The sequence below is a fragment of the Pseudomonas sp. PDM27 genome (genome assembly GCF_019219205.1).
Taxonomy (GTDB): Bacteria; Pseudomonadota; Gammaproteobacteria; order Pseudomonadales; family Pseudomonadaceae; genus Aquipseudomonas; species Aquipseudomonas laurylsulfatiphila.
In genome coordinates this window covers 454,662-507,429 of record NZ_JAHUWF010000003.1, presented here as the reverse complement: position 1 = coordinate 507,429, position 52,768 = coordinate 454,662, and the positions used below count along the sequence as shown (strand labels likewise).

Below are 52,768 nucleotides of genomic sequence, written 5' to 3'. Positions count from 1 at the left end.
TCTGGGAAGTGTATTTGTGCAGTTACCTTTTAGGGCGTTTGAAAAGCGGTGAAAACCGCCTTTCAAACCCACAAAAACGTAAAGGATGTCCCCGGTTTCGTTTGTAAAGGATGTATCCGTTTCTACATCGCGAAGAACGATAACGCGGTATTACCTGGAAACACTGAATACTGGCCTTTCATCCAATTGTCATATTTCAGCCATAGAGTGTTCACACGGCCTGCTGATACTTGGCCCCGACTTAACACACCCTATCTGCTAGGAGTAAGGCATGAAACTGAAGCGTTTGATGGCGGCAATGACTTTTGTCGCTGCTGGCGTTGCGACTGCCAACGCGGTTGCCGCTGTTGACCCTGCTATCCCGAGCTACACCAAGACCACTGGTGTGTCGGGCAACCTGTCCAGCGTCGGCTCCGATACCCTGGCCAACCTCATGACCCTCTGGGCTGAGAACTACAAAAAAGAATACCCGAACGTAAACATCCAGATTCAGGCCGCTGGCTCCGCCACTGCGCCACCTGCGCTGACTGAAGGCACCTCCAACCTGGGCCCGATGAGCCGCAAGATGAAGGACACCGAACTGGCTGCCTTCGAACAGAAGTACGGCTACAAGCCAACCGCAATCCCGGTTGCCGTGGACGCCTTGGCGGTATTCGTACACAAGGACAACCCGATCCAGCACCTGACCATGGAACAGGTCGACGCGATCTTCTCGTCCACTCGTCTGTGCGGCGCTAAAACCGACGTGAAAACCTGGGGCGACCTGGGCGTGACCGGCGACCTGGCCAACAAGCCGGTTCAGCTGTTCGGTCGTAACTCGGTATCCGGCACCTACGGCTACTTCAAGGAAGAAGCCCTGTGCAAAGGCGACTTCAAGCCAAACGTGAACGAACAGCCAGGTTCGGCTTCGGTCGTGCAGTCGATCAGCTCCTCGCTGAACGGCATCGGTTACTCGGGCATCGGCTACAAGACCGCTAGCGTGAAGACTGTGGCCCTGGCCAAGAAAGGCAGCCAGGACTTCATCGAAGACACCGAAGAAAACGCCCTGAACGGCAAGTACCCGCTGTCCCGCTTCCTGTACGTATACGTCAACAAAGCCCCGAACAAGCCTCTGGCCCCGCTGGAAGCCGAGTTCGTGAAACTGGTTCTGTCGAAACAGGGCCAGGAAGTTGTAGTGAAAGACGGTTACATCCCACTGCCGGCCAAAGTAGCTGCCAAAGCTCTGGCTGACCTGGGTCTGCAGGAAGGCGGCGCTGAAGTCGCAAAAAAGTAAAACCCTGAATCCGGGGTAATCCCGGATTCCTGTGCAGGAGCTGTCGAGCGGAGCGAGGCTGCGATCTTTTGATCTGGCTTTTCTCAACTGCAAGATCAAAAGATCGCAGCCTCGGTTCCCTCGACAGCTCCTACACAACCCCCAAATTCCCGATCCACTGCTGGCTACCACCAGCGGCGGATTTGTTGCGTCACTGCACTGTCATCTTTCTGTCATACAGGATCGCTAGGGTGTGCGAATGAATGATCTGGCCAATTCCACAATGACTACTAATCCCCCCAAGCGAATTGACTTCAATACGCCTGAGCTACAACGCAAGCGTCGCATCCGCGCGCTCAAGGATCGCTTCACTCGCTGGTACGTCCTCATCGGCGGCCTGGCGGTGCTGGCAGCCATCACGCTGATCTTCTTCTTCCTCGCCTACGTGGTTGCGCCGTTGTTCCAGGGTGCCAGCCTGACTGCGAAAGATGCGATCGTTCCAGCCTGGATGCAGGATTCCGGCAAGCCGCTGATGATCTCCCTGGAAGAGCAGAATCAGGTGGCGATGCGGGTTTCCGACAAGGGCCAGGCATTGTTCTTCGACATCGACAGTGGCGCCGAACTCAAGCGCGTCGATTTGCCTGTTCCGGCCGGCACCACCGTGACCTCCATCGGTGAAGACCAGCCAGGCCACCCGCTGGTGGCTGTTGGTCTGTCCAACGGTCAGGCCCTGGTGTTCCGCCACACCTATAAGGTCGGCTACCCGGAAGGCAAGAAAACCATCACCCCGGCCGTCGAGTACCCGTATGGCGAAGCGCCAATCGCGGTGAACGAGGCGGGTGGTGCGCTGGAGCACGTCAGCCTCAACGCCAACGATTCGACCCTGATGCTGGTTGGCTCCACCGGTTCGCAACTCAATGTTCTGTCGCTGACCAGCGAAGAGAACATGATGACCGGCGAAGTCACCAACGAGCAGAAGCGCATCGACCTGCCGCAGATGACCGAGCCGGTGAAGAACATCTTCGTCGACCCGCGCCAGCAGTGGCTGTACGTGATCAACGGGCGTGCCCAGGCCGACGTGTTCAGCCTGCGCGACAAGAGCCTCAACGGTCGCTACAAACTGCTTGAAGACGGTGAAGCGCAAGTCACCGCCAGCACCCAGCTGGTGGGCGGCATCTCGCTGATCATCGGCGACTCCAAGGGTGGCCTGGCCCAGTGGTTCATGGCCCGCGACCCGGATGGCGAGCAACGCCTGAAGCAGATCCGCACCTTCCAGATGGGCACCACGCCTATCGTTGAAATCACTGCCGAAGAACGCCGCAAGGGCTTCATTGCCCTTGACGCTTCCGGCAAGCTCGGCGTGTTCCACAGCACTGCCCACCGCACTTTGCTGGTTGAGTCGGTTGCCGAAGGCCAGGGCATTTTCGGTCTGTCGCCGCGTGCCAACCGCGTGATCGTGGAAGCGGGCGGCAAGTTGCACCCGCTGCTGCTCGACAACCCGCACCCGGAAGTCTCGTGGAGCGCGCTGTGGAGCAAGGTCTGGTACGAGAACTACGACGAGCCTAAATACGTCTGGCAATCGACCGCCGCCAACACCGACTTCGAACCCAAGCTGAGCCTGTCGCCGCTGACTTTCGGTACCCTGAAAGCCGCGTTCTACGCCATGCTGCTGGCCGCTCCACTGGCCGTTGCCGCTGCGATCTACACCGCGTACTTCATGGCACCGGGCATGCGCCGCAAGGTCAAGCCGGTGATCGAATTGATGGAAGCGATGCCGACGGTGATCCTCGGCTTCTTCGCCGGTCTGTTCCTCGCACCTTATGTTGAAGGACACTTGCCGGGCATCTTCAGCCTGCTGATGCTGTTGCCGATCGGCATCCTGGTCGCCGGTTTCACCTTCAGCCGCCTGCCTGAGTCGATCCGCCTGAAAGTCCCGGATGGCTGGGAAAGTGCGCTGCTGATTCCGGTGATCCTGTTTGTGGGCTGGCTGTCGCTGTACATGAGCCCGTTCATGGAGAACTGGTTCTTCGGCGGCGATATGCGCATGTGGATCTCCCACGACCTGGGCATCACCTACGACCAGCGCAACGCATTGGTAGTGGGTCTGGCCATGGGCTTCGCGGTCATCCCGAACATCTACTCCATCGCCGAAGACGCCGTGTTCAGCGTGCCGCGTGGCCTGACCCTGGGCTCCCTGGCCCTCGGTGCCACGCCGTGGCAGACCATGACCCGCGTGGTGATCCTCACCGCGAGCCCGGGCATCTTCTCGGCGCTGATGATCGGCATGGGCCGTGCGGTCGGTGAAACCATGATCGTGCTGATGGCCACCGGTAACACCCCGGTCATGGAAATGAACCTGTTCGAAGGTCTGCGCACCCTGGCGGCCAACGTTGCGGTGGAAATGCCCGAGTCGGAAGTCGGCGGCAGCCACTACCGCGTGCTGTTCCTCTCGGCGCTGGTGCTGCTGTTGTTCACCTTCGTCATGAACACCCTCGCAGAACTGATTCGTCAGCGTCTGCGCAAGAAATACTCGTCGCTTTAAGAAAGGTAGAAGTCTGTGAAACAGAACTCCCTGAAAGGATGGTTCAAGAGCGGCGCCCCCGGCGTCTGGATCAGCGGTGGCGCGGTGTCCATCGCGGTCATCATGACCATTGGCCTGCTGGCAGTGATTGCCGTGCGCGGCCTGGGTCACTTCTGGCCGGCTGACCTGGTACATGCCAGTTACGACGTACCGGGCCAGGCCAATCACCTGGTGATCGGCGAAATCGTACAGAAGGAAGAAGTGCCACGTGCCCGTCTGAAGAGCGCCGGCCTGCCGGTGCCTGACGACGGCCCGGAGTTCATGACCCGCGAGCTGATCAAGGTCGGCAACCGTGACCTGAACGGCAACGACTTCACCTGGGTCGTCGGCGAGTGGCTGACCAACCAGACGACGCCGCCTGAGCTGATGGCGATCGAGCGGCGTGAGTGGGGCAACTTCTACGGTTACCTGGTCAACGTTAAACAGGACGGCAAGGTTGTCGCTGAAGGCGAGGCCGCTTGGCCTGAGTTGCAAGCCCGTGTCGACCGCGTCAACAAGCTGGCCGCACAGCTCAAGAACCTGGAAAAAACCGACATCGGCGCGATCAACGCCGGTCTCGAGCGCGTGCGCTTGCACGGTCGCAAGCTGGAACTGGATGGCAAGCTCGACGCCACCGCACAAGCGGACATGGAATCGGAGCGCGCCGAACTCAATGCCCGCTATCAGGATGTTGAAGCGCGCCTGAACGATCTGCATGCGCAGTTCAACCGCGACAGCCTGACCGCCCGCGACGCGAACGGTAAGGAAATCGAAATCGGCATCGGCAAAGTGGTTCACGCCTACCAGCCGAACGCCATGAGCACGACCACCAAGATCGGTTTCTACTTCAGCAAGGTCTGGGAGTTCCTGAGCGACGACCCGCGTGAAGCGAACACCGAGGGCGGTATCTTCCCGGCCATTTTCGGCACCGTGATGATGACCCTGATCATGGCGATGATCGTGACCCCGTTCGGCGTGCTGGCGGCGGTGTACCTGCGTGAATACGCCAAGCAGAACGCGCTGACCCGGGTGATCCGCATCGCGGTGAACAACCTGGCAGGTGTTCCGGCCATCGTTTACGGGGTGTTCGGCCTGGGCTTCTTCGTCTATGTGCTGGGCGGCTCGCTCGACCGTCTGTTCTTCCCGGAAGCCTTGCCGGCGCCGACCTTCGGCACGCCGGGTCTGCTCTGGGCTTCGCTGACCCTGGCGCTGCTGGCAGTGCCGGTGGTGATCGTGGCCACCGAAGAAGGCCTGGCACGGATTCCTCGCACCGTGCGTGAAGGCTCGTTGGCCCTCGGCGCGACCAAGGCTGAAACCTTGTGGAAGATCGTTTTGCCGATGGCCAGCCCGGCGATGATGACCGGCATGATCCTCGCCGTGGCTCGTGCCGCGGGTGAAGTGGCGCCGTTGATGCTGGTGGGTGTGGTGAAACTGGCGCCGTCGTTGCCTGTGGACGGTAACTACCCGTACCTGCACCTGGACCAGAAGATCATGCACCTGGGCTTCCACATCTATGACGTCGGCTTCCAGAGCCCGAACGTCGAAGCCGCACGACCGCTGGTGTACGCCACGGCGCTGCTGCTGGTGCTGGTGATCGCGACGCTGAACCTGTCGGCGGTGTACATCCGTAACCACCTGCGCGAGAAGTACAAAGCCTTGGACAGCTGATTTCCAATGTGGGAGCGGGCTTGCTCGCGAAAGCGGTGGGTCAGGCAACATTGATGTTGAATGTGCCGGCCTCTTCGCGAGCAAGCCCGCTCCCACACTGGACCGCGTCCACCAGAATATTGATGGGAACTGCAACAAGCAGCGTTCCGAACCGAATTTGTTAGCACAGGGAGCCTCCCATGCAGCACGAAGCACATACCCACGGCATCAACATGTCGGCACTGGGTCGCGACAAACAGAGCCTGAACCTCGAGCAGGAAACCGTAGCCATCGAAGTGCCGGGCCTGAGCCTGTTCTACGGCGAAAAACAAGCGCTATACGACGTCAGCATGAACATCCCGAAGCAGCGCGTGACCGCCTTCATCGGCCCGTCTGGCTGTGGCAAGTCGACGCTGCTGCGCACCTTCAACCGCATGAACGACCTGGTGGATGGCTGCCGCGTCGAAGGCGAGATCAACCTGTACGGCAACAACATCTACCGCAAGGGCGAAGACGTGGCCGAGCTGCGTCGTCGCGTCGGCATGGTGTTCCAGAAGCCCAACCCGTTCCCGAAAACCATCTACGAAAACGTGGTTTACGGCCTGCGCATCCAAGGCATCAACAAGAAGCGCGTGCTCGACGAAGCCGTTGAGTGGGCGTTGAAAGGTGCGGCACTGTGGGATGAGGTCAAGGACCGTCTGCACGAGTCGGCACTGGGCCTGTCCGGTGGTCAGCAGCAGCGTCTGGTGATCGCCCGCACCATCGCCGTTGAGCCGGAAGTATTGCTGCTCGACGAACCCTGCTCGGCACTCGACCCGATTTCCACGCTGAAAGTCGAAGAGTTGATCTACGAACTGAAATCCAAGTTCACCATCGTCATCGTGACCCACAACATGCAGCAGGCGGCGCGGGTTTCGGACTACACCGCGTTCATGTACATGGGCAAACTGGTGGAATTTGGCGATACCGACACCCTGTTCACCAATCCGGCGAAGAAGCAGACCGAAGACTACATCACGGGCCGGTATGGCTAGGAACAGCTGCAAGCCGCAAGCTTCAAGCGGCAAGTAAGAGCGGTCCGAGTACGACACAACACAGCTTGCAGCTTGTAGCTTGCAGCTCACAGCTATCGCGGAGCAAAAGATGATTTCGAAGGAAGGCTTAACCCACCACATCTCTGCCCAGTTCAACGCCGAACTGGAGGAAGTGCGCAGCCACCTCCTGGCCATGGGCGGGCTGGTCGAGAAGCAGGTCAACGACGCGGTCACCGCGCTGATCGAGGCCGACTCCGGCCTGGCCCAGCAGGTGCGCGAGATCGACGACCAGATCAACCAGATGGAACGCAACATCGACGAAGAATGCCTGCGCATTCTGGCCCGTCGTCAGCCGGCAGCGTCCGACCTGCGACTGATCATCAGTATTTCCAAATCGGTGATCGATCTGGAGCGCATCGGTGACGAAGCGACCAAGATCGCCCGTCGCGCCATTCAGCTGTGCGAAGAAGGCGAGGCGCCGCGCGGTTACGTCGAAGTGCGCCACATCGGTGACCAGGTGCGCAACATGGTCCGTGATGCACTGGACGCCTTTGCCCGTTTCGATGCCGAACTGGCCTTGTCGGTGGCGCAGTACGACAAGATCATCGACCGCGAATACAAGACCGCCCTGCGTGAGTTGGCGACCTACATGATGGAAGATCCGCGTTCGATCTCGCGGGTTCTGAGCATTATCTGGGTACTGCGTTCGCTGGAGCGTATCGGCGACCACGCGCGCAATATCTCGGAACTGGTGATTTACCTGGTACGTGGCACCGACGTGCGACACCTGGGTCTCAAGCGCATGAAGGAAGAAGTCGAAGGAACAACCGGCGAAACCGCTAATGTTCCGGGCAAAACTGACGATAAGTAAGGTTGCCCAAGTAAAGCGCCCGGCCTGTTGGCCGGGCGTTTTTGTTTGTGGCCTACGCATTCGAAAAGCAGCACCCGTGAACGAAAAGTCCGGCGTGACTGAAGGTTTTTTGGCAATGTGCCATCAGCAAGGCGGTATGCTGGCCGGGATTTTTTAAAGGGGTGGTGGATGAGTAAGGTCAGTGTGTTGGTCGTGGACGACGCGTCGTTCATTCGTGACTTGGTGAAAAAGTGCCTGCGCAATTATTTTCCGGGCATGCGGATCGAAGACGCGATCAACGGCAGAAAGGCCCAGGCCATGCTGGCCAAGGAAGCATTCGATCTGGTCCTGTGCGACTGGGAAATGCCGGAAATGTCCGGCCTGGAACTGCTGACCTGGTGTCGTGAGCAAGACAGCCTCAAAGCCATGCCCTTCGTGATGGTGACCAGCCGTGGCGACAAGGAAAACGTCGTCCAGGCGATCCAGGCTGGAGTATCCGGTTATGTCAGCAAGCCGTTCACCAACGAACAGCTGATCACCAAGGTCAAGCAGGCGCTGCACAAGGTCGGCAAACTCGATGCCTTGATCAGCGTAGCCGCGACCAAAACCAGCCCTGCATTCGCCAACGACTCCCTCTCAGCCCTGACCGCTGGCAAGGCGTCTGTCACCACGCCAACAGCCGCGCCCGCACCGTCCAAAGGCTTGCTCAACAGCCCGCCGGTCAAGGCGCCTGCGGCCTCTTCGGCACCTGCCAGCGGCCGTGGCCAGGGTCAGCTGCGTTTGCCGAACGGCATCCAGCAGTGCGTGATCAAGGCCCTGAGCCTCAAGGAGGCCCTGTTGGTGGTCAAGCGCACCGAGACCCTGCCGCAGATCCTCGACAGCGCCGTGCTGGACCTGGAGCAGGGCGACAATGCCGAAATCGCCCGCCTCAACGGCTATCTGCATGCCGTCGTGGCCCACGAACCGAAGCCTGACAGCGACTGGCTGCAACTGACCTTCCGCTTTGTCGATCAGGATGCGCAGAAGCTCGATTACATCTCGCGCCTGATTGCGCGGGGGACGGCGCAGAAGCACTTCATTCCTGGCGCTTGATCTTCGTCGCCTGTCAGTCCGCTTTCGCGAGCAAGCCCGCTCCCACATTTGGAATGCATTTCAAATGTGGGAGCGGGCTTGCTCGCGAAGGGGCCTTTGGCTTTGTCAAAAATCTTCTGAAAGGCCCATTTTGAAACATCTGCCGACTAGCCGGGTCCATAGCAGCTGCTAGGCTCCATCTCAGTTCCCACTCGACAGAATTCTTGCCCATGCTCATGCGCCTGCTGTTTTTCTGTGGCCTGTTCATGGTCGCCACCTCGGCTGTGGCCATGACCATCTACAAGTCCAAAGACGCCAATGGCGTGGTTTCCTACAGCGACCGCCCGAGCAAAGGCGCCCATGTGCTCGTTTTCCGCGATGGCATGGTCGAGCACCTTGAGCGTCAGGTGCGCCTCATCATCACCAAGAAGAACGGCGTGCACAGCGTGTATGTACGCAATGACCTGTATGCGCCGGTAGAGGTCGAATTGAGTTTTGCCGGGGTGAAGAACGCCAGCGGTGTGCCGGGCAGGACGATTCGGCGCGTGATACCGATGCGCAGCAGCGTTCGCCTGGCGCAGCTCACGGCGGCCAAAGGTGGAAGGCCGCTGGCGTACGTCCCGAAGTTCAAGTATTCCCTGGGCGACCCCTCAGGACCCACGGTGGGCTATCGGTACCCGTTGCCCTGGCGTGGTGGCCCGTTCCGGATCAGTCAGGGTGCCAATGGGCCCTACAGCCACTTCGGCCCCAAGAGCCGTTACGCCATGGACATTGCGATGCCCGAGGGCACGCCGATCATTGCCGCGCGAGGCGGGGTGGTGGTGAAGACCGAGAACAGACAAAGCGGGCGCGGCACCGATGCCTCCGGCAATTTCGTGCGGGTGCTGCACGATGACGGGACCATGGGTGTCTATCTGCACCTGAAGAAGGGCTCGGTCCGCGTTCGGGAAGGTCAGCGGGTAACGGTAGGCAGTCCTTTGGCGCTGTCCGGCAACACCGGCAACAGCACCGGGCCGCATTTGCACTTCGTGGTGCAGCGCAATACCGGGCTGGGGCTGGTGTCGATTCCGTATCAGTTCAACCAGCCGGTGGGTGCTTTGCCCAACTTTGCGTTGGGCAAGCAATAAAAGATCGCGGTGTTCACATAGCCCTGTAGGAGCTGCCGAAGGCTGCGATCTTTCAGGTCAATACGTTTAATCGAGCATCAACACCTTGGCCAGGACAATCTTCGGCCCCTTCATCTTCTTGATGATGATCCGCAGGCCTTCGACTTCCAGCACTTCTTCCTCTTCCGGAACGCGCTTGAGGCTCTCATAGACCAGCCCTGCAAGGGTTTCGGCTTCGACGTGGTCGAGATCGATGCCCAGCAGTCGTTCAACCTTGAACAGCGGCGTATCGCCCCGCACCAGCAACTTGCCCGGCTGATACGCGAGGATCCCGCGTTCGGCTTTGCGGTGTTCGTCCTGGATGTCGCCCACCAGCACTTCCAGCACGTCTTCCATGGTCAGGTAGCCGATGATGTTGCCGTCGGCCTCTTCGACCACGGCGAAGTGCGAACCGCCCTTGCGGAACTGCTCCAGCAACTGCGACAGCGGCATGTGCCGCGACACGCGCTCCAGCGGACGGGTCAGTTCGGCGAGGTTGAACGACTCGGGAATGTGGTCCAGCGCCGCGAGTTCCAGCAGCAGATCCTTGATGTGCAGCAGGCCGACGAACTCCTGGCGTTCGCTGTCGTACACCGGATAGCGGCTGAACTTGTGGCGACGGAACATCGCCAGGATCTGCTTGAGCGGTGCGTTGAACTCCAGGGTCACCAGGTCTTCGCGGGAGTTGGCCCAGTCGACCACCTCCAGTTCGCCCATTTCCACCGCCGAGGCCAGCACGCGCATGCCTTGGTCGCTCGGGTCCTGGCCACGGCTGGAGTGCAGGATCAGTTTCAGCTCTTCACGGCTGTAGTGATGCTCGTGATGCGGGCCGGGTTCACCTTGCCCTGCAATGCGCAGGATGGTGTTGGCGCTGGCGTTGAGCAGGTAGATGGCTGGGTACATGGCCCAATAGAACAGGTACAGCGGCACGGCGGTCCACAGCGACAGCAATTCGGGTTTGCGGATCGCCCAGGATTTCGGGGCGAGCTCACCGACCACGATGTGCAGGTACGAAATGATGAAGAACGCGGTGAAGAACGAGATGCCTTTGACCACTTCGGCCGATTCAACGCCGACCGCGCTCAACACCGGCTCAAGAATGTGGGCAAACGCGGGCTCACCGACCCAACCCAGGCCCAGGGAGGCGAGGGTGATACCCAATTGGCAGGCTGACAGGTACGCATCGAGCTGACTGTGCACGGTGCGCAGGATGTGCCCGCGCCAGCCGTTTTTATCAGCGATGGCCTCGACCCGGGTCGAGCGCAGCTTGACCATGGCAAATTCCGCCGCAACGAAAAAACCGTTGAGCAAAACCAGGATCAGAGCAAAAAGAATCATGCCGAAGTCGGCGAAAATTGTAGCGAGGGTCAAGCCAGGGGAAGGGTCCATGATGGAGTTTTGCGGGTTCCGTGTATTCGAGAGGGAAGAAAAATCCGCGCCTGAAGGGCAGGCGCAAGTCAGCCAATGTAGCGGCTGACCGGCCAGTTGCCTAGTGGCGCGTGCTGGCCGGTATCAGTCGGCGGTGCTGATAACCCGTGATTGGGTGACCTGAGCCGGCGCAAAGTGGCAGGTAAAGGTACTGCCGTGGCCTGGTACGCTGCTGATTTCCATCCGTGCCCGATGACGTAACAAAACGTGTTTGACGATCGCCAGCCCCAGGCCGGTGCCACCGGTATTGGAGTTGCGGCTGGAGTCGACGCGATAGAACCGTTCGGTCAGGCGTGGCAGGTGTTTGGCATCGATGCCGATCCCGGAATCCTGCACGCTCAGGTGCGCCCCCTGGTCATCGCCCCACCAGCGAATGCGGATGTTGCCTTCGGCCGGGGTGTATTTCACCGCGTTGAACACCAGGTTGGAAAACGCGCTGCGCAACTCCGCCTCGCTGCCCTTGAGCAGAATCGTCGGGTCGGCTTCCAGGGTGATTTTCTGGTTTTTCTGGCCGGACAACTGCTGCGCGTCGCTCTTGATCGATTGCAGCAAGCCGTCGATCGGCACTGGCTGGTTGTCCGATGGATAATCGGTGGCTTCCAGCTTGGCCAGCAACAACAGGTCGTTGAGCAGGGTTTGCATGCGTCCGCCTTGTTGCTGCATCTGCTGCAAGGCACGGCCCCAGCGCGGGTTCACCTCGTCGACGTTATCGAGCAGGGTTTCCAGGTAGCCGCAGATCACCGTCAACGGCGTGCGCAGTTCATGGGACACGTTGGCGATGAAGTCTTTGCGCATTTGCTCGAGCTGATGGATGCGCGTCACATCACGCACCAGCATCAAGTGCTCGTTGTTGCCGTAACGGGTGATGTACAGCTGAATGCGCACGCGGTCGTTGGTCGGCGAAGGAATTTCCAGCGGCTCGGCGTAGCTGTCTTGCTCGAAGTATTCCTTGAAGCGCGGATGGCGCACCAGGTTGGTCACCGGTTGGCCGCTGTCCTGCGGGGTCTTGAGGCCCAGCAGGGTTTCGGCGGCACGGTTCCACCATTCCAGGTTACCGTCGGTGTCGAGCATGATCACCGCGTCTTTCAGCGCGGCGGTGGATTCCTGAACCCGGTCGATCACCGCTTGCAGGCGTCCGCGTACCCGTTGGTCGCGGCGTTGCAGGTGGTAGATGCTGTCGAACACCTCGCCCCACAGGCCGTAGCCGTCGGGCGGCGCTTCATCGGGTTTGTGCAGGCGCAGCCACTCGTGCAGACGCAGCAATTGCTTGAGGGTCCAGGCCAGGTAAAGACCCAGGCCTGCGGCGAGGCTCCAGCCGTAATAGCCGGTGATCAGGCCGATCACCAAGCAGGCGGTGACCAGTAGCAGCATGTGGCGAATCAGGGTGCCATGCCAGTTTTGGTTCACGTGACGCGCGTCCTTGTCAGCTTGTCGGGCGGTAAGGGTCCGGGTCAGGCTTTGGTGGAAAAGCGGTAACCGGTGCCGCGCACGGTTTGTACCAGATTTTCGTAAGCATCGCCGAGGGCTTTGCGCAGGCGTCGAATGTGCACGTCGACGGTACGCTCTTCGACATAGACGTTGCCGCCCCAGACCTGATCCAGCAACTGGCCACGGGTGTAGGCGCGCTCCTGGTGAGTCATGAAGAATTGCAGCAGGCGGTATTCGGTCGGGCCCATCTCGGCGGGACGACCGTCGATGGTCACGCGGTGGCTGATCGGGTCCAGCAGCAGGCCGCCGACTTCGATGGGCGCCTCGCCATCGGTCGGGCCGGCACGGCGCAGCACGGCTTTCAGGCGCGCCACCAGCTCACGGGGGGAAAACGGTTTGGTGATGTAGTCGTCGGCGCCGACTTCCAGGCCCTGGATCTTGTTGTCCTCTTCACCCTTGGCGGTGAGCATGATGATCGGGATGTCCCCGGTCAGCTCATCACGCTTGAGGCGACGGGCCAGCTCGATGCCGGACGTGCCGGGCAGCATCCAGTCGAGCAGGATCAGGTCCGGTTTGCGGTCGACGATAATGGCGTGGGCCTGCTGGGAGTTTTCAGCCTCCAGGCAGTCATAGCCGGCCATTTCCAATGCAACGGCGATCATTTCGCGAATAGGCGCTTCGTCGTCGACGATCAGAATGCTCCTGCCAACCATGCCCTTAATCCTCTTGTCATTTAACTGTCTTGCGCCGCATTAGATAACGGAATTATTGCAGTCGTGTGACAGTATTTTAGTCGGCCGGCGATTGGCTGGATCCTGGGCTAAGCTCTAAGTCCGGATCCTGACAACCACAAGAGGAAGGTTTTCATGAACTACATTGCTCAATCCTGGAAGGCGTTGCTGGTCACTGCGGCGTTAACGCTGCCGACACTGGCCTTTGCCGCCGACCCGGCGATGATGAAAGACGGCATGATGGTCGACCATAAGGGCATGACCTTGTACACGTTCGACAAGGACACTGGCGGCAAGTCGGTGTGCACTGGCGACTGCGCCAAATACTGGCCACCGTTCAAGGCAGAGGCGGGTGCCAAGGCTGAAGGTAAATGGACCGTTATCAAGCGTGACGACGGGACCATGCAATGGGCCTTTGACGGCAAGCCGCTGTACTACTACGAGGACGACAAAAAGCCCGGAGACATGACGGGTGACAAGAAAAAAGAAGTCTGGCACGTCGTTCGCGAGCATATGTAACACCGCAAAAGGATTGCAGCCTTCGGGTAGGAGCTGCCGAAGGCTGCGATCTTTTCAACGGTCAACGCAACGCGTAATCCAGCACAATCCCGACGAAAATCGCCAAGCCCGCCCAGTGATTGTGCAAAAACGCCTTGAAGCAACGCATCCGGTCCTTGTCGCGGGTGTACCAGAATTCCCACGCAAAGCAGCCCGCCGCCACCAGCAGTCCGAGGTGGAACCAGCCACCCAGGTCGAACTTCGAACCCGCCAGCAACAGGCAACCCAGCGCCAGTCCCTGCAGGGTCAGGATGATCGCCCGGTCCGCATCGCCGAACAGGATTGCCGTGGATTTCACGCCGATCTTCAGGTCGTCATCGCGGTCGGTCATCGCGTAATACGTGTCGTAACCCACGGTCCACATCAGGTTGGCGATCCACAGCAGCCATGCGGCGGCCGGCAATTCACCGGTTTCTGCGGTGAACGCCATCGGCATCCCCCACGAAAATGCGGCGCCCAGCACCACTTGCGGGTAATAGGTGTAGCGCTTCATGAAGGGGTAACTGAACGCCAGCGCCAGGCCGCCCAGCGACAGCCACACGGTCGCGGCGTTGGTGCACAGCACCAGCAGGAAACTGACGCCCATCAGCAAGGCGAAGAACACCAGCGCCTCTTTCGAGCTGATCTTGCCGCTCACCAGCGGGCGCTGCTCGGTGCGTTTCACATGACCATCGACCTTGCGGTCCGCCCAGTCGTTGATCACGCAGCCACCGGCGCGGGTCAGCACTACGCCCAGGACAAAAATCACAATGTTGGCCAGGGACGGCGAGCCCTTGCCGGCAATCCACAGCGCCCACAGTGTCGGCCAAAGCAGCAGGTAAATGCCGATCGGCTTGTCCATCCGCGTCAGCTGAATGAAGTCCCAGGCCCGAGGGTTCAAGCGGTTCAAGGACTTGAGCAGGCTTTGGTACATCAGAGGTTCTCCGATCGGGCGCGTGCGGCGTCCCACAGGGAAGGCAGGAAGATTTCGGCCACCAGTACACTCAACGCGCCGCGGTCAAAACGTGAGCGGCGGCCCCATAGATCCGGCGCCCGCACCTCGCCCGGCAGCCATTCTTGAGGATAATGACAAACCTCGATGGCCCGACGCTGAAAGGCCTGGTCGCAGAACAGCAATTCACCCAGGGAGCGGCTGCCCAATTCGTCCATGTGCAAGCCGTCGCCTTGCAATGCACTGCGTGCCGCGACGCTGCGGGCGAACACCCAGGCTTCACCATGACCGCGCAGATACACCTCGCGCACCCAACCTTCACTGCCGTCGGCCAGGTCCAGCGCTGCGCATTCGTCGGCGCGCAGGGTTTGCCAGCCTTCGAACATCGGCGAGACGCTGAAGGCATCATTCGACAGATGAATCAGGCGCCGGGTGAGCGAGCCTTCGTCGAACAGCCAGTCCAGGATGGAAGCATCGGGGAGGGGCGCCAGTTCGCTGCGCGAGAGCCAGAGGGGAGCTGGAGAGGGGGATTCTGTGTGTTGCACAATGAGTCATTATTGGCAGCAAATGAGGCGGCGAGCTTAACATGTCAGCCGCCGATATCGATTGAATTGGCCTGCCGTTGCGCCAAACAGGCTTGCATCCGGCAGCACCGATCAGTACAAAACGCGCTGAGTTGGACGGCAGTGCTACAACCATCGACCGTCCGGCCGGCAAAACGCCTGAACCCTGAGGAAGTACCTGATGAAAAAGTGGCAATGTATCGTCTGCGGCCTGATCTACAACGAAGCCGACGGTTGGCCGGATGACGGCATTGCGCCGGGCACCCGTTGGGAAGACGTGCCGGAAGACTGGCTGTGCCCGGACTGCGGTGTGGGCAAAATGGATTTTGAAATGATCGAAATCGCTGCCTGAATAATTGAGGAGTAAGGAATGAACGCACCTGTCGTCATCATTGGCACCGGTCTGGCTGGCTACAACGTCGCCCGCGAGTTTCGCAAGCTCGACAGCGAAACCCCGCTGCTTTTGATTACCGCCGATGACGGGCGCTCCTACTCCAAGCCGATGCTCTCCACCGGTTTCGGCAAAAACAAGGATGCCGACGGCCTGAGCATGGCCGAACCCGGCGCCATGGCCGAACAACTCAAGGCCGAAATACGTACCCACACGCGCATCAGCGGCATTGACCCGGGCCACAAGCGCCTGTGGATCGGTGAAGAAGCGGTGATGTACCGCGACCTGATCCTGGCCTGGGGCGCCGAAACCGTGCGTGTGCCCATTGAAGGTGACGCGGCGGACTGCGTATTCCCGATCAACGACCTGGAAGACTACGCACGCTTCCGTGCGGCAGCCGCTGGCAAGCGCCGCGTGCTGCTGCTCGGCGCCGGCCTGATCGGCTGCGAGTTCGCCAACGACCTGACCCTGGGTGGCTACGAAGTGCAACTGGTTGCGCCGTGCGAGCAAGTCATGCCGACCCTGTTGCACCCGGCGGCCGCGGCAGCGGTGCAGGCTGGCCTGGAAAGCCTCGGTGCACGTTTCCACCTCGGGCCGGTGCTCAACCGTCTGCAACGCGTGGCGGATGGCCTGGAAGCGCACCTGTCCGATGGCCAGGTGATCCCGTGCGACGTGGTGGTCTCGGCCATTGGCCTGCGCCCGCGTGTCGACCTGGCGGCAGCGGCCGGTTTGCAGGTCAACCGCGGCATCATGGTCGACCGGCACCTGAAGACCTCCCACGCGAACATCTACGCCCTGGGCGATTGTGCCGAGGTCGATGGGCTGAATCTGCTGTACGTGATGCCCTTGATGAGCTGTGCGCGAGCGCTGGCGCAAACCCTGGCCGGCAACCCGACCGCCGTCACCTATGGCCCGATGCCGATCACCGTCAAAACGCCGGTGTGCCCGCTGGTGGTGTCCCCGCCGCCACGGGGCGCAGAAGGCATCTGGACCGTCGAAGGGCAGGGCGCCGACATCAAGGTTTTATGCCGCGATGCCGCAGGCAAACTGCTCGGTTATGCCCTCACAGGCGCCGCCGTGATGGAAAAACTGGCCCTGAACAAAGAGCTTCCAGCCCTGTTGGCATAAATACCGGTCGTTCTGTCGGAATCACCCCCCTTTTGCCCTAACAATGGCCGCGCCGATACTGGCGCGGGGCCTCACTGCGTGCCATCCTCACTCCCGTCTGCCGCAGAGTAGAGCACCTGCGGCGCTTTTGGCGCTGCTCCGCAGAGAGCAGCACGGACATAACAACAACAAACCGTCAAAGGGGCTTCACTCACATGCGTAAACCAGACCTCGCTGCAGCCATTGCTGAAAAAGCAGACCTCACCAAAGAACAAGCCAACCGCGTTCTAAACGCCGTTCTTGAAGAAATCACCGGTGCCCTGCACCGCAAAGACAGCGTGACGCTGGTGGGCTTCGGCACCTTCCTGCAACGCCATCGCGGTGCCCGCACCGGCAAAAACCCGCAAACCGGTGAGCCCGTCAAAATCAAGGCCAGCAACACCGTTGCGTTCAAGCCAGGCAAGTCGTTGAAAGACAGCGTCAATCCGTAAGCCGTTTTCGCCTCTCGCGTAGCGGGGGGTGGAATAAAAAATGGGCACGCCAACCAGGGTTGGGTGCCCATTTTTTGTGGGGTTAACAGAGCTTGTTGAAATCCGTCCCCTGAAATCTGGTTTATAGGTCTGAAAAACTGTAGGGCTGAAGCTCGGTGATCTGAGACAGCAGGATCAGATGCTCCACTGCCTTCACCTTCTCTAGATGATCGAGGGTGTCGGGGCCGCCGAACATCAGCGCTGGAACAAAGCCGTACATTTCGTCGTGACGCAGTGTGCCGAGCTTTTTCTTTGCGGGTTGGAACAGGTCGCCGAAATCGTTGTATTCCACTTCTGTAGATAAAAGAAAATTTTGAAGTTCTCTATCCAAATCATCGTTTGTGATTTCGAAGTCATCGACATCACATCGAGAAAGCACACTAGTTATTTTAAGAGAGACTCCCGTTTTTTCACCCCATAGGTACAAGTCACCGAAGGCGCTACGAGCAATAAGGTGGTAAGCATCTCGCTCTTCAAATTTCGTCCCTCCAATCCAGGATGCCACTACCCCCTCGTACTCTTGTGGATTAACGATCCAAAAAATCCCCTCACCGTAACCGCACCAACCGTGCTCAGCCCAGTATTCCAGTAGCTGATTGGGTAGCTTGCCTCTATAGCGTTCGATACTAGACGCTGGTACTTCCTGTCGATCAATGGGGCCGCCAAACGTATCCAGAAAAATTGAAAATACTTCATCCATTACGTTTCTCCTTAACATTTATGAAGTTTGACATTGAGATATGTGTCACTGCGTAAAGTCGCTGGTACTGTCTCAGCGGCCTTTTTCAAATTAGTTATTTTTGGTCCCCATTGAGGGCCAATGCTGGAGTTGACTTGTCGATCCCCGAAATCCGCGATGATATCTTTACCGCCTGCACTCAAATCCGGATTATGCAGTCCTGCAAGGTTGGACATCGTTTCCTTGGCTTTTTTCAGGCTCTCTGCTTTCGCAATTCCGGGGCTCATCGTTTTCGAATACTCCCTTTGAAATCGCGTTTGTAATTTGGCTTGTAGTTTCTTTCGGGCCTGCCTAGCCGCCGTCCGACTACGCTTCACCGGATTGGCAACATTCTCCAGAAACTCATCAACCGTCAGCCGATTCAGCCCGTCCTCTTGCCCCTTCAACTGCCGCTCGAACTCTCCGATTTTAGACGCCGGCATCTTGTCCGCTTTGAAGCATTCGACTTTATGAAGCGGCATGGCGTTCGGTTTGTCACGGGGCGAGTCCTTGTCTTTTCCGGGTGGGCGATTTGCTGGCGGCGCAGGCTCCTGCGGGCTGAGTGCACCTCTGCGCGGCCCTGCGGGTTGCAGGTCTGGTCGTTTTTTCAGTGCATCTTCATGCTTGAGCATCCATTCGCCAAGCCGTGCCCCTTTGGGGCTTGCTCGCATTTCCTGGGCGAGGACATTTGCATTGCCTCGACCACGCGTAATGTAAGCGACGATGGCTCCCAGCAGCAGGACGACAACTTCCACATGACCCAGTGCAATGTGATGGGCAGCCCTGTTTTCGGCAAAAGGATCGTCCTGGCTGAACGGGCTCAACCCCCTCTCGCCGCGTGGGCCGTCCCACGCGATGGCGATGCCTTGCAGGTAATACTCGCCAATGCGCGGCAAACCCTCGGCGAAAAACTCAGTGATGGACGACAGGCCGAGCACCCCCAGTATCCAGGTGCTGACTTGCATCCCCATCGCAGCGCCCGCAGCACCCAAGGGAATGGCACCGGCGCCTCCAACAAAAGCGCCGATACCTGCTCCGATCGCCCCGCCGGTCAAGGTACTGCCCGCGACGATCATTGTCATTTGAGTAACGACACCGATCAGCTCGTTGAGGATGCTGGCGATATCGAGGTCAGTGAAGCGTTGCCTCAGTAAGCAACCTGCTTCCCATTCGGCGCGGTTGAATGCAGACCTGACACTGTTGATACGACGGATATTGAGAGAGAGGGAGGGGGCACGCTCATTGAACTGCGTGTGATAACTGGTTCCTCCCTGGTAACCCATTTCATGGGTTATACGGCTTTCGATTTCTTGCCACGTGGGCACCATGTGCCATACAAACATTCGAGTGTGTCTCCCTGACAGTTCGCCCGTTCGTGGACTAGTAACTCCGGTGTCCATGACCGAAATACGCTAACAAGAAGTTGGAGGAGGTGATGTAGGAAGACTCTCCTTCAGCGATCAGAAACTTCCTATATTTCAGAATGTTGCGTATCTCAAAGCGGAACGACCCAAGCTGGCACCTGGATTTTTGCCTGGAGCCGTGGCGTGGGTGATTTGATGTCGAACAACGTGATGCGCAGTCAGAGAAGCCCCCGAATGTGCGTTGCGAAGGAAATGTCCGAGAAGTCTGCTGGGTGCAAGATCAAAAGATCGCAGCCTGCGGCAGCTCCTACAGGAATGTGTTTCTGCAGGTGTTGTTGCTTGGCGATCATTGCCGGCATTTCCGGTTCGCTGAAATGGTCGCGGCGTTCTTTCTCACGATGGCTTTTCGAAAAATGATCGTTTTCGAGAGCGTTAGTCCGTGCCAATGGTTTAGCGTGATTTAATTCCGCTTTCTAAGGCGACTTCAGGTTTTGCTAGTGCATTTTACGGTGCGCCGCATACCGCTCCCTCCGTCAACCGGCTCAGGATTATTCTAAATGGGTCTTACCAACTGTCAGTTATGACAGTTAAACGGGGGCGGACGATGTTTTATAAAAGAGTCTCCTTAAACACTGGCAAGGTGACCGACATGACCTCGAACACGGCAACTGCAAAGGCTTTTACCCCTGTGAAAATCCCGGCGCCGATCAAGACTCTCTTTGACGACATTTCATTTGCGCGCGTGGCGGCCGCGCATATTTCAAAAGCCACGGGCATGCCGGTGACGATCGAAGACACGGTGACGCAGGACATGCTGGATAAAGTGACGGCGTTGAGAGTGTTGAGCGGGGAGCCGTTAAAAATCACCAGCTTGCGAGGCATTGGGCATCTGCGCAACTTGGAGGATGTGATGATAGAGCGCCAATTTATCACCCGTCTGCCTGAAGACTTCGGGACGTTGGCAAAGTTGAAGTCGGCGTACTTCATCAACTGCTCACTCAAGTCAATTCCAGACTGGATCGGCAAACTCGAAAGCCTGATCAGCCTGAACCTGAGTACTCAATTGCCGCTGGGCATTATGAGAGGCGGTATTCCGGAATCGATTGGCAACCTGATAAAACTGGAACGCTTCGACGTGGGTAATAACAATAACCTGTGCGGAAAACTCCCGGATTCCTTTGCCAGGCTGACCGCCCTCAAAGACCTGTTAGTTCAGAGCAACGGGTTTGAAGACCTGACCGTCCTGAATAAGCTGCCTTCGACCACCTCCATTAATGCCCGCAATCAAGCCTTGGGCATTCTTGAGTTGGGCAATGTGGCGCAAAACAGTTTGTTGCCCATCAGAATGCCTGAAATATTTGTGCAGGCCCGGACGAAGGGTGACGTCCTGTATGAGCCGGGCGGTGTCCAAATCGTGGGCAGTCCAGGTGCGTATCTGGATGGTAAAGACCTGCGCTATTTGCATTTGCCGACACTCACACCTGGCACGTTCGAGGTGATGCTGGCTATTCATGGGCGGCTGACCAATGTGAGTTATCGCTATACGGTGACCGCGCAACGGCCAACCATCAGATGAAGTGACCTGACATGAGCCGTGCGCAGGAGCGAAAGCGTTCTCCGCGCACGGCTCATTGACCAAGAAGAGGTGACGGCGGGCAGGTGTGTGGGCACGCCCAATTCGATTTTTGTCATTGCGACTGACATCCACAACGAAACGCTATTTTGGGTCAGAGTGACTCGGGTTCTGGATAATATCGGGTTCCTGATAATGCGTAATCGAGTGGAAAAACACCGCCTGCCGAAGTCACTTGTGCGGAAGATTCGTCAATGACTTGGTAGTCATCTGCGTCAAAAATGGCAGCATCTTCTCCAAAATCAAGCGGATGGTGGCGTTCTATGTTTTAGCCGTTACACTGCCCTCGCCGTTCATTTTCCTTCTGAGGCTGTGCGCATGAAATTTCGTTTTCTGCTGTGGATGCTGGGTTTGTTGATGGGTAAGGCCAGCCGGACCAATCCGGCGTTTCAGCAGCAGTTGGGTGACAAGGACCTGGTGTTCCAGCTGCAGACCCTGGACGGGAAAGTGGCGCGGCAATTCCGTGTGAAGGATCAGCGCATCACCAGCCAATCGGGTGTGCATGCCGAGCCGGCGTTTGCGATTGCCTTTAAAGATGCCGCGTATGGCTTTGCCACGATGCAGGCGAAGAACAAGCAATTGGCGTTCATGACCGGGATTCAGGACAAGTCGATCCAGATCAAGGGCAACCCGGCGCTGGTGATCTGGTTTCAGGGGCTGACCAAGTATTTGAAGCCGAAGAAGGCGAAGCCCAAGGCTTGAGGTCTTTCAGTTCGACCGAGTGATATTCATCGCGGGCAAGCCCGCTCCCACAGGATTTAAGCGATCCCTGTGGGAGCGGGCTTGCCCGCGATGCTGTTCAGCCTTGAGTGAATTGCGACGCCAGTTCGCGCAACAGCACTTCAGCTTCCAGCACTTTGCTGACCACGTCGTCGGCCTTGGCGCGGCTCAGGCCGAGGCGTTCGAGCAGGGCGTCGGGGATGTCTTCGTCGGGACCGGAGCCGATGCCTCGGCTGCGCAGCAGGCGCACCGACAGGCAGACCAGGTTCGGGTATTCGGCGTAGGTGCCGTCGTAGGCCGGGTCGTGCTGGAAGCGCAGGGCGGTGGACAGCTCTTCGGGCATGTCCCAGTAGCGCATCAACCAGGAGCCGATCTGTTCACGGCTGATGCCCAGCAGGTGTTGTTCCACGAAGCTGTGGCACAGATGCGGGTTGACCTCCAGGTGGCGGCAGATCAGCGAGAAGTGTGGCGGGAACACGTGGGCCAGCAACAGGTAGCCGAAGTTGTGCAGCAGGCCGGCGAGGTAGGTCAGGCCGGCTTCCGGGCGCTGGGTGCGCGGCATGGCGCGGGTCAGGCCTTCGATAACGGCGGCGGTGTAGATGGATTGCTGCCAGTACGGCGTGGTTTGTTGCGGGTGGTCCTTGGGCAGGCTCAGGGTTTTACCCAGGGCCAGGCCCAGCGCCAGGTTGATCACCAGGTCGAAGCCCAGCACGCGCACGATGGCGTCTTCCACGGAGCGGATCTTGCCCGGTGAGGCGTAGTACGGCGACGCTGCCCAGCTCACGACTTGCGCGGCCAGCGCCGGGTCGGTTTCGACCACGCCGGTGATGTCGTCGATGGTGGCGTTGGGGTCGACACGCAGCTTGATGATCTTTTGCGCGGTTTCGGCCAGCGGCGGAATCTCGATGGTCTCTTCCAGACGCTGCTGGATGCGCCGCGCGGTAAACGCCTGGACGGCCTGGGTGATTTCCTCACGGTCGTCATCGGGGCGGTCGAGGTTCGGACGGATGCTGGTCAGGTTTTCGCCGAAGTTGGCGGCGCTGGCCTTGGTCAGCATGGTCTTGAAGTCTTCGCTGGAGACTTCCAGCAGCACGCCTGGCTCGCCAGAGTTGATCAGCAACTTCGGCTCACGCAGCAAGCTTTCGTCGTACAGGCAGGGTGAACTGGTCAGCGCCGGCAGGCCCGGCAGCAAGCTGAGGTTGTGCTTGCCGAGCATTTTTGTCAGGCGCTCGGTGGATACGGCAGTGAGGCGGCGACCGGTGAGTTCGGTCAGGCGATTGAGGTCCAGCAACTGGCTCTGCGGGAACAACACCATCAGCGCGCCGACGCTGTCATCGAGCAGAACGGCCTGTACTTTGCGTGCGGCATTGAGGCCGTGATGGTCCAGCACTTCTTCGTAGGCAATGCCCAACTTGCCCAGCATCAGCCGAATAACCGACGGAGCGTGCGGGGTCTCGGGTGCGAAGGCAACGTCGGTCATGGTCTGTATCCGTGATTAAACAATTGCAGGAGTATAACCAGCTTGCCTAAGGCCACGCCTCAGAAACTGTGACGGTTGTCACACTTGGCCGTATTGTTGGCCATGACGCAGCCAACGGTCGAGTAGCGGGCTGACGTGGGTCGGCCAGCGCTCGAGCAATGCCTGGGCGGCATCACGCACGGCGGGCAGCAAATCGGCATCGCGCATCAGGTCGGCGACCTTGAATTGAAGCAGGCCGGTTTGGCGGGTGCCGAGCATTTCGCCGGGGCCGCGCAATTCCAGGTCCTTTTCGGCGATGACAAAACCATCGTTGGTTTCGCGCATGATGCCCAGGCGCTGGCGGCCGATCTGCGACAGCGGCGGATGGTAGAGCAGCACGCAATGGCTGACGGCGCTGCCCCGACCGACGCGGCCGCGCAACTGGTGCAATTGCGCCAGGCCCAGGCGCTCGGGGTTTTCGATGATCATCAGGCTGGCGTTGGGTACGTCCACGCCGACTTCGATCACCGTGGTCGCGACCAGCAGTTGCAGGTTGCCGGCCTTGAATTCGGCCATCACCGCCGCTTTTTCCGCAGGTTTCATGCGGCCGTGGATCAGCCCGACCTTCAGCTCGCCGAGGGCGGCGGTGAGGTCCTCAAAGGTGGTTTCGGCGGCTTGGCAGGTCAGCTCTTCCGACTCTTCGATCAGCGTGCACACCCAATAGGCCTGACGCCCTTCGGCGCAAGCGCTGCGCACTCGTTCGATGACTTCGACCCGCCGGGTGTCGGTGATCAGCACGGTGTTGACAGGGGTTCGGCCGGGGGGCAGTTCGTCGAGGATCGAGGTGTCGAGATCGGCGTAGGCGCTCATGGCCAGCGTGCGCGGGATCGGCGTGGCGGTCATGATCAACTGATGCGGACACATGCGTCCGCCGACGCCTTTCTGCCTCAGGGCCAGACGCTGCTGTACGCCGAAACGGTGCTGTTCGTCGATGATCACCAGCGCCAGGTTCTTGAATTGCACTTCGTCCTGGAACAGCGCGTGAGTGCCAACCACCATGGGCGTGCCATTGGCGATCTGCTCCAGTGCTGCGGTGCGGTTCTTGCCCTTGAGCTTGCCGGCGAGCCAGGCGACTTCGATGCCGAGCGGTTCGAGCCAGCGCTTGAAGGTGATGAAGTGCTGCTCGGCGAGAATCTCGGTGGGTGCCATCAGTGCGACCTGATAACCGGCCTCCAGCGCTTGCAGCGCGGCAAGGGCGGCGACCACGGTTTTGCCGGCGCCGACGTCGCCCTGGATCAGCCGCAGCATCGGTTCGTGCTGGCTGAGGTCGTAGGCGATTTCGTTGCCGACCCGTTGCTGGGCGCCGGTCGGGCTGAAGCCGAGATTGGCCAGGTATTTGGCCGGCAGCCGGGTGGCTTTGGGCATCGCCGGCGCACGCAGGGCGCGCATGCTTTCGCGCAGGCGCTGTTGCGACAGTTGATGGGTCAGCAGTTCTTCGAAAGCCAGGCGGTGCTGCGCCCAGTGATGGCCGAGGGCGAGTTCATCGACGTCGGCATCGGCGGGCGGGTTGTGCAGGTAGCGGATTGCATCGGCCAGCGGTGCCAGTTGGTAGTCGCGGGCCAGCTCGTTCGGCAGCCAGTCGGGCAGGCTGCTGGGGCCGAGCAGGGTGAGGGTCTGCATGCACAACTGGCGCAGGCGCTGTTGGGTCAGGCCTTCAGTGAGCGGGTAGACCGGAGTCAGGGTTTCATCCACCGGCGGTGGTTCGTCGCCAGTGATGGCGCGATATTCCGGGTGGTAGATTTCCAGCCCCGAAGCACCGGGCCGAGCCTCGCCGTAGCAGCGAATCCGCGTGCCGCGTTTGAGGCCTTCCTTCTGCGCATTGCTGAAATGGTAGAAGCGCAGGCTGAGCCCGCCAGTACCGTCCTGCAAGCGCACCACGAGGCTGCGCCGACGGCCCATGACCACATCGGCGCCGCTGACCGTGCCTTCGATGACCGCATCCTGCCCGGGTCGCAGCGCGCCAATCGGGACCACGCGGGTGCGGTCCTGATAGCGCAGGGGCAAGTGAAACAACACGTCCTGGAGGTTTTCCAGGCCGACCTTGGCCAGTTTCTCGGCCATGGCTTCACCGACACCCTTGAGTGCCGTCACCGACACTTGCGACAACTCGCTCATGACCGTCGCTTAGCCCGCAGCGACCTGCGCCGCTGGCTTGGCCACCGAGCACAGGCGAATGGAGTCGGCGAGGATTTCAATCGCCTTCGGACGCGGGAAGCTGGCGCGCCAGGCAATGGCCACGGTGCGGAACGGTACGGGTGCCGACAACGGACGCACCTCGATCACGCCGGGGGCGTAGTGATGACTGTCGACTGCCGACAACGGCAGGATCGAAATCCCGAGGCCGGACGCGACCATGTGGCGAATGGTTTCCAGGGAGCTCGATTCCACCGTGGTGTGCTTGGCGCCGTCGTTGCCTTTGGTCAGGGTCGGGCAGGCTTCCAGTACCTGATCGCGGAAGCAGTGGCCTTCGCCGAGCAGCAGCAGGCTCTTGTCGTTGAGCAGGTTGGCGTCGATGGACTCTTTTTGCGTCAACGGATGCTGGGCCGGCATCAGCACGTAGAACGGCTCGTCGTAGAGCTGCAGGGTCAGCACGTCGGCTTCGCTGAACGGCAGGGCGATGATGATCGCGTCGAGTTCGCCGTTGCGCAGTTTGTCGCGCAGCACGTGGGTGAAGTTTTCTTCGATATACAACGGCATCTGCGGGGCGACCCGGTGCAGTTGTGGAATCAGGTGCGGGAACAGGTACGGGCCGACGGTGTAGATCGCGCCGACTTTGAGCGGGGCAGTCAGCTGATTCTTGCCGGCCTGGGCCAGTTCGCGGATGCCCTGGGCCTGTTCCAGCACCTTTTGCGCCTGGGCCACGATGCCTTCGCCGACCGGCGTCAGGCGCACGGCGCTTTTGCTGCGCTCGAAAATCAGCACACCGAGTTCGTCTTCAAGCTTTTTCACGCCCACCGAAAGGGTCGGCTGGCTGACGTGGCAACGCTCGGCCGCGTGGCCGAAGTGCTGCTCTTGGGCGAGGGTAACGATGTAGCGTAATTCTGTGAGGGTCATAGCAAGCGTCCATGAAGTTGCGGGCCAAGCATACCGGCTGCAATCGATAGACGCACGTTATCAGACTGAGCGTGTCGGGTGACACCGGGCAATGCCGGTTTGCCGCTGGTAGATAAGAGAAAGGCACCTTTCGGTGCCTTTTTGGCTTGGAACGCGACCTTCCTGCTGGCAGAAATCTCTGTGGGAGCGAGCTTGCTCGCGATGAGGGCCCAACATTCGACATCTGCGTTGAATGTTAGACCGCTATCGCGAGCAGGCTCGCTCCCACATGGGGCGGTGGTGCGTTTACCGGCGGCGTTTTTCCAGCGAATACACAAAGGGTGCAACGATTTCGATGGAGCCATTGGTCAGCATGTCGGCCGGCGGCTTGGGCAGCGGTTGAGCGCGGCGGATCATTTCCAGGGTGGCCCGGTCCAGATCGGCAGTGCCCGAGGCGCCTACCAGTTCAAACGACAACACATTGCCTTCGGCATCCACGACGAAACGCAGGCGGTTCATGCCTTCCTTGCCCCGTGCCTGTGCACTGGCAGGGTACTTTTTGTACTTCTGCAGGTGCGCCAGCAGCGTGCCTTGCCAGCTGGCCTTGGCCGCCAGTTGAGCCGGCGAAGGACCCGGTGCAGGCTGAGCGGATTTCTCCGTTGGCGCCTGAGTCTGTTGCGTTTCGGCAGGCTTTTCCTCGGCCGGTTTTTCCTTCGGCGGTTCGGGTTTCTTCTCTACCGGCTTGGGCGGCTGTGGCTTGGGCTTTGGCTTGACGGGCTTGGGCACGGCAATTTCAGCTTTCGGCGCTTCGGCGAGCTTGGGGATCGGCAGTTCTTCAACCGGAGCCGGTGGCTGCGGTGGGGTGACGACCTTCGGCGGAGCAGGCGGTGGCGGGGCAGGGACCGGTGCCAGTTCGACCATCATTGCCTGGGGCGGCAATTCGATGGGCGGGCGGGCGGACCAGTTCAGCGCCAGCGCGATGGCCAGCGCGTGAACGCCCAGCACCACAGCCAGGCTACCGCTGTAACGCGTCAGCTTATGGCGCGTCGTGATCATTTCTTGGCTGCCGTCTCGAGTCCGACCAGACCTACCTTCAGGTAACCGGCCGAGCGCAGGTTGTCCATCACGCTCATCAGGTCGCCGTAATCCACGCCTTTGTCGGCCTGGAAGAAGATCGTGGTGTCTTTCTTGCCCTGGGTCCTGGCGTCGAGCGTGGCGCCGAGTGCTTCGGCCTTCACTTCGTCTTCACCGAGGAACAGGCGCTGGTCTGCCTTGACGCTGAGGAACACCGGTTTCTCTGGCCGCGGCGCCGGTTTGGCGGTGGAAGCGGGCAGGTCGACCTTGATGTCCACGGTGGCCAGCGGGGCCGCCACCATGAAGATGATCAACAGCACCAGCATCACGTCGATGAACGGCGTGACGTTGATTTCGTGGTTTTCGGACAGATCGTCGTCTGCCCCTTCTTTCAAATGCAGGCCCATGGCCGATTACCCCACTTTCACCATGTGCGGTTGCGAGCTGCGCTCAGGCTGGTGGTCGAGGTCGCGGCTGACCAGCAGCAGGACCTGTGCCGACGCATCGGACACCTGGGCCTTGTAACCGGCGATGGAGCGGGCGAAGACGTTGTAGATCACGACCGCAGGGATCGCTGCAACCAGGCCCAGTGCGGTGGCCAGCAGGGCTTCGGCGATGCCGGGAGCGACGACGGCGAGATTGGTCGTCTGGGTTTTGGCGATGCCGATGAAGCTGTTCATGATGCCCCACACGGTACCGAACAGGCCGACGAAGGGCGCGGTGGAGCCGATGGTCGCCAGCACGCCGGTGCCGCTGCTCATGTTGCGACCGCAGGCTGCGACCAGGCGCTCAAGGCGGAAGCTGACACGCTCCTTGATGCCTTCTTTCTCGCGGCTGTTGACCGACAGGCGCATCTCTTCGAGAGCATCGTGCACCAGCAGGTTGGCGAGGGTGCCTTCCTTCGCCGCCGTGGCGCTGGCTTCCTTGAGGGAGGCGGATTTTTTCAGTTGGGCGATTTCACCGCGCAGGCGACGCTTGGCGCCCATCAGCTCAAAACCCTTGGCGATCCAGATGGTCCAGGTGATGATCGAGGCGATGGCCAGGCCGATCATCACGATTTTCACGATGATGTCGGCATTCTTGTACATGCCCCACGGCGACAGGTCATGGGCCATGCCCAGGGTGTTGTCGGCTTCGAGGACTTCAGGAACGTCTTCACCCAGGGTTTCTGTCGGCGCTGCCTGGGCAGGATCGGTCGCGGCGGGAGCGACGGCCGGGGCGGCGTGATCAGCCGGTGCAGGGGCTGCGGCGGCGGCCGGAGCAGCGGGCGCCTGGGCATCGGCGAAAGCGGCGACTGGCGCGAGCATCAGGCTGAGGAGCAGGGCGGCCACCGCGCTCCAGGCGCGAGGTCGTTTGGTTGGCGAAGCGGAGAGTTGATTACGTGTCATGCTGGCCGGACCTGAGAGAAAAAACGGGTGATGTTCTTCCAGGCCTCGAAGGGCCGAGAACAAAAGTGGGGCGTATTATTGCAAGTAATTCTTGTTAACAGAAGTAATAGCGTCTCTTTTTTTCCTGCATTGCTAGCCGCCTGTCTGTTGCCGGCGCTAGTCTGTGGCTTTGCGATGGGAGTTTTCTGATGTCTGCACCTACTGTTTTGATCGCCGGCTGCGGGGATGTCGGCAGTCGCCTGGCCACACAACTGCTGGCGGCGGGATGGGAGGTTCATGGCCTGCGGCGGGATGTTGCTCGCCTGCCCGCGGGCGTCATCGGCGTTGCCGGTGATTTGTTCAACAAAGACTGCCCGGCCACTTGGCCGATCGGTGCCGTGGATTACCTGGTGTATTGCGCGGCAGCCACCGATCACGACGAAGCCGGCTACCGTGCTGCCTATGTCCAGGGGCTGGAGCATGTGCTGGAGTGGCTCAACGACTACGGTCAGGTGCCCAATCGCCTGCTGTTCGTGTCCAGCAGCAGTGTTTACGGGCAGCAGGATGGCGAGTGGGTCGATGAGCGTTCGTCTACGGTGGCGTCCGGTTATTCTGGACGTGTGATGCTGGAGGCCGAGCAGATCGCGCTCAAGAGCGGTATCCCGGCCAGTGTCGTGCGACTGACCGGCATCTACGGCCCGGGGCGTGAGTGGTTGCTGACTCAGGTCCGCCGGGGTTATCGCGTGGCGGTCGAACCACCGTTGTATGCCAACCGGATACATGCGGACGATGCCGCAGGGTTGATGGCGTGCCTGCTTGAGACGGACCGGCGTGGCGTGGCGCTGGAGGATGTCTACATCGGCGTCGATGATGAGCCGGCAGCGCTGGCCGACGTGGTGGGCTGGTTGCGCGGGTATCTGGGCGTGACTGAATGGGACGACGATTCAAGCGTGCGGCGCACCGGCAGCAAGCGTTGCAGTAATGCGCGGGCGAAGGCCTTGGGCTGGACGCCGAAGTATCCGAGCTTCCGTGAGGGGTATGCGGCGATTCTTGAAGGGCGCTGAAAAACAAAAAAGATCGCAGCCTTCGGCAGCTCCTACAGGTGTTTGCATGACCCTGTAGGAGCTGCCGGAGGCTGCGATCTTTTCAGATGGTTACTGTTTTTCCAGCAGCCACTTGCGATCGCCAGGCATGTACTGAGGCATCTCGTCCGCCTGCGCCGTGTTCACGGTCTGGAAAATCTCCAGCTCTTTGCCCTTGCGCGCAAAGATCCAGGCGTTTCCTTGCCCATTGAGTTGCAGCCACATGTTGTCGTTGCCACCACTCATCGAGGCACAGTCGCCGGCCAGGCACAGCGCATAACGGTCACTACCCGGCAGGCCGGTCACCTGGCCGTCGGGCTGGAACTGTACGGTGTCGCCTTCGCCGGGGCCGCTGACGACTTTCCAGCTACCGCCCATGTAGGCCGAATACAGCGCGCGTTCGAAGCTGGCGCCAAGCGGTGCGCCATCCGGTACCGGGATCAATGCCCGGTCGAAGACCTGGGCTGATTCGTTTTCGGTCGCGGTCTGGCTCAATTGTTTGCCATCACGCTTCAGCTCACTGCCGGAGCTGCCATAAAAGTCGACTTTCCAGAGGCCGGATTCTTCACCCTGCAGCTTGCCTTCGACGTTTTCAAAGCCGTTGGTGTAGCGGGCCTGGCCGGCCTTGGTGTTGATGTCCCATTCCAGGTTCGGGCCATAGGCCTGGAGCGCTTCACGCAGGGGGACGCCTTTGGCGGCAGCATCGATCGCCACCTGATTGATCCAGGTGCCGCTGATATCACGATCGGCAGGGTTGCTGGCACATCCGCCCAGGAGCAGGGCGAGCAGCGAGAGAGCAAGCGCATTGCGCATGGTGGAATCCTTTCAAACTTTCTTTACAGCAGAGCAGTCGGCGCAGCCCCAGGCTGCGCCGTGCACATTACTCGATGACCAGGATGGCATCCATTTCAACCTGCGAACCCTTTGGCAGGGCTGCAACGCCGATGGCGGCGCGGGCAGGGTAAGGCTGGTCGAAGTACTTGCCCATGATCTCGTTGACCTTGGCGAAGTGGCTCAGGTCGGTGAGGAAGATGTTCAGCTTGACGATGTCCTTGAACGAACCACCGGCTGCTTCGGCTACGGCCTTGAGGTTCTCGAACACCTGGACGGTCTGGGCTTCGAAGCCTTCAACCAGTTCCATGGTTTTTGGGTCCAGTGGAATCTGGCCCGACATGTAGACGGTGTTGCCAGCCTTGATCGCCTGGGAGTAAGTACCGATGGCGGCCGGGGCCTTGTCGCTGGTGATAACAGTCTTGGACATGAATGACTCCTTGTAAGTGGGCTTAAGCACGCATTCGGGTGATGCGGATCACCCCGGTCAAGGCGCGCAGTTTCTTGATCACGCGGGCCAGGTGCACGCGGTCGTGCACGCTGACCACCAACTGGACCACGCTGATGCGACCATCGCGTTCGTCCATGCTGATTTTCTCGATGTTGCCGTCGGCGGCGTTGACGCTGCTGGCCAGCAGGGCAATCAGGCCGCGCTGGTGTTCCAGTTCGACGCGCAGTTCGACGTTGAATTCGCCGGTGACATCCTTGGCCCACGAGAGCTGGATGCATTTTTCCGGGTTGTGGCGGATTTCGCTGATGTTGCGGCAGTTGTCCAGGTGCACGACCATGCCTTTGCCTGCGGACAGGTGGCCGACAATCGGGTCGCCCGGGATCGGTGTGCAGCACTTGGCGTAGCTGAGTACCAGGCCTTCGGTGCCGCGAATCGCCAGCGGGCCTTCCGGACTTGGCAGCTGTTCGCCTTCGCCGAGCAGGCGGCGGGCGACCACATAGGCCATGCGATTGCCCAGGCCGATATCCTCGAGCAAATCCTCGATCAGTTCGAGGCGATACTCGGCGAGCATCGCCTTGACGCGTTCGGCCGGGATTTTCTCCAGCGCGCTGTCGAATCCGTTGAGGACCTTGTTCAGCAGGCGTTCGCCGAGGCTGATGGATTCGGAGCGGCGTTGCAGCTTCAGGGCATGGCGGATGTGCGTGCGCGCCTTGCCGGTGACCACGAAGTTGAGCCACGCCGGGTTCGGCCGTGCGCCAGGAGCGCTGACGATCTCGACCGTGGAGCCGCTTTGCAGCGGTTCGGACAGCGGTGCGAGACGGCGGTTGATCCGGCAGGCAATGCAGCTGTTACCCACGTCGGTATGCACCGCGTAAGCGAAGTCGACCGCCGTGGAGCCCTTGGGCAGCTCCATGATTCGGCCCTTGGGCGTGAACACGTAGACCTCGTCCGGGAACAGGTCGATCTTCACGCTTTCGATGAATTCCAGCGAGTTGCCGGCGCGTTGCTGCATTTCCAGCACGCCCTTGACCCACTGGCGGGCGCGGGCATGGGTGCCTTTTGGCTGCTCGTCGCCGCTGGATTTGTACAGCCAATGGGCGGCGATGCCGTTGTTGGCCATCTCTTCCATTTCACGGGTACGGATCTGGATCTCGATCGGAACACCGTGCATGCCGAACAGCGTGGTGTGCAGCGACTGGTAGCCGTTGGCCTTGGGGATCGCGATGTAATCCTTGAAGCGCCCCGGCAGTGGCTTGTACAAGTTATGTACAGCACCCAGCACGCGGTAGCAGGTATCGACCTTGTCGACGATGATCCGGAACGCGTAGACGTCCATGATCTCGTTGAAGGCCCGACGCTTGCCGCGCATTTTCTTGTAGATGCCGTAGAGGTGTTTCTGGCGACCGCTGACCTCGCCCTGGATGCCATCGATGGCCAGGCAGTGGCTTAAGGATTCTTCGATCTTGTTGACGATTTCCTTGCGGTTGCCCCGGGCGCGCTTGACGGCCTGGTAGATCCGCGCGGAACGCATCGGGTGCATGGCCTTGAAGCCGAGGTCTTCGAATTCTATGCGGATGGCGTGCATGCCCAGCCGGTTGGCGATGGGCGCATAGATTTCCAGGGTCTCCTTGGCGATGCGCCGGCGTTTTTCGCCGGACAGCACTTCCAGGGTGCGCATGTTGTGCAGGCGGTCGGCCAGCTTGACCAGGATCACGCGAATGTCGCGGGCCATGGCCATGGCCATTTTCTGGAAGTTTTCGGCTTGGGCTTCGGCCTTGGTCTCGAAGTTCATCTGGGTCAGTTTGCTGACCCCGTCGACCAGTTCGGCCACGGTTTCGCCGAACTGCGCTTGCAGCGCTTCCTTGGCAATACCGGTGTCTTCGATCACGTCATGCAGCATGGCGGCCATCAGGCTCTGATGGTCCATGTGCATGTCGGCAAGAATATTCGCCACCGCGAGTGGGTGCGTGACGTACGCCTCGCCGCTACGGCGGCGTTGGCCGTCGTGGGCTTGTTCGGCGTAGAAATACGCTCGGCGGACCAGGTTGACCTGGTCATTGCCGAGGTAGGTCGATAAGCGATCGGCGAGGGCGTCTATGCTCGGCATGATGTCTCCTGCCGTAAGCTGTGTTCCCGCGCCGTGCTACGTCGACCAGGCATAGGCTTAGACGGCCTCGTTGGACTCGTCCTCGAATGCAGCAAAAAGCGGTTCATCTTCAACGATTTCGGCTTCGGCGATAGCTGCGTAGTCGATCAGGCCTTCAGCGATTTCGCGCAGGGCGACGACGGTAGGCTTGTCGTTTTCCCATGCTACTTTCGGCTCTTTGCCGCCGGTGGCCAGTTGACGGGCACGCTTGGTAGAGAGCATGACCAGCTCAAAGCGGTTATCCACGTGTTCTAGGCAATCTTCAACGGTTACGCGGGCCATGGTCTTCCTCGTAGCAAATGCAATATGCGCGCTGCCCGGATGGGCGAGCGGACTCAACAGTTTAAAAAATCACCAGCGATTAGGGAAGCGCTGATTTTTTGACCAAGCCCTTCAACGCGCTGTAAGTGCCAATGTAAAGCCCTTGCAGCGGTTTTGGGAAGAGCTGATTAACCGAGCAATTCAGCCAGCAATTTGCCGTGACGCTGCTGCTGACGCTTCTGGATCAGCTGATTGGCGCGGAAAATCGCCTTCAGGTCGTGCAGTGCGTGGGCGAAATCGTCGTTGATGATCAGGTAATCGTAGTCGACGTAATGGCTCATTTCGCTGACGGCTTCGCGCATCCGGCCGTCAATGATCTCGTCGCTGTCCTGGCCACGGTTGGTCAGGCGCTGGTGCAGGGCCTGCAGTGACGGCGGCAGGATGAAGATCGAGCGGGCCTGCGGCATCAGCTTGCGCACTTGCTCGGCACCTTGCCAGTCGATTTCCAGGATCAGGTCGTGGCCTTGGTCCAGGGTCTGCTGAAGGTGGCTTTGCGAAGTGCCGTAGAGATTGCCGAACACTTCGGCGCGTTCGAGGAAGTCGCCGTGTTCGATCATCTTCACGAACTCTTCGCGCGAGACGAAGTTGTAGTTCACGCCGTCCACTTCGCCCGGGCGCATGGCACGGGTGGTGTGGGAGACTGAGACGCGGATCTCCGGATTGGCGTCGGTCAAAGCCTTGACCAGGCTGCTCTTGCCCGCGCCCGAAGGGGCGGAAATGATGTAAAGGGTGCCAGTGCTGTGGGTCATGTCGGGGTAGCCTTACTCAATATTCTGCACTTGTTCGCGCATCTGCTCGATCAACACCTTGAGGTTGACCGCAGCCTGGGTGCTGCGCGGGTCGAAGGCTTTGGAGCCCAGTGTGTTGGCTTCGCGGTTGAGTTCCTGCATCAGGAAGTCCAGGCGCCGCCCGGCAGCGCCGCCGGATTTGAGTACCCGGCGAACTTCGATGATGTGAGTGCTCAGGCGATCCAGTTCTTCGGCGACGTCGCTTTTCTGCGCGAGCATGACCATTTCCTGCTCCAGGCGCTGCGGGTCCATCTCGGCCTTCATGTCGGCGAAACGGTCGAGGACTTTCTGGCGCTGGGTGGCGAGCATCTGCGGGACCAGTTCGCGCAGGGTCACCACGTCTTCTTCGATGGAGGTCAGGCGCTCGTTGATCAACCGTGCCAGCTCCGCACCTTCGCGCTCGCGGCCGGCCTTGAGTTCCTTGAGGCCCTGGTTGAACAGTGCCAGCGCTTCGGCGTTCAAGGCTTGCGGGTCGGTGGCGTCGCCAACCAGCACGCCGGGCCAGGCCAGGACTTCCAGCGGGTTCAGCGCGGCCGGGTTCTTGATCAGGCCGGCGATGGTCTCGGCGGCGGCGACCAGTTGCGCGGCGCGCTCCTGATCGATCTGCAGCGCTTTGCCAGTGTTTTCTTCGGTGAAGCGCAGGGTGCATTCGAGCTTGCCCCGCGATACGCCTTGGCGCAGGGCTTCACGTACCGCACCTTCGAGGTCGCGAAAGGACTCCGGCAGGCGCAGGTGGGGTTCCAGGTAGCGGCTGTTGACCGACCGCAGTTCCCAGCTCAGGGTGCCCTGGACGCCGGCTTTTTCGACGCGGGCGAAGGCGGTCATGCTGTGCACCATGGCGGTACCTCGCAAGGCAGATCGGCGCAGAACCGTGGTTCCGGGAATCCGATATCAATGAATTAAAGCCGACTGGCAGCAAAGGCGCAGGATTGTAGCGCAGTGGCGCGGATGCGCCCAAACACAGGGTGTGACAAAGAGCGGCAGGCCTGCGCCGGCGTGCAGTGCAGAGCCTTCGGTCGTCGGCGGATTTTTTTAGAAGTGCCCAGGGGCGGCCGTCGGCTCTATAATGCTCCGCAGTTTTCCGTCCCCAGTACAGGTATTCCCTATGATACGTCCAAGTGGTCGCGCTGCCGATCAGCTCCGCTCGATCCGCATCACCCGCAACTACACCAAACACGCCGAGGGTTCTGTGCTGGTCGAGTTCGGTGATACCAAGGTCATCTGCACCGTCAGCGTTGAACCGGGCGTACCGCGTTTCCTGAAAGGCCAGGGCCAGGGCTGGCTGACCGCCGAGTACGGCATGCTGCCACGTGCCACTGGCGAGCGTAACCAACGTGAAGCCAGCCGTGGCAAGCAAGGCGGCCGTACCCTGGAAATCCAGCGTCTGATCGGCCGTTCCCTGCGCGCGGCGCTGGACATGACCAAGCTGGGCGACGTCACCCTGTACGTCGACTGCGACGTGATCCAGGCAGACGGTGGCACCCGTACGGCGTCGATCACCGGTTCCATGGTCGCGCTGATCGATGCCTTGAAAGTGATCAAGAAGCGTGGCGGCCTGAAAGGCGGCGACCCGGTCAAGCAGATGATCGCTGCTGTTTCCGTGGGCATGTACAAGGGTGAGCCTGTGCTCGACCTCGACTACCTGGAAGACTCGGCCGCCGAAACCGACCTGAACGTGGTGATGACCAGTGCCGGCGGTTTCATCGAAGTCCAGGGTACTGCCGAAGGCGCGCCGTTCCAGCCTGAAGAGCTGAACGCCATGCTGGAACTGGCGAAGAAAGGCATGAACGAGATCTTCGAACTGCAAAAGGCCGCATTGGCCGACTGACCGGACCGCTCCAGGCAAGGAGGACACCATGAGTGATGAACAACTGCCGCTGCCCACGCCGAGCCAGGAGGTGCGTCAGTGGGCGATGTTCTGTCACCTGTCCGCCTTGCTGGGGATCTGGATTCCGTTCGGCACGCTGATCGGTCCGCTGATTCTCTGGCAAATGAAGCGCGAGATGGACCCGTTCATTGACGCTCAGGGCAAGGAGGCTTTGAACTTCCAGATCACCGTCGCCATTGCCTCGGCCATCTGCTTCCTGCTGATGGTGGTGATCATCGGGTTCTTCCTGTTCGGACTGGTGGCGATAGGTGCGCTGGTGCTGACGATCATTGCCGGGGTGAAAGCCAATGAAGGGTTTCCTTACCGGTACCCGTTTACCTGGCGATTGATCAAATAACGATCAATCTTCACTTGCAGGAGCGAGCGTGCTCGCATCCACAGAAGCAAAGCAGAAGCAGCGTCAGCCAAGGTAATAAGCAAATGCCCCGATAATTCGGGGCATTTTCGTTTGTCACATCAAATAAATGTTTCAAGTTGTAATGTTTTCTAGTTGTAACAACTATTGTGGCAAGTACTGCTGAGTTAATACATTTTTAGTCACAACTGTACACTGTCAATATTGCCCTTGTGCTTGGCAATAAGTCAGGGTGATTGATAAAGTTGCCCCCACGAAATATTTCAAGAAATATTTTGATATATTCAGACCATTGAAGGTCCTTGAATTCACCATCAATCAGTGTTGAGAAATTCAACCTGTTCAAGAGGCGTGTCCAGGTAAAAAGTTCGCCCCTGAATATATATCCAAGAATAAGTGCAAAATGATTCAGCTTGATTTTTATGGGACATTAGTCGCCGCCTCCCTGGTGCTGTTATTGGGTCGCGGGCTTGTCACACGTGTTGGTTTTCTACGCGCCTACAATATCCCCGAACCTGTAGCGGGTGGCCTGGTGGTTGCCCTGGTTCTCCTGGCCTTGCGCAGCTTCGATGTTCAAGTCCGGTTCGACACTTCGTTGCAGACCCCCTTGATGCTGGCGTTTTTCGCCACCATTGGCTTGAGCGCCGACTTCGCCAGCCTGAAGAAGGGCGGGCGCGTCGTGGGGATTTTCATTCTTGCGGTCAGCGGGCTTCTGCTGGTCCAGAATGCCATGGGCATCGGTCTTGCCAGCCTGCTGGGGCTTGATCCTCTGATGGGCCTGCTGACAGGCTCGGTGACCCTGGCGGGCGGTCACGGCACAGGCGCTGCCTGGAGCGCGACATTCAGCGAGAAATACGGCCTGGCTTCGGCTTCCGAGCTTGCGATGGCCTCTGCGACCTTCGGCCTGGTGCTGGGCGGTCTGATTGGTGGGCCGGTCGCCCGCTTGTTGATCAAGCGAGTACAGGTACCCGGTTGCGTTGAGCAAGCGAAGCCGCGCGCGCCGAAGGGCTTTGAGCAACCGAACAAGGAGCGCTCGATCACGCCTTTCTCGTTTATCGAGACACTCGCGCTGATCGCCGTCAGCTTGCTGGCGGGTAATCTTCTCAATGGGCTGTTGCTCGGCAGTGCATTCGAGTTGCCGACTTTCGTTTGTGTATTGTTCGTCGGTGTTGTTCTGCGCAACGGGCTTTCGGCACTTGGCTTGTATCAGGTGTTTGAGCGCGAAGTCTCGGTACTGGGGAATGTAAGCTTGTCGCTGTTCCTGGCAATTGCCCTGATGTCCCTCAAACTCTGGGACCTGGCATCGCTGGCGTTGCCGATCTTTATCATTCTGGCTGTGCAAACAGTCGTCATGGCGCTGTTTGCGATATTCGTGACGTTCAGAATAATGGGGAGCAACTACGATGCGGCAGTGCTGTCGGCAGGACATTGCGGTTTCGGGCTGGGTGCCACGCCAACAGCCATTGCTAATATGCAGGCCGTGACACAGCGCTACGGACCTTCGCAGATTGCATTTCTGGTGGTGCCAATGGTGGGCGCATTCTTCATCGACATCATTAACGTCATCGTGATCAAGTTGTTCCTGGCGCTGCCATTTTTCGTCGCTGTCTGAAGTTCAGCCGGCTTGCCCCATAAAAAATGCCCGTATCTTGCGATACGGGCATTTTTTTTGACTGGCCTGGGCGTCTGCGAAACGACGCCTCAGATGGTCAGCGTCCAGTCGTAGTCCACGATCAACGGCGCGTGTTGCGAGAACCGCGGCTGGCGTGGCAGACGTGCACTGCGTACGAAACGGCGCAGGCCCGGGGTCAGCAACTGATAGTCGAAGCGCCAACCGAGGTTGAGCATCTCCGCCTGTTCGTTATCCGGCCACCAGCTGTACTGGTCGCCTTCGCGGCTGACTTCGCGCAGGGCGTCGACATAGCCCATGTTGCCGACAATCTCGTCCATCCAGGCGCGTTCAGGCGCCAGGAAACCCGGAGATTGCTGGCTATCGCGCCAGTTCTTGATATCCAGCTTCTGTTGCGCCACGTACAGCGAGCCACAATAGATGTACTCGCGACGTTTGCGCCGCTGTTTATCCAGATAACGGGCGAAGTCGTCCATTAGCTTGAACTTCTGGTTCAAGTCTTCATCGCCGTTCTGCCCCGAAGGGAGCAGCAAGGTCGCGATGCTGACCTTGTCGAAATCGGCTTGCAGGTAGCGCCCGTAGCGGTCGGCCGTCTCGAAACCGAGACCGCTGATGACAGCCTTCGGTTGCAGCCGCGAATACAAAGCCACGCCACCTTGGGCGGGGACTTCGGCATCGCAGGCATAAAGGAAGTATCCATCCAGTTGGAAGGCTGGATCGTCCAGTTCAAAGGCGGAGGCGCGGGTGTCCTGCAGGCAGATGACGTCGGCATTCTGTGCCTGCAGCCAACTGAGCAAACCACGCTCGACTGCAGCCTGAATACCATTGACGTTCACACTGATGATCCGCATAAATGGCCCCAAAAATCGCGTGCGTGTATGATACACGGCGTCAAGCTAATTAGCTAAATCCGTGGTATTTGGGGTTTTTCATGCAAGCGTATCAGCGCGATTTCATCCGTTTTGCCATCGATCGCGGCGTTTTGCGCTTCGGTGAGTTCACCCTGAAGTCCGGGCGCACCAGTCCTTACTTCTTCAATGCAGGGCTGTTCAACTCGGGTTCGGCCCTGGCGCAGCTGGGACGTTTCTACGCCGCTGCCATTGCCGAGAGCGGCATTGCGTTCGACGTGCTGTTTGGCCCGGCCTACAAAGGCATCCCGTTGGCGGCGACTACGGCCGTGGCCCTGGCCGAACATCACAACCGTGACCTGCCATGGTGCTTCAACCGCAAGGAAGCCAAGGCCCACGGCGAAGGCGGCAGCCTGGTCGGCGCACCGTTGACCGGCGAAGTGCTGATCATCGACGACGTGATCACCGCCGGTACAGCCATCCGTGAAGTGATGCAGATCATCGCCTCCCAGGACGGAGCCAAGGCCGCCGGCGTGCTGATCGCCCTGAACCGTCAGGAGCGCGGCAATGGCGAGTTGTCGGCGATCCAGGAGGTCGAGCGTGACTTCGGCATCCCGGTCATCAGCATCGTTTCGCTGAACCAGGTACTGGAATTCCTGGCGGATGATCCGCAGCTCAAGCAGCACCTGCCAGCCGTCGAAGCCTACCGCGCCCAGTTCGGCGTGTAACGACAAACCCCTGTAGGAGCTGCCGAAGGCTGCGATCTTTTGATCTTTTTTAAAAGCAAAATCAAAAGATCGCAGCCTTCGGCAGCTCCTACAAGGGGTGGATTTGCAGGCAAAAAAAGACCCCGCTCAGCCAGGCTGAGCGGGGTCTTTTTCATTGCGCTATCGCTTAGTGACGCTTGCGATTGCTGATCAGGGTGCCCACGCCGGTATCGGTGAAGATTTCCAGCAGGATCGCGTTCGGCACACGACCGTCGATGATCAACGAGCTGCCCACGCCGCCCTGGACCGCTTCCAGTGCGCAACGGATCTTCGGCAGCATGCCGCCGTAGATGGTGCCATCGGCGATCAGTTCGTCGACCTGTTGAGTCGTCAGACCGGTCAGGACCTTGCCCGACTTGTCCATCAGGCCGGCGATGTTGGTCAGCAGCATCAGCTTCTCGGCCTTCAACGCCTCGGCGACTTTACCGGCCACCAGGTCAGCGTTGATGTTGTACGACTCACCGTTGGCGCCGACGCCGATGGGCGCGATCACCGGGATGAAATCGCCTTTGACCAACAGGTTCAGCAAGTCGGTATTGATCCCGACCACTTCGCCCACATGGCCGATGTCGATGATTTCCGGGGTGGTCATCTCCGGGGTCTGGCGGGTGACGGTGAGCTTCTTCGCACGAATCAGCTCGGCGTCTTTACCGGTCAGGCCGATGGCGCTGCCGCCGTGGCGGTTGATCAGGTTGACGATGTCCTTGTTGACCTGGCCGCCGAGGACCATTTCCACCACGTCCATGGTCGCGGCGTCGGTGACGCGCATGCCGTCGACGAAATGACTCTCGATCGACAGGCGCTTGAGCAGGTCACCGATTTGCGGGCCGCCGCCGTGAACCACCACCGGGTTGATGCCCACGGCCTTCATCAGCACGATGTCGCGGGCGAAGCCGGTTTTCAGCTCCTCGCTTTCCATCGCGTTGCCGCCGTATTTGATCACCAGTGTCTTGCCGACGTATCGGCGGATATAAGGCAACGCTTCGGACAGGACCTTGGCGGTGTTGGCGGCGGCTTCGCGTTCGAGGGTCATTCAGGGCTCCGGGTGAATCAGAACGGTAGTTGGAGATCAGGTGCAACGCGCTTCAACTGGACTTTGAAAACGTCCTTGATGCGCTGCAATTCAGCCTCGTCATCGGCCTCGAAACGCAGCACCAGCACCGGTGTGGTGTTGGATGCGCGTACCAGGCCCCAGCCTTTGGCGTAGTCGACTCGCACGCCGTCAATGGTGGTCAGGTCGGCGCCTGCGCCCCACTGTGCGTCGTGCAGTGCATCAATGATGCTGAATTTGCTCTCTTCGGTCACATGGATATTGATTTCCGGCGTAGAAATATCGTTCGGGAAGGTTGCGAACAGCTCTTCCGCCGAGGATTTTTCCTTGCTGAGGATCTCCAGCAACCGCGCGGCGCTGTAGATGCCGTCGTCGAAACCGAACCAGCGCTCCTTGAAGAAGATGTGCCCGCTCATTTCGCCAGCCAGCAGGGCGCCGGATTGTTTCATTTTCTTTTTGATCAGCGAGTGACCGGTCTTCCACATTAACGACCGGCCGCCGTATTCCTTGATCAGCGGGATCAGGCGTCGGGTGCATTTGACGTCGAAGATGATCTCGGCGCCTGGATTGCGCGCTACGACGTCGCGGGCGAACAGCATCAGCAGGCGATCCGGATAGACGATGCTGCCGGTGTTGGTCACCACGCCGACGCGGTCGCCGTCGCCGTCGAAGGCCAGGCCGATGTCGGCATTGGTTTCCTTGACCTTGGCGATCAGGTCGACGAGGTTTTCAGGCTTGCCCGGGTCCGGGTGGTGGTTCGGGAAGTTGCCGTCGACTTCGCAGAACAGCGGGATGACTTCGCAGTTCAGCGCTTCGATCAGCTGCGGGGCAATCACGCCGGCCGCGCCGTTGCCGCAATCGACAACCACTTTCAGGCGACGGGCCAGCTTGATGTCCTGGACGATTTCGGTGGTGTAGCGCTCGAGGATTTCGACCTGGGTGATGCTCCCCTGGCCGCTGCTCAGGTTGTTGGTCTTGAGGCGGTCGTGCAGGGCCTGGATCTGTTCGTTGGCCAGGGTGTCGCCGGCAATGACGATCTTGAAGCCGTTGTAGTTCGACGGGTTGTGGCTGCCGGTGAGCATCACACCGGATTTGCCGGCCAGCACGTTGGCGGCGTAGTACAGCGCCGGCGTCGGGACCAGGCCGACATCGCTGACGTGGCAGCCGCTGTCGGCGATGCCTTTGATCAATTGCGCGACCAGCTCCGGACCGGACAAGCGACCGTCGCGACCGACGGACACATTTGGCTCGCCCTGGGCCAGGCTTTGGGAGCCGACGGCGCGGCCAATCCAGTAAGCGGTCTCGGCGTTCAGGAATTCCGGGACGGTGCCGCGGATGTCGTAGGCGCGGAAGATGCTGTCAGGGAACTTGGGTGCAATTTTGGCCGGGGTGTTCATCTGTGGAAATGCTCCATCTCGAAAGTGGCTGGACAGGCCGCCGAGTCATTCGGCGACAGGTTCAAACTGAAGGGTATGACGGCGTTTTCCACAGAGAGTTCGTGGTGTGAAAGGGCCATGACGCCCCTGACGGCAAGGGTTTGGCCGGGCAATGCCTTGATTTTCGGTGCTAAACGTTGCAGATGACAATTTGAATTTTGTGGCGAGGGAACAAGCTCCCTCGCCACGATGGATCTCTATCAACGGGTACCGGTATGGCCGAAACCGCCAGTGCCGCGCTCGGTTTCAACAAACTCGTCAACCATCTCGAAGTGAGCCTGCACCACCGGCACCAGCACCAGTTGCGCCAGGCGCTCGCCGACCGGCATGGTGAATTCGGTCTGGCCACGGTTCCAGCAGGAGACCATCAACGGGCCCTGGTAATCGGAGTCGATCAGGCCGACCAGATTGCCCAGCACGATGCCGTGCTTATGGCCCATCCCCGAGCGCGGCAGGATCAGCGCCGCCAGGTTCGGGTCACCGATGTAGACCGACAGGCCGGTAGGGATCAGCACGGTTTCACCCGGCTTGATCACGGTGTCCTGCTCCAGCATGGCGCGCAGGTCGAGGCCGGCGGAGCCCGGTGTGGCGTATTGCGGCAGCGGGAATTCGGTGCCGATGCGGGGGTCGAGGATCTTGGCTTGCAAAGCGTGCATGTAAATTAAACCTGGTTCAGACGTTCGGCGATAAAAGTGATCAGCTGGCGAGCAATCTTGCTCTTGCTGGTCTGGGCGAAAAGTGTGGCGTGAAGCTCACGATCGATGACGCTGCAGGCGTTTTCTTCGCTGTTGAAGCCAATGCTCGGGTTGGCGACGTCGTTGGCGACGATCAAATCGAGGTTCTTGTCTTTCAACTTGCGCGCAGCGTAATCGAGCAGGTGTTCGGTCTCGGCGGCGAAACCGACACTGAACGGGCGGTCGGGGCGGGTGGCGATGGTGGCCAGGATGTCCGGGTTACGCACCATCTGTAGCAACAAGCCGTCGCCGTTCGTAGGATCTTTCTTGAGTTTCTGCGGGGCGACGACTTCCGGGCGGTAGTCCGCGACGGCTGCCGAGGCGATGAACAGATCGCAAGGGATGGCTGCTTCGCAGGCGGCGAGCATGTCGCGGGCACTGACCACGTCGATGCGAGTGACGCGATCCGGGGTCGGCAAGTGCACCGGGCCGGTGATCAGGGTCACGCGGGCACCGGCTTCCACGGCGGCTTCGGCCAGGGCAAAGCCCATTTTCCCGGAGCTGTGGTTGGTGATGTAGCGCACCGGGTCGATGTTTTCCTGGGTCGGGCCGGCGGTGATCAGTACGTGCTTGCCGGTCAGGGCCTGGCGCTGGAAACAGTCAGCGGCGCACTGAGCCAGTTCAAGGGCTTCGAGCATGCGCCCCAGGCCGACGTCGCCGCAGGCCTGGCTGCCGGAGGCCGGGCCGAAGACCTTGATGTCGCGGCTTTCGAGGGTTTGCAGGTTGGCCTGGGTCGCCGGATCGCGCCACATGGCCTGGTTCATGGCCGGGGCAACGGCGACCACCGCGTCGGTGGCCAGCACCAGCGTGGTCAGCAGGTCATCGGCAATGCCTTGGGCCAGGCGGGCAATCAGATCCGCCGTGGCGGGGGCGATCAGCACCAGGTCGGCCCATTTCGCCAGTTCGATGTGGCCCATGGCCGCTTCGGCCGCCGGGTCCAGCAGGTCCAGATGGACCGGGTGCCCGGACAGGGCCTGCATGGTCAACGGGGTGATGAACTCTGCGCCGCCACGGGTCATGACCACGCGCACTTCGGCGCCCTGGTCGATCAGGCGGCGAACCAGGTCGGCGCTCTTGTAGGCAGCGATACCGCCGCCGACGCCCAGAACAATGCGTTTCCGATACAGCCGCTGCATAGGCCTGCCTTTCAATTCGTTGGTGACATACGTGGCGAAACCCCCTCCCCAGGGTGAATTCGCCCGCAAAAAAGATGGGCTACGATATCACAGCGACCGCTACGGAACAGCGGCGCCCACAGACAGGGAGGTGTTATGAGTATTCGCGATTGGCCAGCGGCGGAACGGCCGCGGGAGAGGTTGCTTGAACAGGGCTCGGGAAGCCTTTCGGACGCCGAATTACTGGCGATATTTTTACGGACGGGCGTGGTCGGTAAAAGCGCTGTGGATTTGGCACGACACCTGTTGAATCAGTTTGGCAGCCTGCGTTTGCTGCTTGAGGCCGATCAGGAAGCGTTCAGCAAGCAGTTGGGGCTGGGGCCGGCGAAATTTGCACAGTTGCAGGCTGCGCAAGAAATGAGCAGGCGCCATCTGGCCGAGCGGGCGCGTCAGAAACCGGCACTTGAGAGTCCGCAAGCGGTTCGCGAGTACCTGAAATCAATGCTGCGCCATGAGCCACACGAGGTGTTTGGTTGCCTGTTTCTCGATTCCAGGCATCAGGTACTGGCGTTTGAGACGCTGTTTCGCGGCTCCATTGACAACACCAGCGTTCATCCGCGAGAGGTGGTCAAGCGCGCCTTGGCCAACAACGCAGCGGCATTGATCCTCTGTCACAACCATCCATCGGGCAACAGTGACCCCAGTCAGTCCGACCGGGTGCTGACCAAGCGTCTGCAAGAGGCGCTGGAATTGATTGATGTGCGGGTGCTCGACCATTTCATCATTGGCGATGGCGATCCGTTGTCGATGGCTGAGTATGGGTGGATGTAGGGACCGTAGAAGCGAAACCCATGTGGGAGCGGGCTTGCTCGCGAAAGCGGTGAATCAGTCAGCATTGATGGCGACTGACACTCCCTCTTCGCGAGCAAGCCCGCTCCCACAGGGTTTTGTAGTGGGGCGGATTATTTGAGGTTGACCTTGGAATAGTCCTGCCGCCCGAACGGGCTGACCGAATACCCCTCGACATCCTTGCGCGTCAGCGCGAAGGCCGTCGGGTGGGCCAGGGGCAACCACAGCGCCTGTTGCTGGATCTGCGCCTGCGCCTGTTCGTAGAGCTTGGTGCGCACGCCCTGCTCGCCGGTGGTCTTGCCGGCGCTGATCAGCTTGTCCAGGTCCGCATTGCAATAGCGGGCGAAGTTGGTGCCTGACTTGACCGCGGCGCAGGAAAACTGCGGCGTGAGGAAGTTGTCCGGATCGCCGTTGTCACCGGCCCAGCCCATGAACAGCAGGTCGTGTTCACCGGCCTTGGCGCGGCGGATCAGCTCGCCCCATTCGATCACCCGGATTTCGGCCTGGATGCCGATTTCCGCCAGGTCAGACTGGAGCAGTTGAGCGCCGAGGCTCGGGTTGGGGTTGAGGAGGCTGCCGGAAGGGCGGGTCCAGATGGTGGTCTGGAAGCCTTCCTTGAACCCGGCCTTGGCCATCAGCGCCTTGGCCTTCTCGACGTCATGCGGATACCCCGGAAGGCTTTTCGCATAGCTCCAGGTGTTCGGCGGGTACGGACCATTGGCCGCTTCGGCGGTGTCTTCGAACACGGCTTTGATGTAATTGGCCTTGTCGAAGGCAAGGTTGATGGCCTGACGCACTTCTGGCTTGTCCAGCGGTGGATGCTGGCTGTTGATGCCGACGAATGCGGTCATGAACGCGTCAGTCTTTTCGACTTTCAGGGTCGGCTCTTTCAGCGCTTCCTGTACGTCAAGGGGCTTGGGCGACAGGGCGATCTGGCATTCATTGCGACGCAATTTCTGCAAGCGGACGTTGGCGTCCGGTGTGATGGCAAAGATCAGCGGATCGACAGAGGGTTTGCCGGCGAAGTAGTCGGGGTTGGCTTTATAGCGAACCGAAGCATCCTTCTGGAAGCGCGTGAACACGAACGGCCCCGTGCCGATTGGCTGGCTGTTGAGTTTTTCAGGCGTGCCGGCCTTCATCAGCTTGTCGGCGTACTCGGCCGAATAGATCGAGGCGAAGCCCATGCTCAGGGTCGCCAGGAAGGTCGAGTCCGCGTGGTCGAGGGTGAAACGCACGGTCTGTGGGTCGAGGGCGTCGATTTTCTTGATCAGCGCCGGCAACTGCATCGATTGCGCATGCGGGAAGCCGCTCTGGGCGACTTTGTGCCACGCATTGGCCGGGTCGAGCATGCGGTCGAAGCTGAAAATCACGTCCTCGGCGTTCAGGTCGCGCGTTGGGGTGAAGTACTCGGTGCGATGGAATTTTACCTGCGGGTGCAACTTGAAGACGTAGATCAGGCCGTCGGGGCTGACTTCCCAGCTGTCGGCGAGACTGGCGACCACTTTGCCACTGGCCGTGTCGAAATCCACCAGGCGGTTCATCAGCACGTCGGCCGAGGCGTTGGTGGTGGTCAGCGAGTTGTACTGCACCACATCGAACCCTTCAGGGCTGGCCTCGGTGCAGACGCTCAGGGCGGCGGCAAAGGCTTGTGGGCTCAGCAGAAGCGGGGCGAGCAACAGCGGTAGGGCAGCGAGGCGCATGGTCGGCTTCCTTTACAGATCGAAGGCCCATCTGCAAGTGCAGTCTGGAAAAGACTTACCCTAGTGGGGTCTTTTGCAAATGACTATCCCCTTTTTCATTTTGAGAGGACTATAGGCGACTGTTTTGCTGTGCAGCGGTTGAGAAACCCCCTTGATTGGCCCAATGCCCGATTCTCTGCGACGAGCGGTCGCCATCGGCGATAGCCTTTGTCCAAAGCGCTCGGAGCCCGGAAAACGGGGATTTTGTGAATTCAACGCACACTGAATGTTGTTGCTCTCCAGTCTTTCTGGTATAAAGCAGCGCTCTTTTCTAGGGGCCCGGTTCCTTCACTGTAGGTGTAGCCGGTAAGACCTCTAAAGAAACGCGGCGCCTGGCGCCAAATGACTGAGAGATTAAGCGGCCAACCCATGCCGGGTTGGGCATGTGGTTTTAGAGGGCTGAGGCATGTCTAGAGTATGTCAAGTTACCGGTAAGGGTCCGGTAACCGGGAATAACATTTCCCACGCAAACAACAAAACCCGTCGTCGTTTCCTGCCGAACCTGCAGCATCACCGCTTCTGGGTTGAAGAAGAGAAACGTTTTGTGCGTCTGCGCGTATCTGCCAAAGGCATGCGTATCATCGACAAGCGTGGCATCACTGTCGTGCTGGCCGAACTTCGCCGCGATGGCAAGGTTTAAGGGAGCTAATCATGCGTGAATTGATTCGTTTGATTTCGAGCGCCGGTACTGGTCACTTCTACACTACCGACAAGAACAAGCGTACTACCCCGGACAAAATCGAGATCAAGAAATATGATCCGGTTGTTCGCAAGCACGTGATCTACAAAGAAGGCAAAATCAAGTAATTGATTTTTCTCTCTTACGAAAAAGGCCCGTATCGCGAGATACGGGCCTTTTTTGTTGTCTGTGGATTATGCAGTGCCTGTCAGGGCCCCTTCGCGAGCAGGCTCGCTCCCACAGGTTTTGTGGTCACCACAGATCCCTGTGGGAGCGAGCTTGCTCGCGATAGCGTCGACCCGGACAGCGATATTCTTCAGGCCTTCTGTTCAAATGCCACGTAGATCTTGCGGCACGGCTCCAGCACTTCCCAGGTGCCGCGAAAACCTGCCGGGATCACAAAGCGATCGCCTGCGCGCAGGGTCTTGGCATTGCCGTCGTTGTCACGCAGCACTGAAACTCCCTGTTGGATCTCACAGTACTCGTGCTCGGTGAAATTCACCGTCCACTGTCCGACTTCACCTTCCCACACACCCGCATTCAACTGACCACAAGGGCTGTTGTAGTGGTTGTACACCGCTTGTTCCGGGTCGCCCTTGAGCACTTTGGTCGGGTCCGGGCGGTAGCGCTCGGCGGCGGTGGTGGCCTGGCTGAAGTCGACGACGTTCTGGATGTTCATTGTTGTTATCTCCCCGTGATTGCGGCGCGGTTGGTTGATGAGCCCAAAGTCTATGTTTATTAAAATGAACATCGCAAGGCCGTTTGCCGGCGTTATGTCAAATATATTGAAACTTCATGTGCGGCTGGTTTAGGGTGGTGGATGCCTTGGGCCGAAAAGCAGGCTGGCCGGGCAGAATTCCTGACAGCGCCCGCGAAGAACGCGGGTGTCGTATCAATAAGAGGAGGACACTCGCATGACCACCCTGACCCGTGCCGACTGGGAACAACGTGCCCGCGATCTGAAAATCGAAGGCCGCGCCTATATCAATGGCGAATACACCGACGCCGTTTCCGCCGAGACCTTCGAGTGCATCAGCCCGGTCGATGGCCGTCTGCTGGGCAGGATTGCCAGCTGTGACGCCGCCGATGCCCAGCGCGCCGTGGAAAACGCCCGCGCCACGTTCAATTCCGGTGTCTGGTCGCGCCTGGCGCCGACCAAGCGCAAAGCCACCATGATCCGTTTCGCCGGCCTGCTCAAACAGCACGCCGAAGAGCTGGCGCTGCTTGAAACCCTGGACATGGGCAAGCCGATCAGCGACTCCCTGTACATCGACGTCCCTGGCGCGGCGCAAGCCCTGAGCTGGAGCGGCGAAGCCATCGACAAGATCTACGACGAAGTCGCCGCCACCCCGCACGATCAATTGGGTCTGGTGACCCGTGAGCCGGTCGGCGTGGTCGGGGCCATCGTGCCGTGGAACTTCCCGCTGATGATGGCGTGCTGGAAACTGGGTCCTGCGCTGTCCACCGGTAACTCGGTGATCCTCAAACCGTCGGAAAAATCGCCGCTGACTGCCATTCGCATCGCCGCTCTGGCCGTCGAAGCCGGCATTCCGAAAGGCGTGTTGAACGTGCTGCCAGGTTACGGCCACACCGTCGGCAAGGCTCTGGCCCTGCACAACGACGTCGACACCCTGGTGTTCACCGGCTCTACCAAAATCGCCAAGCAACTGCTGATCTACTCCGGCGAGTCGAACATGAAGCGCGTCTGGCTCGAAGCCGGCGGCAAGAGCCCGAACATCGTCTTCGCCGATGCGCCGAACCTGCAGGAAGCTGCCGAAGCCGCTGCTGGCGCCATCGCTTTCAACCAGGGCGAAGTCTGCACCGCCGGTTCGCGCCTGCTGGTGGAGCGTTCGATCAAGGATAAATTCCTGCCGCTGGTGATCGAGGCGCTGAAAACCTGGAAGCCGGGCAACCCGCTGGATCCGGCGACCAATGTTGGCGCGCTGGTCGATACCCAGCAGATGAACACCGTGCTGTCCTACATCGAGTCCGGCCATGCCGGCGGCGCCAAGCTGGTGGCCGGTGGCAAGCGTACCCTCCAGGAAACTGGCGGCACTTACGTTGAGCCGACGATTTTCGACGGCGTGAGCAATGCGATGAAAATCGCCCAGGAAGAAATTTTCGGCCCGGTACTGTCGGTCATCGCATTCGACAGCGCCGAAGAAGCCATCGCGATCGCCAACGACACGCCGTACGGCCTGGCCGCTGCGGTCTGGACTGCCGACATTTCCAAGGCTCACCTCACCGCCCGCGCACTGCGTGCCGGTAGCGTGTGGGTCAACCAGTACGATGGCGGCGACATGACCGCTCCGTTCGGTGGCTTCAAGCAATCCGGCAACGGTCGTGACAAGTCCCTGCATGCGTTCGACAAGTACACCGAGCTGAAGGCGACCTGGATCAAGTTGTAAGCTCGTGAGGGAGGCCTGCCCAGTAGCAGGCCTCCCGAACGACGCAGATCCCTTGTGGGAGCGGGCTTGCTCGCGAAGGCGGTGTATCAGCCAACATTGATGTTGGATGTGATGGCCTCTTCGCGAGCAAGCCCGCTCCCACATTTGTTTTGTGTGTCCTGAAGTAAAAATCAATCCACAGGAGCGTGGAACATGCGTTGGGCGACTTATTTCGCCGTATTGGCATCTGTCCTGAGTGTCGGCCTGGCCCTGGGCGTCAGCATGCCGCTGGTGTCGTTTCGCCTTGAAAGCTGGGGCTATGGCTCGTTTGCCATTGGCGTCATGGCCGCGATGCCGGCCATCGGCGTCCTGTTGGGCGCGAAAATCTCCAGCCATCTGGCGGCGCGATTCGGTACCGCCAATCTGATGCGCCTGTGCCTGTGGGCCGGGGCGGTTTCGATCGGATTGCTGGCGCTGTTGCCGAGTTATCCGGTCTGGTTGGTGCTGCGGTTGATGATCGGGGTGATCCTGACCCTCGTATTCATCATCGGTGAAAGCTGGATCAATCAATTGGTGGTCGAGGAGTGGCGCGGGCGGCTGGTGGCGCTGTATGGCAGCAGCTATGCGCTGAGTCAGCTGGCCGGCCCGGTGCTGCTGGGCTTTCTCGGTACCGAACACGATTATGGCTTTTGGGTAGGTGTCGGTTTGCTGATGGCGGCTCCGTTCCTGTTGCTGGGCCGCAGTGGCGCACCGAGCAGCGAAGCCAGCAGCGTGACCTTGAGTGATTTGCTCGCTTTCTGTCGTGGCCTGCCGGCGATTGCCTGGGCGGTGTCGCTGTTCGCCGCGTTCGAGGCGATGATTCTGACCCTGTTGCCGGTCTATTGCCTGCGCCAGGGTTTCACCACGGAGATCGCCCTGGCGATGGTCAGTACGGTGGTGGTCGGTGATGCGGTGCTGCAATTGCCGATTGGTGCGTTGGCCGATCGCTTGTCGCGCCGGGCGTTGTTTACCGGCTGCGCTGTCGTCTTGCTGGTGTCGAGCCTGGCAATTCCGATGCTGATCGATACGCTGCTGATCTGGCCGCTGTGGGTCTTGTTTGGTGCCAGTGCCGGCGGTTTGTTCACCCTGTCACTGATTCTGATCGGCGAGCGTTATCGCGACGATGCGCTGGTGCGGGCCAACGCGCACATCGCACAGCTGTGGGGCATTGGTTGCCTGGTCGGGCCGCTGCTGGCGGGCGCCGGCAGCCAGTGGATCAGCGGCCATGCGTTGCCGTTGCTGATGGCGGTCGGGGCCTTGGGTGTGTTGATCGTGGTGTCGCGGCAAGGGGCGTTTGGTGCGGTGCAGCCGGCTTAGATCAAAAGATCAAAAGATCGCAGCCTTCGGCAGCTCCTACAGGGTTGCGACCTTTTGAGGAGGCTACAACATCCGCTCCAGCCCAACCGTATTGCTCAGCCACGCATTGAAACGGCGCCACCAGCTCCCTGGCTCCTTGGTCAGGGTGTGCATTTTTCCGTCGTCCTCTGTGCTCCAGACAATCTGACCGTTCTCCAGCTCCACTTGATAGCTCAGGGCTGGCGCCATGCCCTGCAGCGCCAGTTCGCGGACCCGTGCAGCCAATTCCGGGCTGTCCACCAGCACGCCGACCTCGGTGTTCCACAGCACTGAGCGCGGATCGAAATTGAACGAGCCGATAAAGGATTTCTGCTGGTCGAAGATCATCGCCTTGCTGTGCAGGCTGGAATCAGAGCCGCGATAGGAGCTGCTGGAAAACAGATGCGGCCCGCTACCGCTGCCGCCTTCCTCGCCAGGTTGGCGACGCAATTCGTACAGCTTTACGCCGTGTTCCAGCAATGCCCTGCGATAGGGTGCGTATCCGCCGTGAACCGCGGGAACGTCCGTGGCTTCCAGTGAATTGGTCAGCAAACGCACCGAAACGCCGGCATCGGCGCGCCCGGTCAGGTACACCAGCCCCGGTTGGCCAGGCACGAAATAAGCCGAAATCATGATCAGCTCTTTGCGGACGCCGTCGAGTTCAGGCGCCAATTGTGTGGTCAGCAGCAACTGCGGATCGGGCTCGCCCTTGGCCAGTACCTTGCTCGGTGCATCCCACAATGCCTGGTTCCAGGCCCAGATCAGTTCGCGGCGCCAGATGTCCAGGCGCGGATGGGTGGCGAAGGTCATCAAGTGTTGGTAGAGCGCATGATTCTGTTTGCGGGTTTCCGCCAGGGACTCTTCCAGTCGGGTGCGGGTGTTTTCCAGGTCGCGGGAGGTGGGTTTGCTCGACAGGAATTCGTCGATCGGCTTGCTCAGGGCACTGTTCCAGTATTGGTCGAAACTGTGCCCGAGTTGCTCGGCAACCGGGCCGACACCGAGCAAGTCGATGTCAGTGAAATTCATGTTGGGCTCGGCATCGTAATACTCATCCCCCAGATTTCGCCCGCCGACGATGGCCATGCTGCTGTCGGCCAGCCACAACTTGTTATGCATGCGTCGATGCTGTTGCGACAGGTTGAGCAGTCGGCCAGCGGTACGTGTCACCCCCGTACTGCGGCCCAGGTTCAGCGGATTGAACACGCGGATCTGGATCTGCGGGTGCGCGGCGAGGGTGGCAATGACGCGGTCCAGGCCGTCGCTGGTCGTGTCATCAAGCAGTACCCGCACCCGCACGCCTCGGTCGGCGGCGTTGAGCAATTCCTCGATCAACATGCGCGTGCTAATGCCGTCGTGCACGATGTAATACTGCAAATCGAGGCTGCTTTGGGCATTGCGGATCAGTTCGGCGCGGGCGGTGAAGGCCTCGGTGCTGTCCGATAGCAGGCGGAAGCCCGATTGTCCCTTGTAAGGCGCGGCCTGTGCCTGGACCGAGCGGCCGAATGCGGAGTCTGAAGCCGGCAGCGCCTGGCTCGGTACACGATGTACGTCGAGGCTGGCGCAACCGCCCAGGAACGCGGCGAGTAGCACAAGAGCAAGCAGGGGCTGTCTGACTCTCACGTAGGGTCGTTCCGTTTGGCGGC

At 60.0% G+C, this 52,768-nt stretch carries 49 protein-coding genes and 1 pseudogene; 23 read left to right on the top strand and 27 right to left on the bottom strand.

The window, feature by feature from the left end; all coding sequences use genetic code 11:
* The first annotated feature begins 271 nt into the window (after positions 1-271).
* From KW838_RS10200 to KW838_RS10170, 7 genes are all read left to right on the top strand, one after another.
* Complete coding sequence (locus KW838_RS10200) at positions 272-1,273, top strand: phosphate ABC transporter substrate-binding protein PstS (RefSeq protein WP_102700122.1); 1,002 nt, start codon at positions 272-274, stop codon at positions 1,271-1,273.
* Positions 1,274-1,511: 238 nt separating this feature from the next.
* Entirely contained in the window at positions 1,512-3,794 is a 2,283-nt protein-coding gene (locus tag KW838_RS10195) for an ABC transporter permease subunit (protein ID WP_371317828.1), read from the top strand.
* Positions 3,795-3,809: 15 nt separating this feature from the next.
* A complete protein-coding gene (gene pstA / locus KW838_RS10190) occupies positions 3,810-5,480 on the top strand; it encodes a phosphate ABC transporter permease PstA (RefSeq protein ID WP_102700120.1) in 1,671 nt (556 codons plus the stop codon).
* Positions 5,481-5,659: 179 nt separating this feature from the next.
* Complete coding sequence (gene pstB, locus KW838_RS10185; RefSeq protein WP_007971742.1) at positions 5,660-6,493, top strand: phosphate ABC transporter ATP-binding protein PstB; 834 nt, start codon at positions 5,660-5,662, stop codon at positions 6,491-6,493.
* Positions 6,494-6,602: 109 nt separating this feature from the next.
* Entirely contained in the window at positions 6,603-7,364 is a 762-nt protein-coding gene (gene phoU / locus KW838_RS10180) for a phosphate signaling complex protein PhoU (protein WP_095964354.1), read from the top strand.
* Between the two features lie 168 nt (positions 7,365-7,532).
* Positions 7,533-8,435, top strand: a complete 903-nt coding sequence (locus tag KW838_RS10175) for a response regulator (RefSeq protein WP_102700119.1) — start codon at positions 7,533-7,535, stop codon at positions 8,433-8,435.
* 209 nt (positions 8,436-8,644) lie between these two features.
* The gene (locus tag KW838_RS10170; RefSeq protein WP_102700118.1) at positions 8,645-9,541 is read left to right on the top strand and encodes a peptidoglycan DD-metalloendopeptidase family protein; all 897 of its coding nucleotides are present in this window, start codon (positions 8,645-8,647) and stop codon (positions 9,539-9,541) included.
* Between the two features lie 66 nt (positions 9,542-9,607).
* On the opposite strand, the gene KW838_RS10165 is transcribed toward KW838_RS10170, so the two are convergent.
* The 3 genes from KW838_RS10165 to phoB form a co-directional block, all read right to left on the bottom strand.
* Positions 9,608-10,948, bottom strand: a complete 1,341-nt coding sequence (locus tag KW838_RS10165; RefSeq protein ID WP_007975205.1) for a hemolysin family protein — start codon at positions 10,946-10,948, stop codon at positions 9,608-9,610.
* A gap of 123 nt (positions 10,949-11,071) precedes the next feature.
* The gene (phoR, locus tag KW838_RS10160) at positions 11,072-12,358 is read right to left on the bottom strand and encodes a phosphate regulon sensor histidine kinase PhoR (protein WP_256358802.1); all 1,287 of its coding nucleotides are present in this window, start codon (positions 12,356-12,358) and stop codon (positions 11,072-11,074) included.
* An 80-nt stretch (positions 12,359-12,438) separates the two neighbouring features.
* A complete protein-coding gene (gene phoB / locus KW838_RS10155; protein WP_003229608.1) occupies positions 12,439-13,128 on the bottom strand; it encodes a phosphate regulon transcriptional regulator PhoB in 690 nt (229 codons plus the stop codon).
* A 153-nt stretch (positions 13,129-13,281) separates the two neighbouring features.
* Here phoB and KW838_RS10150 point away from each other — a divergent pair, with 153 nt between their 5' ends.
* Entirely contained in the window at positions 13,282-13,665 is a 384-nt protein-coding gene (locus KW838_RS10150; RefSeq protein ID WP_218501013.1) for a hypothetical protein, read from the top strand.
* Between the two features lie 61 nt (positions 13,666-13,726).
* Here the strand turns inward: KW838_RS10150 and ubiA are convergent, their stop codons facing one another.
* On the bottom strand, positions 13,727-14,617 hold the full coding sequence (ubiA, locus tag KW838_RS10145) for a 4-hydroxybenzoate octaprenyltransferase (RefSeq protein ID WP_217836717.1): 891 nt from the start codon (positions 14,615-14,617) through the stop codon (positions 13,727-13,729).
* Positions 14,617-15,180 (bottom strand): chorismate lyase, encoded by a 564-nt coding sequence (locus KW838_RS10140; RefSeq protein WP_015097381.1) that lies wholly within the window; start codon positions 15,178-15,180, stop codon positions 14,617-14,619. Before KW838_RS10140 ends, ubiA begins: the two co-directional genes overlap by 1 nt.
* A gap of 199 nt (positions 15,181-15,379) precedes the next feature.
* Here KW838_RS10140 and KW838_RS10135 point away from each other — a divergent pair, with 199 nt between their 5' ends.
* The 3 genes from KW838_RS10135 (at position 15,380) to KW838_RS10125 (ending at position 17,187) form a co-directional block, all read left to right on the top strand.
* Positions 15,380-15,550 carry a rubredoxin gene (locus KW838_RS10135; RefSeq protein WP_007975200.1) on the top strand — a complete coding sequence of 57 codons (171 nt, stop codon included), beginning with the start codon at positions 15,380-15,382 and terminating at the stop codon, positions 15,548-15,550.
* 18 nt (positions 15,551-15,568) lie between these two features.
* Entirely contained in the window at positions 15,569-16,717 is a 1,149-nt protein-coding gene (locus KW838_RS10130) for an NAD(P)/FAD-dependent oxidoreductase (RefSeq protein ID WP_007975199.1), read from the top strand.
* 194 nt (positions 16,718-16,911) lie between these two features.
* Positions 16,912-17,187 carry an HU family DNA-binding protein gene (locus KW838_RS10125; RefSeq protein ID WP_003195589.1) on the top strand — a complete coding sequence of 92 codons (276 nt, stop codon included), beginning with the start codon at positions 16,912-16,914 and terminating at the stop codon, positions 17,185-17,187.
* Between the two features lie 121 nt (positions 17,188-17,308).
* On the opposite strand, the gene KW838_RS10120 is transcribed toward KW838_RS10125, so the two are convergent.
* Positions 17,309-17,926: a GAD-like domain-containing protein gene (locus KW838_RS10120; RefSeq protein WP_218501012.1), complete on the bottom strand. Its 618-nt coding sequence runs from the start codon at positions 17,924-17,926 to the stop codon at positions 17,309-17,311.
* Positions 17,927-17,937: 11 nt separating this feature from the next.
* Positions 17,938-19,287, bottom strand: a complete 1,350-nt coding sequence (locus KW838_RS10115) for a DUF6861 domain-containing protein (protein ID WP_218501011.1) — start codon at positions 19,285-19,287, stop codon at positions 17,938-17,940.
* A gap of 670 nt (positions 19,288-19,957) precedes the next feature.
* Between KW838_RS10115 and KW838_RS10110 the strand changes: the two genes are divergently transcribed.
* Positions 19,958-20,884, top strand: coding sequence for a leucine-rich repeat domain-containing protein (locus tag KW838_RS10110; RefSeq protein ID WP_218501010.1), 927 nt, complete (start codon positions 19,958-19,960; stop codon positions 20,882-20,884).
* 375 nt (positions 20,885-21,259) lie between these two features.
* A complete protein-coding gene (locus KW838_RS10105; protein WP_007975192.1) occupies positions 21,260-21,643 on the top strand; it encodes a hypothetical protein in 384 nt (127 codons plus the stop codon).
* 97 nt (positions 21,644-21,740) lie between these two features.
* Here KW838_RS10105 and KW838_RS10100 read toward each other — a convergent pair whose 3' ends face one another.
* The 6 genes from KW838_RS10100 to exbB form a co-directional block, all read right to left on the bottom strand.
* Positions 21,741-23,141, bottom strand: coding sequence for an aminoacyl-tRNA deacylase and HDOD domain-containing protein (locus KW838_RS10100; protein WP_102700108.1), 1,401 nt, complete (start codon positions 23,139-23,141; stop codon positions 21,741-21,743).
* 78 nt (positions 23,142-23,219) lie between these two features.
* Positions 23,220-25,295 carry an ATP-dependent DNA helicase RecG gene (gene recG / locus KW838_RS10095; protein ID WP_102700107.1) on the bottom strand — a complete coding sequence of 692 codons (2,076 nt, stop codon included), beginning with the start codon at positions 25,293-25,295 and terminating at the stop codon, positions 23,220-23,222.
* A 9-nt stretch (positions 25,296-25,304) separates the two neighbouring features.
* Positions 25,305-26,234 carry a hydrogen peroxide-inducible genes activator gene (locus tag KW838_RS10090; RefSeq protein WP_218501009.1) on the bottom strand — a complete coding sequence of 310 codons (930 nt, stop codon included), beginning with the start codon at positions 26,232-26,234 and terminating at the stop codon, positions 25,305-25,307.
* Between the two features lie 285 nt (positions 26,235-26,519).
* A complete protein-coding gene (locus tag KW838_RS10085) occupies positions 26,520-27,269 on the bottom strand; it encodes an energy transducer TonB (protein WP_015097375.1) in 750 nt (249 codons plus the stop codon).
* A complete protein-coding gene (gene exbD / locus KW838_RS10080; protein WP_007975187.1) occupies positions 27,266-27,694 on the bottom strand; it encodes a TonB system transport protein ExbD in 429 nt (142 codons plus the stop codon). The genes KW838_RS10085 and exbD overlap by 4 nt, the downstream gene beginning before the upstream one ends.
* Before the next feature lie 6 nt (positions 27,695-27,700).
* Positions 27,701-28,675, bottom strand: coding sequence for a tonB-system energizer ExbB (gene exbB / locus KW838_RS10075; RefSeq protein WP_218501008.1), 975 nt, complete (start codon positions 28,673-28,675; stop codon positions 27,701-27,703).
* Positions 28,676-28,863: 188 nt separating this feature from the next.
* On the opposite strand from exbB, the gene KW838_RS10070 reads away from it, so the two are divergent.
* A complete protein-coding gene (locus KW838_RS10070) occupies positions 28,864-29,718 on the top strand; it encodes an SDR family oxidoreductase (protein WP_218501007.1) in 855 nt (284 codons plus the stop codon).
* A gap of 90 nt (positions 29,719-29,808) precedes the next feature.
* On the opposite strand, the gene KW838_RS10065 is transcribed toward KW838_RS10070, so the two are convergent.
* The 6 genes from KW838_RS10065 to KW838_RS10040 all read right to left on the bottom strand — a co-directional run bounded on the left by KW838_RS10065 (position 29,809) and on the right by KW838_RS10040 (position 35,110).
* Entirely contained in the window at positions 29,809-30,549 is a 741-nt protein-coding gene (locus tag KW838_RS10065) for a hypothetical protein (protein WP_218501006.1), read from the bottom strand.
* Between the two features lie 67 nt (positions 30,550-30,616).
* Entirely contained in the window at positions 30,617-30,997 is a 381-nt protein-coding gene (locus tag KW838_RS10060; protein ID WP_102673745.1) for a RidA family protein, read from the bottom strand.
* A 22-nt stretch (positions 30,998-31,019) separates the two neighbouring features.
* Positions 31,020-33,125 (bottom strand): bifunctional GTP diphosphokinase/guanosine-3',5'-bis pyrophosphate 3'-pyrophosphohydrolase, encoded by a 2,106-nt coding sequence (gene spoT / locus KW838_RS10055; RefSeq protein ID WP_102700103.1) that lies wholly within the window; start codon positions 33,123-33,125, stop codon positions 31,020-31,022.
* A gap of 57 nt (positions 33,126-33,182) precedes the next feature.
* Complete coding sequence (rpoZ, locus tag KW838_RS10050; RefSeq protein ID WP_007921129.1) at positions 33,183-33,446, bottom strand: DNA-directed RNA polymerase subunit omega; 264 nt, start codon at positions 33,444-33,446, stop codon at positions 33,183-33,185.
* 167 nt (positions 33,447-33,613) lie between these two features.
* Complete coding sequence (gmk, locus tag KW838_RS10045) at positions 33,614-34,234, bottom strand: guanylate kinase (RefSeq protein ID WP_218501005.1); 621 nt, start codon at positions 34,232-34,234, stop codon at positions 33,614-33,616.
* A gap of 12 nt (positions 34,235-34,246) precedes the next feature.
* Complete coding sequence (locus KW838_RS10040) at positions 34,247-35,110, bottom strand: YicC/YloC family endoribonuclease (protein ID WP_007975180.1); 864 nt, start codon at positions 35,108-35,110, stop codon at positions 34,247-34,249.
* Between the two features lie 268 nt (positions 35,111-35,378).
* Between KW838_RS10040 and rph the strand changes: the two genes are divergently transcribed.
* From rph to gltS, 3 genes are all read left to right on the top strand, one after another.
* A complete protein-coding gene (gene rph / locus KW838_RS10035; RefSeq protein ID WP_007975179.1) occupies positions 35,379-36,101 on the top strand; it encodes a ribonuclease PH in 723 nt (240 codons plus the stop codon).
* A 28-nt stretch (positions 36,102-36,129) separates the two neighbouring features.
* Positions 36,130-36,498 carry a DUF4870 domain-containing protein gene (locus KW838_RS10030; protein WP_007975177.1) on the top strand — a complete coding sequence of 123 codons (369 nt, stop codon included), beginning with the start codon at positions 36,130-36,132 and terminating at the stop codon, positions 36,496-36,498.
* A gap of 421 nt (positions 36,499-36,919) precedes the next feature.
* Positions 36,920-38,128 (top strand): sodium/glutamate symporter, encoded by a 1,209-nt coding sequence (gene gltS, locus KW838_RS10025; RefSeq protein ID WP_218501004.1) that lies wholly within the window; start codon positions 36,920-36,922, stop codon positions 38,126-38,128.
* 89 nt (positions 38,129-38,217) lie between these two features.
* Here the strand turns inward: gltS and KW838_RS10020 are convergent, their stop codons facing one another.
* Entirely contained in the window at positions 38,218-38,997 is a 780-nt protein-coding gene (locus KW838_RS10020; RefSeq protein WP_003176915.1) for an exodeoxyribonuclease III, read from the bottom strand.
* 80 nt (positions 38,998-39,077) lie between these two features.
* Here KW838_RS10020 and pyrE point away from each other — a divergent pair, with 80 nt between their 5' ends.
* Positions 39,078-39,722, top strand: coding sequence for an orotate phosphoribosyltransferase (pyrE, locus tag KW838_RS10015; RefSeq protein WP_007975175.1), 645 nt, complete (start codon positions 39,078-39,080; stop codon positions 39,720-39,722).
* A 166-nt stretch (positions 39,723-39,888) separates the two neighbouring features.
* On the opposite strand, the gene argB is transcribed toward pyrE, so the two are convergent.
* The 4 genes and pseudogenes from argB to coaBC form a co-directional block, all read right to left on the bottom strand.
* The gene (argB, locus tag KW838_RS10010) at positions 39,889-40,794 is read right to left on the bottom strand and encodes an acetylglutamate kinase (protein WP_007975174.1); all 906 of its coding nucleotides are present in this window, start codon (positions 40,792-40,794) and stop codon (positions 39,889-39,891) included.
* A 17-nt stretch (positions 40,795-40,811) separates the two neighbouring features.
* Positions 40,812-42,188 (bottom strand): annotated as a pseudogene (locus KW838_RS10005) (phosphomannomutase/phosphoglucomutase); the annotation flags it as partial.
* 260 nt (positions 42,189-42,448) lie between these two features.
* Positions 42,449-42,904, bottom strand: coding sequence for a dUTP diphosphatase (dut, locus tag KW838_RS10000; RefSeq protein ID WP_102700100.1), 456 nt, complete (start codon positions 42,902-42,904; stop codon positions 42,449-42,451).
* A 5-nt stretch (positions 42,905-42,909) separates the two neighbouring features.
* Positions 42,910-44,118 carry a bifunctional phosphopantothenoylcysteine decarboxylase/phosphopantothenate--cysteine ligase CoaBC gene (gene coaBC / locus KW838_RS09995; RefSeq protein WP_102700099.1) on the bottom strand — a complete coding sequence of 403 codons (1,209 nt, stop codon included), beginning with the start codon at positions 44,116-44,118 and terminating at the stop codon, positions 42,910-42,912.
* Between the two features lie 135 nt (positions 44,119-44,253).
* Between coaBC and radC the strand changes: the two genes are divergently transcribed.
* Positions 44,254-44,928 carry a DNA repair protein RadC gene (radC, locus tag KW838_RS09990; RefSeq protein ID WP_102700098.1) on the top strand — a complete coding sequence of 225 codons (675 nt, stop codon included), beginning with the start codon at positions 44,254-44,256 and terminating at the stop codon, positions 44,926-44,928.
* Between the two features lie 131 nt (positions 44,929-45,059).
* Here radC and KW838_RS09985 read toward each other — a convergent pair whose 3' ends face one another.
* Positions 45,060-46,646 carry an ABC transporter substrate-binding protein gene (locus tag KW838_RS09985; RefSeq protein ID WP_102700097.1) on the bottom strand — a complete coding sequence of 529 codons (1,587 nt, stop codon included), beginning with the start codon at positions 46,644-46,646 and terminating at the stop codon, positions 45,060-45,062.
* 445 nt (positions 46,647-47,091) lie between these two features.
* On the opposite strand from KW838_RS09985, the gene rpmB reads away from it, so the two are divergent.
* Together rpmB and rpmG are read left to right on the top strand one after the other, a co-directional pair.
* Positions 47,092-47,325 (top strand): 50S ribosomal protein L28, encoded by a 234-nt coding sequence (gene rpmB / locus KW838_RS09980; RefSeq protein ID WP_007975166.1) that lies wholly within the window; start codon positions 47,092-47,094, stop codon positions 47,323-47,325.
* 11 nt (positions 47,326-47,336) lie between these two features.
* Complete coding sequence (rpmG, locus tag KW838_RS09975; RefSeq protein WP_003177274.1) at positions 47,337-47,492, top strand: 50S ribosomal protein L33; 156 nt, start codon at positions 47,337-47,339, stop codon at positions 47,490-47,492.
* Positions 47,493-47,680: 188 nt separating this feature from the next.
* Here rpmG and KW838_RS09970 read toward each other — a convergent pair whose 3' ends face one another.
* Positions 47,681-48,043 carry a cupin domain-containing protein gene (locus KW838_RS09970; RefSeq protein WP_102700096.1) on the bottom strand — a complete coding sequence of 121 codons (363 nt, stop codon included), beginning with the start codon at positions 48,041-48,043 and terminating at the stop codon, positions 47,681-47,683.
* Positions 48,044-48,278: 235 nt separating this feature from the next.
* Between KW838_RS09970 and KW838_RS09965 the strand changes: the two genes are divergently transcribed.
* Complete coding sequence (locus KW838_RS09965) at positions 48,279-49,772, top strand: aldehyde dehydrogenase (RefSeq protein ID WP_218501003.1); 1,494 nt, start codon at positions 48,279-48,281, stop codon at positions 49,770-49,772.
* 192 nt (positions 49,773-49,964) lie between these two features.
* Entirely contained in the window at positions 49,965-51,107 is a 1,143-nt protein-coding gene (locus KW838_RS09960) for an MFS transporter (protein WP_102673749.1), read from the top strand.
* A 63-nt stretch (positions 51,108-51,170) separates the two neighbouring features.
* On the opposite strand, the gene KW838_RS09955 is transcribed toward KW838_RS09960, so the two are convergent.
* The gene (locus tag KW838_RS09955; RefSeq protein ID WP_218501002.1) at positions 51,171-52,745 is read right to left on the bottom strand and encodes a phospholipase D family protein; all 1,575 of its coding nucleotides are present in this window, start codon (positions 52,743-52,745) and stop codon (positions 51,171-51,173) included.
* Between the last annotated feature and the right edge of the window lie 23 nt (positions 52,746-52,768).

Bases quoted from the DNA above. Each gene is read 5' to 3' on its own strand.
- KW838_RS10200 (WP_102700122.1), top strand. From the start codon at position 272: ATGAAACTGAAGCGTTTGATGGCGGCAATGACTTTTGTCGCTGCTGGC.
- KW838_RS10195 (WP_371317828.1), top strand. From the start codon at position 1,512: ATGAATGATCTGGCCAATTCCACAATGACTACTAATCCCCCCAAGCGA.
- pstB (WP_007971742.1), top strand. From the start codon at position 5,660: ATGCAGCACGAAGCACATACCCACGGCATCAACATGTCGGCACTGGGT.
- phoU (WP_095964354.1), top strand. From the start codon at position 6,603: ATGATTTCGAAGGAAGGCTTAACCCACCACATCTCTGCCCAGTTCAAC.
- KW838_RS10175 (WP_102700119.1), top strand. From the start codon at position 7,533: ATGAGTAAGGTCAGTGTGTTGGTCGTGGACGACGCGTCGTTCATTCGT.
- KW838_RS10170 (WP_102700118.1), top strand. From the start codon at position 8,645: ATGCTCATGCGCCTGCTGTTTTTCTGTGGCCTGTTCATGGTCGCCACC.
- KW838_RS10165 (WP_007975205.1), bottom strand. From the start codon at position 10,948: ATGGACCCTTCCCCTGGCTTGACCCTCGCTACAATTTTCGCCGACTTC.
- phoR (WP_256358802.1), bottom strand. From the start codon at position 12,358: ATGCTGCTACTGGTCACCGCCTGCTTGGTGATCGGCCTGATCACCGGC.
- phoB (WP_003229608.1), bottom strand. From the start codon at position 13,128: ATGGTTGGCAGGAGCATTCTGATCGTCGACGACGAAGCGCCTATTCGC.
- KW838_RS10150 (WP_218501013.1), top strand. From the start codon at position 13,282: ATGAACTACATTGCTCAATCCTGGAAGGCGTTGCTGGTCACTGCGGCG.
- ubiA (WP_217836717.1), bottom strand. From the start codon at position 14,617: ATGTACCAAAGCCTGCTCAAGTCCTTGAACCGCTTGAACCCTCGGGCC.
- KW838_RS10135 (WP_007975200.1), top strand. From the start codon at position 15,380: ATGAAAAAGTGGCAATGTATCGTCTGCGGCCTGATCTACAACGAAGCC.
- KW838_RS10130 (WP_007975199.1), top strand. From the start codon at position 15,569: ATGAACGCACCTGTCGTCATCATTGGCACCGGTCTGGCTGGCTACAAC.
- KW838_RS10125 (WP_003195589.1), top strand. From the start codon at position 16,912: ATGCGTAAACCAGACCTCGCTGCAGCCATTGCTGAAAAAGCAGACCTC.
- KW838_RS10120 (WP_218501012.1), bottom strand. From the start codon at position 17,926: ATGGATGAAGTATTTTCAATTTTTCTGGATACGTTTGGCGGCCCCATT.
- KW838_RS10115 (WP_218501011.1), bottom strand. From the start codon at position 19,287: ATGTTTGTATGGCACATGGTGCCCACGTGGCAAGAAATCGAAAGCCGT.
- KW838_RS10110 (WP_218501010.1), top strand. From the start codon at position 19,958: ATGACCTCGAACACGGCAACTGCAAAGGCTTTTACCCCTGTGAAAATC.
- KW838_RS10105 (WP_007975192.1), top strand. From the start codon at position 21,260: ATGAAATTTCGTTTTCTGCTGTGGATGCTGGGTTTGTTGATGGGTAAG.
- KW838_RS10100 (WP_102700108.1), bottom strand. From the start codon at position 23,141: ATGACCGACGTTGCCTTCGCACCCGAGACCCCGCACGCTCCGTCGGTT.
- recG (WP_102700107.1), bottom strand. From the start codon at position 25,295: ATGAGCGAGTTGTCGCAAGTGTCGGTGACGGCACTCAAGGGTGTCGGT.
- KW838_RS10090 (WP_218501009.1), bottom strand. From the start codon at position 26,234: ATGACCCTCACAGAATTACGCTACATCGTTACCCTCGCCCAAGAGCAG.
- KW838_RS10085 (WP_015097375.1), bottom strand. From the start codon at position 27,269: ATGATCACGACGCGCCATAAGCTGACGCGTTACAGCGGTAGCCTGGCT.
- exbD (WP_007975187.1), bottom strand. From the start codon at position 27,694: ATGGGCCTGCATTTGAAAGAAGGGGCAGACGACGATCTGTCCGAAAAC.
- exbB (WP_218501008.1), bottom strand. From the start codon at position 28,675: ATGACACGTAATCAACTCTCCGCTTCGCCAACCAAACGACCTCGCGCC.
- KW838_RS10070 (WP_218501007.1), top strand. From the start codon at position 28,864: ATGTCTGCACCTACTGTTTTGATCGCCGGCTGCGGGGATGTCGGCAGT.
- KW838_RS10065 (WP_218501006.1), bottom strand. From the start codon at position 30,549: ATGCGCAATGCGCTTGCTCTCTCGCTGCTCGCCCTGCTCCTGGGCGGA.
- KW838_RS10060 (WP_102673745.1), bottom strand. From the start codon at position 30,997: ATGTCCAAGACTGTTATCACCAGCGACAAGGCCCCGGCCGCCATCGGT.
- spoT (WP_102700103.1), bottom strand. From the start codon at position 33,125: ATGCCGAGCATAGACGCCCTCGCCGATCGCTTATCGACCTACCTCGGC.
- rpoZ (WP_007921129.1), bottom strand. From the start codon at position 33,446: ATGGCCCGCGTAACCGTTGAAGATTGCCTAGAACACGTGGATAACCGC.
- gmk (WP_218501005.1), bottom strand. From the start codon at position 34,234: ATGACCCACAGCACTGGCACCCTTTACATCATTTCCGCCCCTTCGGGC.
- KW838_RS10040 (WP_007975180.1), bottom strand. From the start codon at position 35,110: ATGGTGCACAGCATGACCGCCTTCGCCCGCGTCGAAAAAGCCGGCGTC.
- rph (WP_007975179.1), top strand. From the start codon at position 35,379: ATGATACGTCCAAGTGGTCGCGCTGCCGATCAGCTCCGCTCGATCCGC.
- KW838_RS10030 (WP_007975177.1), top strand. From the start codon at position 36,130: ATGAGTGATGAACAACTGCCGCTGCCCACGCCGAGCCAGGAGGTGCGT.
- gltS (WP_218501004.1), top strand. From the start codon at position 36,920: ATGATTCAGCTTGATTTTTATGGGACATTAGTCGCCGCCTCCCTGGTG.
- KW838_RS10020 (WP_003176915.1), bottom strand. From the start codon at position 38,997: ATGCGGATCATCAGTGTGAACGTCAATGGTATTCAGGCTGCAGTCGAG.
- pyrE (WP_007975175.1), top strand. From the start codon at position 39,078: ATGCAAGCGTATCAGCGCGATTTCATCCGTTTTGCCATCGATCGCGGC.
- argB (WP_007975174.1), bottom strand. From the start codon at position 40,794: ATGACCCTCGAACGCGAAGCCGCCGCCAACACCGCCAAGGTCCTGTCC.
- dut (WP_102700100.1), bottom strand. From the start codon at position 42,904: ATGCACGCTTTGCAAGCCAAGATCCTCGACCCCCGCATCGGCACCGAA.
- coaBC (WP_102700099.1), bottom strand. From the start codon at position 44,118: ATGCAGCGGCTGTATCGGAAACGCATTGTTCTGGGCGTCGGCGGCGGT.
- radC (WP_102700098.1), top strand. From the start codon at position 44,254: ATGAGTATTCGCGATTGGCCAGCGGCGGAACGGCCGCGGGAGAGGTTG.
- KW838_RS09985 (WP_102700097.1), bottom strand. From the start codon at position 46,646: ATGCGCCTCGCTGCCCTACCGCTGTTGCTCGCCCCGCTTCTGCTGAGC.
- rpmB (WP_007975166.1), top strand. From the start codon at position 47,092: ATGTCTAGAGTATGTCAAGTTACCGGTAAGGGTCCGGTAACCGGGAAT.
- rpmG (WP_003177274.1), top strand. From the start codon at position 47,337: ATGCGTGAATTGATTCGTTTGATTTCGAGCGCCGGTACTGGTCACTTC.
- KW838_RS09970 (WP_102700096.1), bottom strand. From the start codon at position 48,043: ATGAACATCCAGAACGTCGTCGACTTCAGCCAGGCCACCACCGCCGCC.
- KW838_RS09965 (WP_218501003.1), top strand. From the start codon at position 48,279: ATGACCACCCTGACCCGTGCCGACTGGGAACAACGTGCCCGCGATCTG.
- KW838_RS09960 (WP_102673749.1), top strand. From the start codon at position 49,965: ATGCGTTGGGCGACTTATTTCGCCGTATTGGCATCTGTCCTGAGTGTC.